This window comes from Streptomyces sp. NPDC093598 (assembly GCF_044764825.1).
In the GTDB taxonomy this organism is placed as follows: Bacteria; Actinomycetota; Actinomycetes; order Streptomycetales; family Streptomycetaceae; genus Streptomyces.
On the sequence record NZ_JBIWIV010000003.1, the window covers coordinates 200,773 to 258,443 of the forward strand.

49 protein-coding genes and 2 tRNA genes (1 of these 51 running past the window's edge) are annotated in these 57,671 nt (G+C 68.4%); 29 read left to right on the plus strand and 22 right to left on the minus strand.

Annotated features, from left to right (window positions below; all coding sequences use genetic code 11):
- Both ACIRDU_RS12720 and dnaB read right to left on the minus strand, forming a co-directional pair.
- A protein-coding gene (locus ACIRDU_RS12720; RefSeq protein ID WP_403577818.1) for a serine hydrolase domain-containing protein crosses the window boundary here: on the minus strand, window positions 1-970 show its 5' portion. Its footprint begins 416 nt before the window's first position; only the first 970 of its 1,386 coding nucleotides appear in the window; the start codon lies at window positions 968-970; its stop codon lies beyond the left edge, outside the window.
- Between the two features lie 72 nt (window positions 971-1,042).
- A complete protein-coding gene (dnaB, locus tag ACIRDU_RS12725) occupies window positions 1,043-2,524 on the minus strand; it encodes a replicative DNA helicase (protein ID WP_184847958.1) in 1,482 nt (493 codons plus the stop codon).
- A gap of 460 nt (window positions 2,525-2,984) precedes the next feature.
- Here dnaB and ACIRDU_RS12730 point away from each other — a divergent pair, with 460 nt between their 5' ends.
- Window positions 2,985-4,322, plus strand: coding sequence for an MATE family efflux transporter (locus ACIRDU_RS12730; RefSeq protein WP_403577820.1), 1,338 nt, complete (start codon window positions 2,985-2,987; stop codon window positions 4,320-4,322).
- 169 nt (window positions 4,323-4,491) lie between these two features.
- Here ACIRDU_RS12730 and rplI read toward each other — a convergent pair whose 3' ends face one another.
- The 4 genes from rplI to rpsF form a co-directional block, all read right to left on the minus strand.
- Window positions 4,492-4,938, minus strand: a complete 447-nt coding sequence (rplI, locus tag ACIRDU_RS12735) for a 50S ribosomal protein L9 (protein WP_033309881.1) — start codon at window positions 4,936-4,938, stop codon at window positions 4,492-4,494.
- An 18-nt stretch (window positions 4,939-4,956) separates the two neighbouring features.
- Entirely contained in the window at window positions 4,957-5,193 is a 237-nt protein-coding gene (rpsR, locus tag ACIRDU_RS12740) for a 30S ribosomal protein S18 (RefSeq protein WP_003949403.1), read from the minus strand.
- Between the two features lie 45 nt (window positions 5,194-5,238).
- A complete protein-coding gene (locus tag ACIRDU_RS12745; protein WP_403577823.1) occupies window positions 5,239-5,835 on the minus strand; it encodes a single-stranded DNA-binding protein in 597 nt (198 codons plus the stop codon).
- A gap of 71 nt (window positions 5,836-5,906) precedes the next feature.
- Window positions 5,907-6,197, minus strand: a complete 291-nt coding sequence (gene rpsF / locus ACIRDU_RS12750; RefSeq protein ID WP_104779105.1) for a 30S ribosomal protein S6 — start codon at window positions 6,195-6,197, stop codon at window positions 5,907-5,909.
- Between the two features lie 264 nt (window positions 6,198-6,461).
- Between rpsF and ACIRDU_RS12755 the strand changes: the two genes are divergently transcribed.
- From ACIRDU_RS12755 to ACIRDU_RS12765, 3 genes are all read left to right on the plus strand, one after another.
- The gene (locus ACIRDU_RS12755; protein ID WP_403577826.1) at window positions 6,462-6,767 is read left to right on the plus strand and encodes a hypothetical protein; all 306 of its coding nucleotides are present in this window, start codon (window positions 6,462-6,464) and stop codon (window positions 6,765-6,767) included.
- 165 nt (window positions 6,768-6,932) lie between these two features.
- The gene (gene femX, locus ACIRDU_RS12760; protein WP_403577828.1) at window positions 6,933-8,054 is read left to right on the plus strand and encodes a peptidoglycan bridge formation glycyltransferase FemX; all 1,122 of its coding nucleotides are present in this window, start codon (window positions 6,933-6,935) and stop codon (window positions 8,052-8,054) included.
- An 82-nt stretch (window positions 8,055-8,136) separates the two neighbouring features.
- Window positions 8,137-9,168, plus strand: coding sequence for an alanine racemase (locus tag ACIRDU_RS12765; RefSeq protein WP_298553217.1), 1,032 nt, complete (start codon window positions 8,137-8,139; stop codon window positions 9,166-9,168).
- Between the two features lie 123 nt (window positions 9,169-9,291).
- On the opposite strand, the gene ACIRDU_RS12770 is transcribed toward ACIRDU_RS12765, so the two are convergent.
- Window positions 9,292-10,803, minus strand: coding sequence for a glycosyltransferase family 87 protein (locus ACIRDU_RS12770; protein WP_403577832.1), 1,512 nt, complete (start codon window positions 10,801-10,803; stop codon window positions 9,292-9,294).
- A 127-nt stretch (window positions 10,804-10,930) separates the two neighbouring features.
- The gene (locus ACIRDU_RS12775; protein ID WP_403577835.1) at window positions 10,931-13,585 is read right to left on the minus strand and encodes a transglycosylase domain-containing protein; all 2,655 of its coding nucleotides are present in this window, start codon (window positions 13,583-13,585) and stop codon (window positions 10,931-10,933) included.
- A gap of 402 nt (window positions 13,586-13,987) precedes the next feature.
- Between ACIRDU_RS12775 and ACIRDU_RS12780 the strand changes: the two genes are divergently transcribed.
- From ACIRDU_RS12780 to ACIRDU_RS12790, 3 genes are all read left to right on the plus strand, one after another.
- Entirely contained in the window at window positions 13,988-14,671 is a 684-nt protein-coding gene (locus ACIRDU_RS12780) for a PadR family transcriptional regulator (protein ID WP_403577838.1), read from the plus strand.
- Window positions 14,672-14,715: 44 nt separating this feature from the next.
- Window positions 14,716-15,798: an inositol-3-phosphate synthase gene (locus ACIRDU_RS12785; protein WP_403577841.1), complete on the plus strand. Its 1,083-nt coding sequence runs from the start codon at window positions 14,716-14,718 to the stop codon at window positions 15,796-15,798.
- Between the two features lie 89 nt (window positions 15,799-15,887).
- Window positions 15,888-17,150, plus strand: coding sequence for an MFS transporter (locus ACIRDU_RS12790; protein ID WP_403577843.1), 1,263 nt, complete (start codon window positions 15,888-15,890; stop codon window positions 17,148-17,150).
- A gap of 222 nt (window positions 17,151-17,372) precedes the next feature.
- Here ACIRDU_RS12790 and ACIRDU_RS12795 read toward each other — a convergent pair whose 3' ends face one another.
- Window positions 17,373-18,818 carry a CCA tRNA nucleotidyltransferase gene (locus tag ACIRDU_RS12795; RefSeq protein ID WP_403577846.1) on the minus strand — a complete coding sequence of 482 codons (1,446 nt, stop codon included), beginning with the start codon at window positions 18,816-18,818 and terminating at the stop codon, window positions 17,373-17,375.
- Window positions 18,819-19,081: 263 nt separating this feature from the next.
- Here ACIRDU_RS12795 and ACIRDU_RS12800 point away from each other — a divergent pair, with 263 nt between their 5' ends.
- The 7 genes from ACIRDU_RS12800 to trxA all read left to right on the plus strand — a co-directional run bounded on the left by ACIRDU_RS12800 (window position 19,082) and on the right by trxA (window position 28,870).
- Window positions 19,082-21,487 carry a DUF6049 family protein gene (locus ACIRDU_RS12800; protein ID WP_403577849.1) on the plus strand — a complete coding sequence of 802 codons (2,406 nt, stop codon included), beginning with the start codon at window positions 19,082-19,084 and terminating at the stop codon, window positions 21,485-21,487.
- 43 nt (window positions 21,488-21,530) lie between these two features.
- Window positions 21,531-23,843, plus strand: a complete 2,313-nt coding sequence (murJ, locus tag ACIRDU_RS12805) for a murein biosynthesis integral membrane protein MurJ (RefSeq protein ID WP_403577852.1) — start codon at window positions 21,531-21,533, stop codon at window positions 23,841-23,843.
- 140 nt (window positions 23,844-23,983) lie between these two features.
- Complete coding sequence (locus ACIRDU_RS12810) at window positions 23,984-25,681, plus strand: protein kinase family protein (RefSeq protein ID WP_403577854.1); 1,698 nt, start codon at window positions 23,984-23,986, stop codon at window positions 25,679-25,681.
- A gap of 27 nt (window positions 25,682-25,708) precedes the next feature.
- Entirely contained in the window at window positions 25,709-26,434 is a 726-nt protein-coding gene (gene sigM / locus ACIRDU_RS12815; RefSeq protein WP_403577857.1) for an RNA polymerase sigma factor SigM, read from the plus strand.
- Complete coding sequence (locus tag ACIRDU_RS12820; RefSeq protein ID WP_403577860.1) at window positions 26,431-27,357, plus strand: anti-sigma factor family protein; 927 nt, start codon at window positions 26,431-26,433, stop codon at window positions 27,355-27,357. Before sigM ends, ACIRDU_RS12820 begins: the two co-directional genes overlap by 4 nt.
- Window positions 27,358-27,524: 167 nt before the next feature.
- Window positions 27,525-28,493, plus strand: a complete 969-nt coding sequence (gene trxB / locus ACIRDU_RS12825; RefSeq protein ID WP_403577863.1) for a thioredoxin-disulfide reductase — start codon at window positions 27,525-27,527, stop codon at window positions 28,491-28,493.
- 44 nt (window positions 28,494-28,537) lie between these two features.
- Window positions 28,538-28,870 carry a thioredoxin gene (gene trxA, locus ACIRDU_RS12830; protein ID WP_030847066.1) on the plus strand — a complete coding sequence of 111 codons (333 nt, stop codon included), beginning with the start codon at window positions 28,538-28,540 and terminating at the stop codon, window positions 28,868-28,870.
- A gap of 89 nt (window positions 28,871-28,959) precedes the next feature.
- Here the strand turns inward: trxA and ACIRDU_RS12835 are convergent, their stop codons facing one another.
- The 9 genes from ACIRDU_RS12835 to rpmH form a co-directional block, all read right to left on the minus strand.
- Window positions 28,960-29,577 carry a GNAT family N-acetyltransferase gene (locus tag ACIRDU_RS12835; RefSeq protein ID WP_403577866.1) on the minus strand — a complete coding sequence of 206 codons (618 nt, stop codon included), beginning with the start codon at window positions 29,575-29,577 and terminating at the stop codon, window positions 28,960-28,962.
- Between the two features lie 326 nt (window positions 29,578-29,903).
- Window positions 29,904-31,004, minus strand: a complete 1,101-nt coding sequence (locus ACIRDU_RS12840; RefSeq protein ID WP_403577869.1) for a ParB/RepB/Spo0J family partition protein — start codon at window positions 31,002-31,004, stop codon at window positions 29,904-29,906.
- Window positions 31,001-32,077 (minus strand): ParA family protein, encoded by a 1,077-nt coding sequence (locus tag ACIRDU_RS12845; protein WP_403578982.1) that lies wholly within the window; start codon window positions 32,075-32,077, stop codon window positions 31,001-31,003. Before ACIRDU_RS12845 ends, ACIRDU_RS12840 begins: the two co-directional genes overlap by 4 nt.
- Before the next feature lie 373 nt (window positions 32,078-32,450).
- Window positions 32,451-33,167, minus strand: a complete 717-nt coding sequence (gene rsmG, locus ACIRDU_RS12850; protein ID WP_403577872.1) for a 16S rRNA (guanine(527)-N(7))-methyltransferase RsmG — start codon at window positions 33,165-33,167, stop codon at window positions 32,451-32,453.
- A gap of 124 nt (window positions 33,168-33,291) precedes the next feature.
- Window positions 33,292-33,804: a R3H domain-containing nucleic acid-binding protein gene (locus ACIRDU_RS12855; protein ID WP_031137666.1), complete on the minus strand. Its 513-nt coding sequence runs from the start codon at window positions 33,802-33,804 to the stop codon at window positions 33,292-33,294.
- 15 nt (window positions 33,805-33,819) lie between these two features.
- Window positions 33,820-35,109, minus strand: coding sequence for a membrane protein insertase YidC (yidC, locus tag ACIRDU_RS12860; protein WP_403577875.1), 1,290 nt, complete (start codon window positions 35,107-35,109; stop codon window positions 33,820-33,822).
- A gap of 3 nt (window positions 35,110-35,112) precedes the next feature.
- On the minus strand, window positions 35,113-35,487 hold the full coding sequence (yidD, locus tag ACIRDU_RS12865; protein ID WP_403577878.1) for a membrane protein insertion efficiency factor YidD: 375 nt from the start codon (window positions 35,485-35,487) through the stop codon (window positions 35,113-35,115).
- Window positions 35,484-35,855: a ribonuclease P protein component gene (gene rnpA / locus ACIRDU_RS12870; protein ID WP_078615240.1), complete on the minus strand. Its 372-nt coding sequence runs from the start codon at window positions 35,853-35,855 to the stop codon at window positions 35,484-35,486. Before rnpA ends, yidD begins: the two co-directional genes overlap by 4 nt.
- A gap of 21 nt (window positions 35,856-35,876) precedes the next feature.
- Window positions 35,877-36,014 carry a 50S ribosomal protein L34 gene (gene rpmH, locus ACIRDU_RS12875; RefSeq protein WP_005482975.1) on the minus strand — a complete coding sequence of 46 codons (138 nt, stop codon included), beginning with the start codon at window positions 36,012-36,014 and terminating at the stop codon, window positions 35,877-35,879.
- Window positions 36,015-36,387: 373 nt separating this feature from the next.
- On the opposite strand from rpmH, the gene dnaA reads away from it, so the two are divergent.
- The 10 genes from dnaA to ACIRDU_RS12925 all read left to right on the plus strand — a co-directional run bounded on the left by dnaA (window position 36,388) and on the right by ACIRDU_RS12925 (window position 49,772).
- Window positions 36,388-38,409, plus strand: coding sequence for a chromosomal replication initiator protein DnaA (dnaA, locus tag ACIRDU_RS12880; protein WP_403577881.1), 2,022 nt, complete (start codon window positions 36,388-36,390; stop codon window positions 38,407-38,409).
- Between the two features lie 891 nt (window positions 38,410-39,300).
- The gene (gene dnaN, locus ACIRDU_RS12885) at window positions 39,301-40,431 is read left to right on the plus strand and encodes a DNA polymerase III subunit beta (protein WP_384152584.1); all 1,131 of its coding nucleotides are present in this window, start codon (window positions 39,301-39,303) and stop codon (window positions 40,429-40,431) included.
- A gap of 207 nt (window positions 40,432-40,638) precedes the next feature.
- Window positions 40,639-41,514: a phosphogluconate dehydrogenase (NAD(+)-dependent, decarboxylating) gene (gene gnd / locus ACIRDU_RS12890; RefSeq protein ID WP_363121439.1), complete on the plus strand. Its 876-nt coding sequence runs from the start codon at window positions 40,639-40,641 to the stop codon at window positions 41,512-41,514.
- Between the two features lie 31 nt (window positions 41,515-41,545).
- Window positions 41,546-42,667 (plus strand): DNA replication/repair protein RecF, encoded by a 1,122-nt coding sequence (gene recF, locus ACIRDU_RS12895; RefSeq protein ID WP_403577885.1) that lies wholly within the window; start codon window positions 41,546-41,548, stop codon window positions 42,665-42,667.
- Window positions 42,664-43,200, plus strand: coding sequence for a DUF721 domain-containing protein (locus tag ACIRDU_RS12900; RefSeq protein WP_403577888.1), 537 nt, complete (start codon window positions 42,664-42,666; stop codon window positions 43,198-43,200). Before recF ends, ACIRDU_RS12900 begins: the two co-directional genes overlap by 4 nt.
- Window positions 43,201-43,632: 432 nt before the next feature.
- Window positions 43,633-45,693 carry a DNA topoisomerase (ATP-hydrolyzing) subunit B gene (gene gyrB, locus ACIRDU_RS12905; protein ID WP_386631841.1) on the plus strand — a complete coding sequence of 687 codons (2,061 nt, stop codon included), beginning with the start codon at window positions 43,633-43,635 and terminating at the stop codon, window positions 45,691-45,693.
- Between the two features lie 42 nt (window positions 45,694-45,735).
- A complete protein-coding gene (gene gyrA / locus ACIRDU_RS12910) occupies window positions 45,736-48,330 on the plus strand; it encodes a DNA gyrase subunit A (RefSeq protein WP_403577891.1) in 2,595 nt (864 codons plus the stop codon).
- A gap of 19 nt (window positions 48,331-48,349) precedes the next feature.
- Window positions 48,350-49,159 (plus strand): DUF3566 domain-containing protein, encoded by an 810-nt coding sequence (locus tag ACIRDU_RS12915; protein ID WP_403577894.1) that lies wholly within the window; start codon window positions 48,350-48,352, stop codon window positions 49,157-49,159.
- Between the two features lie 99 nt (window positions 49,160-49,258).
- Window positions 49,259-49,335: transfer RNA gene (locus tag ACIRDU_RS12920), tRNA-Ile, on the plus strand.
- Window positions 49,336-49,418: 83 nt separating this feature from the next.
- Window positions 49,419-49,772, plus strand: a complete 354-nt coding sequence (locus ACIRDU_RS12925; RefSeq protein WP_403577897.1) for a VOC family protein — start codon at window positions 49,419-49,421, stop codon at window positions 49,770-49,772.
- Between the two features lie 104 nt (window positions 49,773-49,876).
- On the opposite strand, the gene ACIRDU_RS12930 is transcribed toward ACIRDU_RS12925, so the two are convergent.
- Entirely contained in the window at window positions 49,877-50,239 is a 363-nt protein-coding gene (locus ACIRDU_RS12930; RefSeq protein ID WP_403577900.1) for a DUF6344 domain-containing protein, read from the minus strand.
- Between the two features lie 337 nt (window positions 50,240-50,576).
- On the opposite strand from ACIRDU_RS12930, the gene ACIRDU_RS12935 reads away from it, so the two are divergent.
- Window positions 50,577-50,705 (plus strand): DLW-39 family protein, encoded by a 129-nt coding sequence (locus ACIRDU_RS12935; protein ID WP_003999697.1) that lies wholly within the window; start codon window positions 50,577-50,579, stop codon window positions 50,703-50,705.
- Between the two features lie 207 nt (window positions 50,706-50,912).
- Entirely contained in the window at window positions 50,913-52,196 is a 1,284-nt protein-coding gene (locus tag ACIRDU_RS12940) for a hypothetical protein (RefSeq protein WP_403577902.1), read from the plus strand.
- A 39-nt stretch (window positions 52,197-52,235) separates the two neighbouring features.
- Here ACIRDU_RS12940 and ACIRDU_RS12945 read toward each other — a convergent pair whose 3' ends face one another.
- Together ACIRDU_RS12945 and ACIRDU_RS12950 are read right to left on the minus strand one after the other, a co-directional pair.
- The gene (locus ACIRDU_RS12945; protein WP_403577905.1) at window positions 52,236-53,717 is read right to left on the minus strand and encodes a protein kinase; all 1,482 of its coding nucleotides are present in this window, start codon (window positions 53,715-53,717) and stop codon (window positions 52,236-52,238) included.
- 255 nt (window positions 53,718-53,972) lie between these two features.
- Window positions 53,973-54,521 (minus strand): DNA-binding protein, encoded by a 549-nt coding sequence (locus ACIRDU_RS12950; protein ID WP_175433579.1) that lies wholly within the window; start codon window positions 54,519-54,521, stop codon window positions 53,973-53,975.
- 181 nt (window positions 54,522-54,702) lie between these two features.
- Here ACIRDU_RS12950 and ACIRDU_RS12955 point away from each other — a divergent pair.
- A tRNA-Ala gene (locus ACIRDU_RS12955) sits at window positions 54,703-54,775 on the plus strand.
- 155 nt (window positions 54,776-54,930) lie between these two features.
- Here the strand turns inward: ACIRDU_RS12955 and ACIRDU_RS12960 are convergent.
- On the minus strand, window positions 54,931-55,632 hold the full coding sequence (locus tag ACIRDU_RS12960) for a DUF5324 family protein (RefSeq protein ID WP_403577908.1): 702 nt from the start codon (window positions 55,630-55,632) through the stop codon (window positions 54,931-54,933).
- Between the two features lie 337 nt (window positions 55,633-55,969).
- On the opposite strand from ACIRDU_RS12960, the gene ACIRDU_RS12965 reads away from it, so the two are divergent.
- On the plus strand, window positions 55,970-56,497 hold the full coding sequence (locus ACIRDU_RS12965; RefSeq protein ID WP_403577911.1) for a peptidylprolyl isomerase: 528 nt from the start codon (window positions 55,970-55,972) through the stop codon (window positions 56,495-56,497).
- Window positions 56,498-56,585: 88 nt separating this feature from the next.
- The gene (locus ACIRDU_RS12970; protein ID WP_403577914.1) at window positions 56,586-57,476 is read left to right on the plus strand and encodes a rhomboid family intramembrane serine protease; all 891 of its coding nucleotides are present in this window, start codon (window positions 56,586-56,588) and stop codon (window positions 57,474-57,476) included.
- Window positions 57,477-57,671: the final 195 nt, after the last annotated feature.

The window sequence follows — 57,671 nt, forward strand, 5'->3', positions numbered from 1 at the left end:
CGGAAGTGGCGTTGGCCAGGGCGATCGCCGACACGTCATCCTCGACGCTGATCATCAGGCAGGCGAGGAAGCCCGGCAGCGAACCGGTGTGGCCGACGAGGGACCGTCCGTTCCGTCGCCGGATCTCCATGCCCAGACAGTAGGCGTAGCCGCTTGCCACGTCCGCTGCCTCGTGGGGCGCGGCCGGTGTCCTCATCTCCCGCAGCGACTCGGCACTCAGCACCCGCTCGTCGCCGTTGACCAGGAAGACCGCGAACCGCGCCAAGTCAGCCGTGGTGGACCAGAGTTGCCCGGCCGGTGCCATGCGGCCCAGATCCTCGGTGGGCTCGGGAAGCATCACGTCGGCCCAGGGGTGCACGGCCCAGCCACCCGCATGAGGCGCCTGCGGCCGCACACTCGTGCGGTGCAGCCCCAGGGGTTCGAGCACTTCACGCCGAAGGGCCTCCTCCCAGGACGCCCCGCGGAGCTCCTCGATGAGTGCCCCCAGCAGCGCGTACCCGGGGTTGGAGTAGTGGAACCGGCGGCCGGGCGGGGTCAGCAGGGGCCGCTCACCCAGGACGTCGGCGAGTTCGGGCCGCAGGGCCCCGGGGCTCCGCTCCCACCACGGCCCTGGTGTCTCGGCTGCCAATCCCCCTGTGTGTGCGAGAAGTTCGGCGATGGTCGCCTCCCCCACACCGGTGCCCGGCAGATGCTTCTCCAGCGGATCACCGAGATCCAGTGCTCCCTCGTCACGCAGCCGCAGCACGAGAACCGCCGTGAACGTCTTGGTGATCGAGCCGATCCGGTACTGCACGTTCTCGTCCGGCGCATGCCCTTCCACCGAGGTCCGCGCGCCCGTCCACACCGTTGTCCCGCCTCGCACCACAGCCGCGACGAGCGACGGAGCCCGCCCTTCGGCCTGCGCGACAGCGATCCGGTGCAGCAGGGCGCGGCGCGTGCCGGGAAGCAGCTCTTCCTGAGATGTCGTCATGGACCCAGTCCACCTGGCCCGGCATCCCCTCGTCGAGCACATTCGGGGCAGAGCCTGTGAGGTCGATTCCGATCAGGTCTGCGCCATGTCCACGAACCGCGAGTAGTGGCCCTGGAAGGCGACCGTGATCGTCGCCGTAGGGCCGTTACGGTGCTTGCCCACGATGATGTCCGCCTCGCCCGCGCGCGGAGACTCCTTCTCGTACGCGTCCTCGCGGTGCAGAAGGATCACCATGTCGGCGTCCTGCTCGATGGAACCCGACTCACGCAGGTCGGACACCATCGGCTTCTTGTCCGTACGCTGCTCGGGACCACGGTTGAGCTGGGAGAGCGCGATCACCGGAACCTCCAGCTCCTTCGCCAGGAGCTTGAGGTTCCGGGACATGTCCGAGACCTCCTGCTGCCGACTCTCGGAGCGCTTGGAACCACCGGCCTGCATCAGCTGCAGATAGTCGATGATCACGAGCTTGATGTCGTTGCGCTGCTTCAGCCGACGGCACTTCGCGCGGATCTCCATCATCGACAGGTTCGGGGAGTCGTCGATGTAGAGCGGTGCGGACGAGACCTCGGGCATCCGGCGCGCCAGGCGCGTCCAGTCATCGTCCGTCATGGTGCCGGACCGCATGTGGTGCAGGGCGACGCGGGCCTCTGCGGACAGCAGACGCATCGCGATCTCGTTGCGGCCCATCTCCAGGGAGAAGATGACGCTCGGCAGGTTGTGCTTGATCGAAGCGGCCCGGGCGAAGTCCAGGGCAAGCGTCGACTTGCCCATGGCGGGACGGGCCGCGATGACGATCATCTGCCCCGGGTGCAGACCATTGGTGAGGGAGTCGAGGTCGGTGAACCCCGTGGGAACGCCCGTCATCTCGCCGCTGCGCGAGCCGATCGCCTCGATCTCGTCGAGCGCGCCCTCCATGATGTCGCCGAGCGGGAGGTAGTCCTCGCTGGTCCGCTGCTCGGTGACCGCGTAGACCTCTGCCTGGGCGCGGTTGACGATCTCGTCGACGTCGTCGTCGGCCGCGTATCCCATCTGCGTAATGCGGGTACCGGCCTCGACCAGGCGGCGCAGCACGGCCCGCTCGTGGACGATCTCCGCGTAGTACGCCGCGTTGGCCGCCGTGGGCACCGTCTGGACGAGGGTGTGCAGATACGACGCCCCGCCGACCTTGTTGATCTCGCCACGCTTGGTGAGCTCCGCCGCGATCGTGATGGGGTCGGCCGGCTCGCCCTTGGCGTAGACGTCGAGGACGGCCTGGTAGATCGTCTCGTGGGCCGGCTTGTAGAAGTCATGGCCCTTGAGGATCTCGACGACGTCCGCAATGGCGTCCTTGGACAGGAGCATGCCGCCGAGGACGGACTGCTCGGCGTCGATGTCCTGGGGTGGTACCCGCTCGAACGACGGGGCCGATCCGCCGTCCCACCCCCCGTTATCCCTGCCGCGCTCATGCTGTTCGTCGCGGCCCCGGGCTCCGTCACCACGTCGACGGGAGGCGGGCAGACGATCACTGGGACCGCTGTCGGCCCACGGATCGTCCAAGGGCTCGGAAATGCTCACCGAGCCACCTCCTCCCGTCCGCCGAAGCAGACCTAGCCGTGCCCCTCTGTTCTACGGCACGGCACTGACAAATAAGAGGCCCAACTCCGGTTGGCACGCGCCGGTTTTGTGGTGTTTGTGGAACCGGCGGACGGAGCGGGCGCCGGACCACCGTAGGCCTCTCGGCACCGTCAGCCAATCTGGTTATCCACAGCCCATGTGGACGAGGGCCCAGATGCTGTGGAGAACTCCGCGAAACCTGTGCACGAGCCGGTGGACAGGCCTGTGAACAAGCAGCGCCACCCTCCGTGGAAACCGCCCTGACCTGCGGCTTTGCCGTCCACCGGCTGTGCAGAAGAAAAACTTCCCCAACCGGCGCAAGATCACCTCGAACACTGCACAGCAGTGCGCACCCCTGGACGGAAAGTAAGGGGCGAGAAAGCTTTACATCTCTTACCTGTGGACGATTAGATTGGTGCACATGACACAGGCCCCTGCGCGCCGCCGAACCGGCCGGAGACAGCACGACCGAGAGATCGTCGCACTGGCCGTGCCGGCCTTCGGCGCCCTCGTCGCCGAGCCCCTCTTCCTCATGGTCGACACCGCCATCGTGGGCCATCTGGGCACGGCCCAACTCGCCGGCCTCGGCGTCGCCTCGGCCCTGCTGATGACGGCCGTGAGCGTCTTCGTCTTCCTCGCCTATGCCACCACAGCAGCGGTTGCCCGCCGTGTCGGAGCGGGCGACCTCCAGTCAGCCATCCGGCAGGGCATGGACGGTATCTGGCTGGCACTGCTCCTCGGCGCTGCCGTGGTCGCCGTCGCCCTGCCGACGGCACCCCACCTGGTGGACCTGTTCGGCGCCTCGGACGCGGCAGCTCCCTACGCGACCACGTATCTGCGCATCTCCGTGCTCGGCATACCGGCCATGCTCGTCGTCCTCGCCGCGACCGGTGTTCTGCGCGGTCTGCAGGACACCAGAACCCCGCTCTACGTCGCCATCGCAGGCTTCGTCGCCAACGGTGCCCTCAACGCCGGGCTCGTCTACGGCGCCGATCTGGGGATCGCCGGTTCCGCGTGGGGTACCGTCATCGCCCAGTGCGGCATGGCAGCGGTCTACCTCGTGGTGGTTCTGCGAGGAGCCCGCAAGCACGGTGCCTCGCTGCGCCCGGATGCCGCCGGGATCAGGGCCTGCGCGCAAGCCGGTGTGCCCCTGCTGGTCCGCACCCTTTCCCTGCGGGCCATCCTGATGATCGCCACGGCGGTCGCCGCCCGGCTCGGAGATGCCGACATCGCCGCCCACCAGATCATCCTCTCCCTGTGGAGCCTCCTGGCCTTCGCCCTCGACGCCATCGCCATCGCGGGGCAGGCCATCATCGGGCGCTACCTCGGAGCCGGTGACACCCAGGGCGCCCGGGACGCGTGCCGTCGCATGGTGGAGTGGGGCATCGCCGTCGGCGTCGTCCTCGGTGCCCTGGTGGTCATCACCCGACCGGGATTCCTGCCCCTGTTCACCAGTGACCCGGCGGTCAAGGATGTGGCACTGCCCGCCCTGATCATCGTCGCCCTCTCCCAGCCGATCTCCGGCATCGTCTTCGTCCTTGACGGAGTCCTGATGGGCGCCGGTGACGGCCCTTACCTCGCCTGGGCCATGCTGCTCACACTGGCGGTCTTTACGCCCGTCGCTCTCTTGGTCCCGGTGCTGGGCGGTGGACTCACCGCCCTCTGGGCCACGATGACACTGATGATGACCGTGCGGATGCTGACCCTGTGGCTCCGCGCCCGCTCGGGCCGCTGGATCGTGACGGGCGCGACCCGCTGACCGTTTCACGTGAAACGCTGCCTGTTTCACGTGAAACACGGTGCTCCACAGAACGCGGTGTTTCACGTGAAACAGGACGCCGCTCGGGAGGCATGCCCCCAGCAGACACGAATGGGGCCGCACCCCCAGGGTGCGGCCCCATCGCTTACTGCTTCAGCAAGCACGGCACTCAGGCCGCGACGACCTCGATGTTGACCTTGGCGGCAACCTCGGGGTGCAGACGCACGGACGTCTCGTGAGCGCCCAGCGTCTTGATCGGCGAGCCGAGCTCGATACGGCGCTTGTCGACCTCGGGTCCGCCGGAGGCCTTGATCGCGGAAGCGATGTCGGCCGGCGTGACGGAACCGAAGAGACGACCGGCGTCGCCGGAGCGAACGGCCAGACGGACCTTGACGCCCTCGAGCTGGGCCTTCACAGCGTTGGCCTGCTCGATGGTCTGGATCTCGTGGATCTTGCGAGCACGACGGATCTGCTCGACGTCCTTCTCGCCACCCTTGGTCCAGCGGATAGCGAACTTCCGCGGGATCAGGTAGTTGCGAGCGTAACCGTCCTTGACGTCGACGACGTCGCCCGCGGCACCGAGGCCGGAGACCTCGTGGGTGAGGATGATCTTCATGAGTCGGTCACCCTTCCCTTATCGCGCGGTGGAGGTGTAGGGCAGCAGCGCCATCTCACGGCTGTTCTTCACGGCCGTGGCGACGTCACGCTGGTGCTGCGTGCAGTTGCCGGTCACGCGGCGGGCACGGATCTTGCCGCGGTCGGAAATGAACTTCCGCAGCATGTTCGTGTCCTTGTAGTCCACGTACGTGACCTTGTCCTTGCAGAAAGCGCAGACCTTCTTCTTCGGCTTGCGCACAGGCGGCTTAGCCATGGTGTTTCTCCTGTGTGATCAAGAAGTGTGAGTGCGAACCCACCCCTAGAAGGGGGGCTCGTCCGAGTAGCCGCCGCCACCGCTGCCGCCGCCGGAGTTTCCACCCCAGCCGCCGCCACCGCCCTGGTTGCCACCGGCGGGAGCACCGGTCGCCCAGGGGTCGTCTGCGGGAGCGCCGCCGCCCTGCTGGCCGCCACCGGGGCCGCCGCCCCAGCCGCCGCCACCCTGGCCGCCACCGCCGCCGCCGAAGCCACCCTGGCCACCCTGGCCACTGCGGCCGCTGGTCTTGGTGACCTTGGCCGTGGCGTTGCGCAGGCTGGCGCCGACTTCCTCGACGTCCAGCTCGTAGACCGTGCGCTTGACGCCCTCACGGTCCTCGTAGGACCGCTGCTTCAGCCGGCCCTGCACGATGACGCGCATGCCTCGCTGAAGCGACTCCGCGACGTTCTCCGCCGCCTGACGCCAGACCGAGCAGGTCAGGAAGAGGCTCTCGCCGTCCTTCCACTCGTTCGTCTGGCGGTCGAAGGTGCGGGGGGTGGACGCGACACGGAACTTCGCGACCGCCGCACCGGAGGGGGTGAAGCGCAGCTCGGGGTCGTCGACAAGATTGCCGACGACCGTGATGACGGTCTCGCCTGCCATGGGGGAACCTCTCGGCGGGTTTGCTCTGGCTGCTTGCTACTCGAATCCCGGGATCAGCTGAGCGTGGAAGCTCAGTGCATCTCGGGACGGAGGACCTTGGTCCGGAGGACCGACTCGTTCAGGTTCATCTGGCGGTCGAGCTCCTTGACGACCGCAGGCTCGGCCTGCAGGTCGATGACCGAGTAGATGCCCTCGGGCTTCTTCTTGATCTCGTACGCGAGACGACGACGGCCCCAGGTGTCGACCTTCTCGACCTTTCCGCCGCCGTCACGGACGACAGAGAGGAAGTTCTCGATCAGCGGAGAGACAGCGCGCTCCTCGACCTCGGGGTCGAGGATGACCATCACCTCGTAGTGACGCATGTGGAACCCACCTCCTTTGGACTCAGCGGCCACGGTCGTTCCGTGGCAGGAGGGTTGTGATGCGTAGGCAACGGTATCGGCCACCACTGACAGTCGGGGTTTCTGACGAGAAGCCCCTGCCATGACATGGGCAGACACCGGTGCGGACGGTACAGAGTACCCGCACAGCGGCTTGCGGTTGAAATCCGGCCGCCAGGGCAGCCAATCTGTACACATCGGGTGTGTATGGCGCTACGATGCGCCGACTTTCGCAGGAGGTGCCCTATGGCACAGGCATTGCGACCCAACCCCGCCGGCGGCCTCTTCGCCACGGACGGCAAGCCCCATCCCCTCCAGGACGCCCTGCTCGCGGTGACCCTGGTGCTGGGCCTCATGTCGTTCCTCACGGCGATCATCGAGGAGGACCTGCATCTGCTCAGCTCCTGGGCCGGCCTCGTGGGCATCCTCACGGGCGCGTACGGCCAGTGGATCTCGGAGACGACCCGGGAGCGCTTCGGTCTGATCCTGGGCCTGGGCGCAGCGGGCGTCGGGTTCTTCTTGGGCATGGCGCACGGCGGCCTCATCGGCTGACGCCAGGACACCCCTTCTCTGAACACCGGTCACGCCCCGGCCGGCCTCGGGCCGGGGCGAAGGTCCCGTACGCCCAACCGGCGCGCTCCCAAGGCGCAGTAGGCTTCGCGCGAGAGCCGGAGCCCCTGAACCCATGGGGACACACCAGCCCGAGGAGCGCCCCGAATGAGCCTGACCCTGAGGACCATCAGTCGCGAGCAGCATCTGGCCTACATCCAGAGCCTGCCGTCGGCGAGCCACATGCAGGTCCCGGCCTGGGCTGACGTCAAGGCGGAGTGGCGCTCCGAGAACCTCGGCTGGTTCGACGACCGCACCGGCGAGATGGTCGGTGCCGGCCTGGTCCTCTACCGGCAGCTTCCCAAGATCAAGCGCTACCTCGCCTACCTGCCCGAGGGCCCGGTCATCAACTGGTTCGCGCCGAATCTGCAGGAATGGATCGAGCCGATGCTGGCGCACCTGAAGCAGCAGGGCGCCTTCTCCGTGAAGATGGGCCCGCCGGTGATCATCCGGCGCTGGGAGGCCCCCTCCATCAAGGCGGGCATCCAGAACCCGGACGTGAAGCGGCTGCGCGACATCGAGGCCGACCACATCGAGCCGCGCGCCTTCGAGGTGGCCGACAAGCTGCGCCGCATGGGCTGGCAGCAGGGCGAGGACGGCGGCGCCGGCTTCGGCGACGTCCAGCCCCGTTACGTGTACCAGGTGCCGCTGGCGAACCGTTCGCTGGAAGAGGTCCACAAGAACTTCAACCAGCTGTGGCGCCGCAACATCAAGAAGGCCGAGAAGGCCGGCGTCGAGGTCGTCCAGGGCGGCTACCAGGACCTCGAGGAATGGCAGCGGCTGTACGAGATCACGGCCGTACGCGATCACTTCCGGCCGCGCCCGCTGTCGTACTTCCAGCGCATGTGGACGGCCCTCAACACCGAGGACCCCAACCGCATGCGGCTGTACTTCGCCCGGCACAACGGCGTGAACCTGTCGGCCGCGACGATGCTGATCGTCGGCGGGCACGTCTGGTACTCGTACGGCGCCTCCGACAACATCGGCCGCGAGGTCCGGCCTTCGAACGCGATGCAGTGGCGGATGCTGCGCGACGCCTACGCGCTCGGCGCCACCGTCTACGACCTGCGCGGCATCTCCGACTCACTGGACGAGACCGACCACCTCTTCGGTCTGATCCAGTTCAAGGTGGGTACCGGCGGCCAGGCGGCCGAGTACCTGGGCGAGTGGGACTTCCCCCTGAACAAGCTGCTGCACAAGGCGCTCGACATCTACATGTCGCGCCGCTGATGTCCCGTTCAGTGCTTCTATACCTCTGATACACGGCAACCGCTGATACACGGCGACCACGAGAAAGGTTCCAGGTCCGGCCATGGCGCTCACGCTCTACGTCGACACCGCGCGCTGGCGTGCGCACCACAAGCATGTGCAGGAGCAGTTCCCGGGCCTCGTGCCGGTCTGCAAGGGCAACGGCTACGGCTTCGGGCACGAGCGGCTGGCGGAGGAGGCCACGCGGCTGGGCTCGGACGTCCTCGCCGTCGGCACGACGTACGAGGCCGCCCGGATCAAGGACTGGTTCGGCGGGGACCTGCTGGTGCTGACCCCGTACCGGCGTGGCGAGGAGCCGGTGCCGCTGCCGGACCGGGTCATCCGCTCCGTCTCGTCGATAGACGGTGTGTACGGCCTGGTCGGTGCCCGGGTGGTGATCGAGGTGATGTCCTCGATGAAGCGGCACGGCATCAGTGAGCAGGACCTGGCCCAACTGCACGCCGCCATCGAGAACGTCCGCCTGGAGGGCTTCGCCCTCCACCTGCCGCTGGACCGCACCGACGGCTCGGACGCCGTCGAGGAGGTCATCGGCTGGATGGACCGGCTGCGTGCCGCCCGGCTGCCCCTGCACACCATGTTCGTGAGCCATCTCAAGGCCGAGGAACTCGCCCGGCTCCAGCAGCAGTTCCCGCAGACCCGGTTCCGGGCCCGCATCGGCACGCGGCTGTGGCTGGGGGACCACGACGCCACGGAGTACCGCGGCGCGGTCCTGGACGTCACGCGCGTCGCCAAGGGCGACCGCTTCGGCTACCGGCAGCAGAAGGCGGCCTCCGACGGCTTCCTGGTGGTCGTGGCGGGCGGTACGTCGCACGGAGTGGGGCTGGAGGCTCCCAAGGCGCTGCACGGCGTCATGCCGCGTGCCAAGGGCGTCGCCCGCGCCGGCCTCGCGACGGTGAACCGGAACCTTTCCCCGTTCGTCTGGGGTGGCAAGCAGCGCTGGTTCGCGGAGCCGCCGCACATGCAGGTCTCGATCCTGTTCGTGCCGGCGGATGCGCCGGAGCCGAAGGTCGGCGATGAGCTGGTGGCCCATCTGCGGCACACCACCACGCAGTTCGACCGGATCATGGACCGCTGACGGGCGCCACGCACCGTCCCTCGCAGCGCAGCAAGAAGGCCGTGCACGGCTTCCCGTGTACGGCCTTCTTCTGCCTTCTTCGGCCTTCTTCGTTTCCCTGCTACGGCATCTCGCGCCGTTCGCTCAGAGCGAACCGCCCGTAGGACCCGGCCTGCCCCACTCGACCGGTGGGCCGTCGAACTGGGCGGTCATGTGCCGCCGGGGGCGGGCCGCGGGTCCGAGAACGAAGACGTCCTCGGCGCCGTCGAGCACTCCGCCCGAGGGGTCGTCGTCACCGGACCGCCGCACCGGATCCCGCTCCGGCATGAAGATGTCCCGCACGACCATCACGCACAGGTACGCAGTCCCCAGCAGATGCAGGCCGATGGCCCAGTGGTAGCCGTCGGTGGGCAGGCCCTTGTGTGCGTCTCCGCTGGTCGTGTACGCGAGGTACAGCCAGATCCCCAGGAAGTACGCCACCTCGCAGGCCTGCCAGATCAGGAAGTCCCGCCACTTCGGCCGGGCGAGAGCGGCCAGCGGCACCAGCCACAGGACGTACTGCGGCGAGTAGACCTTGTTGGTGAGGATGAACGCCGCCACGATCAGGAAGGCGAGCTGGGCGAACCGCGGGCGGCGGGGGGCGGTCAGTGCGAGCGCCGCGACGGCCGCACAGCACACCAGCATCAGCAGCGTGGCCATGGTGTTGACGGTGTCGGTGCTGAGCGGGTTGTCCGAGTTCTGGGCCATGATCAGCCAGAAGGAGCCGAAGTCGACGCCCCGCTCCTGGCTGAACGTGTAGAACTTCGACCAGCCCTCGAACGCGAAGAGCATCACCGGCCCGTTCACGACGACCCAGGCGACGATCGCGCCGCCCACAGCCGCCCCGAACTCACGCCACCTGCCCGCGCGCCAGCACAGCACCATCAGCGGCCCGAGGAGCAGGAAGGGGTAGAGCTTGGCGGCCGTGGCGAGCCCCAGCAGGACGCCGAAGGCGAGGGATCGGCCGCGCGACCACATCAGCATCGCCGCGGCCGTCAGAGCGACCGCGAGCAGGTCCCAGTTGATGGTCGCGGTCAGCGCGGCGGCGGGCGCCAGGGCGACCAGCAGGCCGTCCCAGGGACGCCGGGCGTGGGTGCGGGTCACGCAGACGGCGATGACCGACGCACACACCATGAGCATTCCGGCATTGACCATCCAGTACCACTGCTCCTGGTACTGGATGGTGCCGCTGCCGGGTGTGAGCCAGGAGGCGACCTCCATGAAGACACCGGTGAGCACCGGATACTCCAGGTACTGCATGTCACCGGGGAGCCTGTCGAAGTACGGCACGAGCCCGTCGGCGAAACCGCGCCCCTGGTAGAGGTGCGGGATGTCCGAGTAGCACGCGTGCGTGTACTGGGAACTCGCGCCGAAGAACCAGGCGCCGTTGTAGCAGGGCGCCTTCTGGACCAGGCCGAGGGCGAACATGCCGATCGCCACCAGCGCGATCACCCGCACGGGAGTCCACCAGGACGCCCCGAGCAGGGCACGCCGCCCGAGCGGGCCGCCGATCAGCTCGCTGCCGGCCGCGGCGACCTCGTCCTCCTTGGTCGGCCGCACCGGGTCCGGCTCGTGGACGCTCGCTTGCGTCGATTCTGCACTGGGCATGCCGCACATCCTGCCGTACGTGTCCAGTAATACGCCGAGGGCCGCCGTGCCCAAGTGGGACGGCGGCCCTTGTTTCACGTGAAACGCCCTCGCGTTTCACGTGAAACACCCAAGCCGGGCGATCTGTCGGCAGCGGCTATCCCTCGGGGCCGCCGAAGATGCCTCCGTTGCCGTTGCCCCTGCTGTTGCCGCCGTCCAGGTTCGTATCGGTTGGCGTGGGCTCGGTGGACGCCCCTCCGTCTGTGCCCCCGTTGCCAGTGCCGCCGTTCTGCGCGCCACCGTCGTTCTCACACCCGAAGAACCCGCAGGTGTCGCTCGGCGTGGGCGACGGAAGCGTCGGGCTCTCGCTGGGCGTGGCACTCGGCGACTCGGTCACCGTCTCGCTGGGCACGACGCTGGGCGTCGGGGTCGGTGTCGGGGCACCCGCCTGGTCCTGGATCTCGCCGATCTCCTCGGCCTCCGGGAAGCCGAGGTCGGGCTTGCCCTTCAGCGCGGCCTTCATGTACTCCGTCCACACCAGCGTGGGGACGTCACCGCCGTGGATGGACTCCTCACCCGCCGTGCCGTTCATGGAGAGCAGCTTGGCGCTCTTGGGGTCCTCACGGAACATCGCGACCGAGGTCGACAGCTGCTGCGTGTAGCCGACGAACCAGGCCGACTTGTTCTCGTCGGTGGTACCGGTCTTACCGGCCGCCGTACGGCCCAGGGACAGCGCGTTCTTACCCGTACCGTTCTGGATCACGTTCTCCAGAGTGTCCGTGACATTGTTGGCCACTTTCTCGGGCATCGCCTGGGTGATCCTCGGCTTGTCGAAGCCTTGGACTTCCTGACCGTTGTACTTGACGCTGGTCACCGAGTACGGGGCGGCCTGCTTACCCGCTGCGGCGAACGTCGCGTAAGCGTCGGCCATCCGGATCGCACTGGGAGTCGACGTACCGAGCGCGAACGACGGGTTGAGCTCGGCGAAGCTGGCGTCCAGGATGCCGGACTTCTCTGCCACGTCCCGTACGTTCCTCATTCCCACATCCATGCCGAGCTGCACGAACGGGGTGTTGACCGACTGCTCCATCGCCTTGCGCAGGGAGATGTAGCCCCAGGGGTGGTCGCTCTCGTTCTCCTGGAAGAACGGGGTGTTGTCCTTCTTCAGGACGTACGAGCCGTCGTTGTTCTTGACCTTGAGATGGTCGTTGCCGTTGTACTTGCTCATCGGCGAGAGAGGACCGTCGCTCCGGTAGGTGCCGTGCTCCATCGCAGCGGCGAGCACGAACGGCTTCCACGTCGAACCGACGGGGACACCCGAGGTGTCCGCGTTGTTGTTGAAGTGGCCGTTCTCGTACCCCGCACCGCCGTAGAGCGCGACGATCGCGCCGTCCTTGGGCTTCACCGACGCCGCACCGAACTGGACGTGCTTGTCCAGCTCACGGTTCTTCGGGTCGAGCTTCTCCTTCTCGACCTTCTTGACGGCCTTCGCCAGCGCCTCGACGTTGGCCTTCTTGAAGGTCGTCTTGATCTGGTAGCCGCCCAGGTCGAACTGCTTCTCGGAGATGTTGGAGTGGTTCAGGACGTACTTCTTGGCCGTGTCCACCAGGTACCCGATCTGGCCGCTCATGCCCTTGGACGCCTTGCGGTCCTGGGGCATGGGGTATTCCTTGATCGCGTCCTGGTACTGCTGGTCCGTGAGCTTGTTGTCGTTGTGCATCTGCTCGAGGATCCAGGCCCAACGCACCTTTGACCGCTTGAGGTTGTCGTCCTTGTTCGCCGCAGGGTCGATGCTCTCGTTGCCCGCCGGGTCGTAGTAGGTCGGGCCCTTCAGAAGAGCGGCGAGGAAGGCACACTCACTCGGCTTGAGGTCCTTCGCTTCCTTGCCGTAGTAGGCCTGAGCGGCGGCCTGGATGCCGTAGGCGCCACGGCCGTAGTAGGAGGTGTTCAGGTAGCCCTGGAGGATCACCGGCTTGGAGACCTTGGTGCCCACCTTGATGGAGATGAACATCTCCTTGAACTTACGGGTGACCGTCTGTTCCTGGCTCAGGTAGGTGTTCTTGACGAACTGCTGGGTGATCGTCGAACCGCCCTGCGTGTTCCCCCCCCGGGCCATGTTGGCCAGGGCCCGGGCGATACCCATGGGGTCGACGCCGGAGTCCTGGTAGAAGCTCTTGTTCTCGGCCGAGATCACCGCCCACTGCATGGCCTTGGGGATCCGGTCGATCGTCACGTTCTGCCGGTTCTGGCCGCTGCCCGCCGCGACCATCTGGGTGCCGTCGGCCCAGTAGTAGACGTTGTTCTGCGACAGGGCCGCAGCGTTCTCCTCATTGGGGACGCCCACCATGGCGTAGCCGATGCCCGCCACGGCCACCAGGCTGCCGAAGAAGCCGATGCACAGGCCGGAGACGAGCTTCCAGGACGGCATCCAACGTTGCCAGCCGTACTTGCCCGCCCGCGGATAGTCGATCAGCCGTTTCTTGTCGGGGACGGCGGCCGCGCGCCCCCTGCCCCGGCCGGGCCCGTTCGGGCCGCCGGGACCGGCACGCCGGCCGCCTCGGGCCGGTTCGGCCGCTCTGCGGCGGCTGCCACCCGTGCTTCTCTGCGCCGCACGGCGGGCCTCGGCACGGCTGCCGTACTGACGCTCCTCACCCCCTGAGTCGTAAGCGTCCGACCCATAGGAGTCGGACGGAGACCCGGTGGCGCCTCGCGGTGCCGCACGGCGGCCGGAGGACGAACCGGACTGGCCGCGTCGGGCCGCGGCACGTCCGCCTCCCTGCGGCTGCGGCGGTTTGCGACGGTGCTCGCTCATCGAACGACTACTCCTCGGGCAGGCGCACCCCTGCGCGCCTGGAAACGGCGGCTGGTTTCCGGTCCCCCCGAAGTACGGATGCGGTCGGCTCCGCATTCATCGGTCCCGCATGCACCCGTACTACACCGAAGACGGCGACGCTCTCAGGCGTCACTCGGTTCCCGGTGATGTGCATGGCGCACAGACTACGCACCGTCAAAACCTCCCGAGGCCCGAACTTCACCTCAAATCAGGCAACTCGCGTCCGATGAATCGGTGATGTGATCCCGTTCACCCGACCCCCTCTTGTCGCATCCGGAAGGCCGTTCTATCGTCGTGATGTATCGAGTCGATACATCAGCACGACACATCGGCCCGACACATCGGGCTGATACATGCGCACCGCGGCGAGAGGAGGCGACGATGAGCCGGCGTTCCGGCATCCTCGAGTTCGCCGTACTCGGCCTGCTCCGCGAATCTCCGATGCACGGGTATGAGCTGCGCAAACGGCTCAACACGTCACTGGGTGTGTTCCGTGCGTTCAGCTACGGGACGCTCTACCCCTGCCTCAAGACGCTGGTCGCCAACGGCTGGTTGATCGAGGAACCGGGGAACGCCCCCGAGGACGCCCTCGCCGCCCCCCTCGCGGGGCGCCGCGCCAAGATCGTCTACCGGTTGACGGCGGAGGGTAAGGAGCACTTCGAGCAGTTGCTCTCGCAGACCGGGCCCGACGCGTACGAGGACGAGACCTTCGCCGCCCGTTTCGCTTTCTTCGGGCAAACCTCACGCGACGTGCGCATGCGCGTGCTGGAAGGCCGCCGCAGCCGGCTGGAAGAGCGTCTGGAGAAGATGAGCGCCTCCCTGGCCCGGACCCGGGAGCGCCTCGACGACTACACGCTCGAGCTCCAGCGCCACGGAATGGAGTCCGTGGAGCGTGAGGTGCGCTGGCTGAACGAGCTCATCGAGAGCGAGCGGGCGGGGCGGGACCTCAAGGGTCCGGCCACCGGGGAGCCCGCCGCGCGTGACACCACATCTGGAGCGTCGGGCGGCCTGCCCCGGCCGGGGGACGACCCCCGGCCGGATACGCCCGACGACACCGCCACGTGAGAGCCCACTCAGGGCCTCACTCGTACACACAGGGAGCAACCGGAATGGGTTCGGTTCGCGTAGCCATCGTCGGTGTGGGCAACTGTGCCGCATCGCTGGTGCAGGGAGTCGAGTACTACAAGGACGCCGACCCGGCGTCCAGGGTGCCGGGCCTGATGCACGTCCAGTTCGGCGACTACCACGTCCGCGACGTCGAGTTCGTCGCCGCGTTCGACGTGGACGCCAAGAAGGTCGGTCTCGACCTGGCGGACGCCATCGGCGCCTCCGAGAACAACACCATCAAGATCTGCGACGTACCCAGCACCGGTGTGACGGTGCAGCGCGGCCACACCCTCGACGGCCTCGGCAAGTACTACCGCGAAACCATCGAGGAGTCCGCCGAGGAGCCGGTCGACGTCGTCCAGGTCCTCAAGGACCAGCAGGTCGACGTCCTCGTCTGCTATCTGCCCGTCGGCTCCGAGGACGCGGCGAAGTTCTACGCGCAGTGCGCCATCGACGCCAAGGTCGCCTTCGTCAACGCCCTTCCGGTCTTCATCGCCGGCACCAAGGAGTGGGCGGACAAGTTCACCGAGGCGGGCGTCCCGATCGTCGGCGACGACATCAAGTCGCAGGTCGGTGCCACCATCACGCACCGTGTGATGGCGAAGCTGTTCGAGGACCGGGGCGTCGTCCTGGACCGCACGATGCAGCTGAACGTCGGCGGCAACATGGACTTCAAGAACATGCTCGAGCGCGACCGCCTCGAGTCGAAGAAGATCTCCAAGACGCAGGCCGTCACCTCCCAGATCCGCGACCGCGAAATGGGCGAGGGCAACGTCCACATCGGCCCGTCCGACTACGTCGCCTGGCTCGACGACCGCAAGTGGGCCTACGTCCGCCTCGAAGGCCGTGCCTTCGGTGACGTCCCGCTGAACCTGGAGTACAAGCTGGAGGTCTGGGACTCGCCGAACTCCGCCGGCGTCATCATCGACGCCCTGCGCGCCGCGAAGATCGCCAAGGACCGCGGCATCGGCGGCCCCATCCTCTCCGCGTCCAGCTACTTCATGAAGTCCCCGCCCGTGCAGTACTTCGACGACGAGGCCCGCGAGAACGTCGAGAAGTTCATCAAGGGTGAGGTCGAGCGCTGAGGCGCCGCAACCAGTCGCTCCTGCCAGGGCTGTGAGGGTCCCCGGGTCGTACGGCCCGGGGACCTTCCCCGTATGTGAGGCTGGGCCCCATGGCCGTCGTCCGTGACCTGCGCGTCCTGTTGCGCTTCCAGGGTTTCCGGCGCCTGCTCGCCGTGCGTCTGCTGTCCCAGGGTGCCGACGGCGTCTACCAGGTCGCGCTCGCCGCGTACGTGGTCTTCTCGCCGGAGAAGCAGACCTCGGCGGCCGCGGTCGCCTCCGCGATGGCGGTGCTGTTGCTCCCGTACTCCCTCGTCGGCCCTTTCGCCGGTGTGCTGCTGGATCGCTGGCGGCGGCGTCAGGTGCTGCTGTTCGGGAGTCTGTTGCGCGCCCTGCTGGCCTGCGCGACGGCCGTGCTGATCCTCAGTCCGGCTCCCGACTGGCTCTTCTACGTCTCGGCTCTGTGCGTCACCGCCGTCAACCGCTTCGTCCTGTCCGGCCTGTCCGCCGCCCTGCCGCGCGTGGTCGACGCCGACCGCCTGGTCATCGCCAACTCCCTCTCACCGACCGCCGGAACGCTGGCCGCGACCGCGGGCGGCGGACTGGCCTTCGTCGTGCGCCTGGTGGTGGCGGACTCCGACGCCGCGGTGGTACTCGTGGGCGCCGGGCTGTATCTGTGTGCGGCCCTGGCGTCGCTGAGCATGGCGCGGGAACTCCTCGGCCCTGACAAGCCCTTGGCGCGCGAGCGGCTCGGGACGGCTCTCACGGCCACCGCTCGCGACCTGGCGGCAGGCGTGCGTCATCTGGCCGCGCCTCAGCGCCGTGAGGCGGCCTGGGCGCTCGCGGCGATGTCGTTGATGAGGTTCTGCTACGGCGCCCTGCTGGTCATGCTGCTGATGCTGTGCCGCTACGCCCTCACCTCGACCACGGACGACGGACTCGCCCTGCTGGGACTGGCCTTGGGCGTCTCCGGCGCCGGGTTCTTCGCGGCGGCCGTGGTGACACCCTGGACCGCGGGGCGGCTCGGGCCGGGTCGCTGGATCGTCGTGTGCGCCGGGTCCGCGGCGCTGCTGGAGCCCGCTCTCGGGCTGCCGTTCGCCACCGCCCCGCTGCTGGCCGCGGCTTTCGTGCTGGGGCTGACCACCCAGGGCGCGAAGATCTCCACGGACACCATCGTCCAGTCCTCCGTCGAGGACGGGTTCCGTGGCCGGATCTTCTCGGTTTACGACGTCCTCTTCAACGTTTCCTTCGTCGGCGCGGCCGCCGTCGCCGCTCTGATGCTGCCGCCGGACGGCCGATCGGTTCCGCTGGTGATCACGATCGCCGTTATCTACGCGGCAGTAGCTGTAGCTCTGGCCCGGTTTGACCGCCAGTAGTGTCACATCAATGACACAGAACCACTTCTGACCACTCCGTTGTCCGTGGGGAAGTACGTGTACACCCAGAGCGGTGACGGCAAGGACTTCCTGCTCTGCCTAAAGAACTACACGAAGTAAGGCAGACAGGAGAGAGGGGCGGTGTTTCACGTGAAACACCGCCCCTCTTTCCTGTCTCCACGGGGTCATGTTTCACGTGAAACATGACCCCGTTTCACAGCCTCATCCCCCCTGACCGGCCCACCACTCCTTGAGAGCGGCCACCGCCGCCTCGTGCTCCATCGGCCCGTGCTCCAGCCGCAGCTCCAGCATGTGCTTGTACGCGCGACCGATGGCCGGACCGGGGCTGATACCGAGAACTTCCATGATCTGGTTGCCGTCGAGGTCCGGGCGGATGGAGTCCAGCTCCTCCTGCTCCTGAAGTTTGGCGATCCGCTCCTCCAGGCCGTCGTAGGCGCGCGACAGGGCCGCCGCCTTGCGCTTGTTGCGCGTGGTGCAGTCCGAGCGGGTCAGCTTGTGCAGACGGTCGAGGAGCGGGCCGGCGTCACGGACGTAACGGCGGACCGCCGAGTCCGTCCACTCACCGGTGCCGTAGCCGTGGAAGCGCAGGTGGAGTTCGACCAGACGTGAGACGTCCTTCACCAGCTCGTTGGAGTACTTCAAGGCCGTCATGCGCTTCTTGGTCATCTTCGCCCCGACCACCTCGTGGTGGTGGAACGAGACCCGGCCGTCCTTCTCGAAGCGGCGCGTACGCGGCTTGCCGATGTCGTGCAGCAGGGCAGCCAGGCGGAGGGTGAGGTCAGGACCGTCCTCCTCCAACGCCATCGCCTGCTCGAGAACGATCAGCGTGTGGTCATAGACGTCCTTGTGGCGGTGGTGCTCATCACGCTCCAGGCGCAGGGCCGGCAGCTCGGGCACCACGCGTTCGGCGAGGCCCGTCTCCACCAGCAACGTCAGGCCCTTACGCGGCCGGCGGGAGAGGATCAGCTTGTTCAGCTCGTCCCGCACCCGCTCGGCCGAGACGATCTCGATACGCCCGGCCATCTCCGTCATCGCGGTGACGACCTCGGGGGCGACCTCGAAGTCGAGCTGGGCCGCGAAACGGGCGGACCTCATCATGCGCAGCGGGTCGTCCGAGAACGACTCCTCCGGAGTGCCGGGCGTGCGCAGCACACGTGCCGCCAGGTCCTCGAGCCCGCCGTGCGGGTCGACGAACTCCTTCTCCGGCAACGCCACCGCCATCGCGTTCACTGTGAAGTCACGGCGGACGAGGTCCTGCTCGATGGAGTCGCCGTACGACACCTCGGGCTTGCGCGAGGTGCGGTCGTAGGCCTCCGAGCGGTACGTGGTCACCTCGATCTGGTAGCCGCCCTTGTGGGCGCCGACCGTGCCGAAGGCGATCCCGACCTCCCAGACGGCGTCCGCCCAAGGACGCACGATCTTGAGGACGTCCTGGGGGCGGGCGTCGGTCGTGAAGTCGAGGTCGTTGCCGAGCCGGCCCAGCAGCGCGTCCCGGACCGAGCCGCCGACCAGGGCGAGTGAGAACCCGGCCTCCTGGAAGCGGCGGGCGAGGTCATCGGCGACAGGAGCGACCCGCAGCAGTTCACTCACCGCGCGATGCTGCACCTGGCTCAGGACACTGGACGTTTCTTCGTTGGCGTTCGGCACAACAGAAGAGGGTACGTGGCCCGGGCCACCGCGACCTCCTCCTATTACGCATGCAGAAGCATGGGACACGTCCGTTATACGCGTACAAGCCCAGCCCTTGAGCTGTAAGGCAGCGCTCCCTTCCATAGGCCACATACCGGACAGCGCGGCGTCGGCCGCGATCTTGTGGAGCGGACCGCGGCACTTCCCCTCAGCGCGCATCGTTACCATGCGTGGACGCACATTCCGACGACCACTGACGACGACGAGGGACGGACGAGCGCGTGGCCGAGGCGGCAGACTTCCAGGGGACCAGTGCCTCACCTGCCCGCCGGTGGCTGCGGCGCACCGGAGCACTGCTCGCCGGCGCGCCCCTGCTGGCCGGACTCCTCCAGTTGCCCGCCGCGACACCGGCGGATGCGGCCGGGCAGGAGTCCCCGCAGGCTGCCTCCAGCGCGGGCTCGGTGTCGGTCGCTGTCGACTCGCTCACCCCCAGCGCCCCCTCCGAGGGGGACACGGTCACCGTGTCGGGCACAGTGACCAACAACGGCAAGCAGACGGTCACCGGCGCCCATGTCGACCTGCACGTGGGGCCCCCGCTCGAGACCCGCTCGGCGATCGACACCCTCGCCAAGAAGAGCGACGACCTCCAGGGGCCCTCCGGAGAAAAGATCGACGGCAAGTACACCGAGAAGTTCTCCTCGCTCACCCCCGGCGTCGCCCAGCCCTTCAGCATCTCCGTGCCGGCCGACAAGCTGGATCTCGGCCGAGACGGCGTCTACCAGCTAGCCGTCGCGCTCTCCGGGGAGACCACGGCGCAGCCCTGGGACCAGGTTCTCGGCATCCAGCGCACGTTCCTGCCGTGGCAGCCGGAGGAAGCGGGCACCAGGACGAAGACCACGTTCCTGTGGCCGCTCATCTCCAACGCCCACATGGCGGCCGAGACGGGGTCGAACGAGCAGCAGACGCCGGTCTTCCGCGACGACGAGCTCGCCAAGGAGATCGCCCCGGGCGGCCGACTCGACCAGATGGTGTCGCTGGGCAAGGGCCTCGATGTCACGTGGGTGGTCGACCCGGACCTGCTGGCGTCCGTCGACGCGATGACGCGGAGCTACCAGGTCCGCGGTGCGGACGGGACCACCACCCCCGGCAGGAACCAGGAGGTCGCCAAGCACTGGCTGGCCGAGCTCCAGCAGGCGGTCGCGGGCGAGGAAGTGGTCGCCCTGCCGTTCGGCGACCCGGACCTGGCCTCCCTCGCCCACAACGGCACGAACGTCACCGGCTCACTGAACCACCTGAAGGAAGCCACCGACGTCATCGACAACACGGTCCCGCCGATCCTCCACATGAAACCGTCCACGGACTTCGTCTGGCCTGTGGACGGCGCCATCGACCCGTCGATCGTGAAGGTCGCCACATCCGCGGGCGCCGACAAGGTGATCGCCCGCAGCGACAGCCTCCAGGACAACCTGTCGTACACACCCTCCGCGGCCCGGCCCATCGGCGGCGGCACCACGGCAGTCGTCGCGGACTCCCGGATGTCCACGGCGTTCCAGGGCGATCTGACCAAGGCTTCCGCCTCCACGCTCGCCGTGCAGCGTTTCCTGGCCCAGAGCCTGACGCTCGGCCTGCAGACGAGTAAGCAGCGCAGCGTCGTCGTCGCCCCGCAGCGCATGCCGTCCGTGAGCCAGGCGCAGACCATGGCCGAGGCTCTGGCGGCCCTCCAGGGCGGAAACTGGTCGGAGTCGCAGGACCTCTCCGCCGCCGCCCAGGCCAAGCCGGACCCCGCGGCCAACACGAAGGTGCCGCCGGCCGACACGTACCCCCGTTCGTTGCGCGACCAGGAGCTGCCACAGGCCGCGTTCGGGCAGATCGCGAAGACGCAGGGCAAGCTCGACAAGTTCAAGGTGATCCTGACCCGCCAGTCCCGGGTCGTGACCCCCTTCGGACGCGCCATGAACCGCGAGATGTCCACGTCGTGGCGCGGCAAGGACGTCGCGGCGCTGGCGTACCGCAACGGCATCGAGTCGTACCTGGACGGGCTCATCGACAGCGTCAAGCTGATCGAGAAGTCGGAGACCAAGCTCTCCGGCCGCAGCGCCGTGATCCCGGTGACCGTGCAGAACAACCTGGTCCAGGGCGTCGAGCACCTCGAGTTGCGGCTCACGTCGCAGAACCCGACGCGCCTCAAGATCGGCGGTGACGCCTACGAGGAGCAGCGCGTCGCCGTCAACGGCGGCCACAGCCAGTCGGTGAAGTTCACCACGTCCGCCAACGCCAACGGCCAGGCGAAGGTCGTCGCGCAGTTGTACACGGAGGACGGCCGGCCGTACGGTGCCGCCGTCACCTTCGACGTGAAGGTCACCGAGGTCACGCCCACGGTCATGCTGGTCATCGGCGGTGGCGTCCTGCTCCTGGTCCTCGCCGGCTTCCGGATGTACACCCAGCGCAAGCGAGCCGCCGCCCGCGAGGCCGCCGATGACGACACCGCCGAGGCGGGCGACGAGGCCGACGGCCCGCAGAGCGAGGCAGACGCAGCGCAGAACCCGGAGGCCTCCGGCGCACGTCTCGAGGAGGAGACCGAGGCCGGCTCCCGGGCGGACGCCCCGGAGCAGCCGAGTGACCCGGCCCCGGACACCGCAGCGGAAGGCGCCGACCCGTCCGGCACGGGTGAGAGAGTGGACCGTTGAGAAGTCGTGGCCGGTGGGCCCGGGACGATGAGGTGGGGTAACCATGAACGCGCCGTACGACGGTGACCGCGGCCGGGCCGCGGGCAGCCCGGGCCACCCCGATGCGGGCGGGCCCGAGGGCTCACCGCCCGAGCACGGCCAGGTGCCGCCGCAACCGCCCGCGGACATCTACCTCCAGGACGCATACAGCCAGGACCCCTACCGGGCACAGGACCTGTCCGCCCAGGACCCGGTCGGCGAGGCACTGTACGACCGCGCCGCGCACCCGCCTCCCGCTCAGGGCGCGTACCAGCCGCAGCAGCAGCTGTACGGCCGGCCGCCGCAGTCGCCGTACGCGCCCGACCCGCAGGTGTGGGCGCAGACGCCCGCACCGGAGCCGGAGGGTCCGACACGGCATCTGCCGTACGGCGACGATCCCCGCACCACCCAGTTCGTGGGCGTGGACGACCTCGTCTCCCAAGCGGGCGAGCCACGCCAGGAGCCGGACGCGTTCGCGCATCTCTTCCGGGACCAGCAGCAGAACAGCGGTCACCCGTCGTACGAGACGCCGTCGGTCCCCGGCCCCTCCGCGGCCCCGGGGCAGATGGCACAGGGCCCGTATGCACCGCACGACCAGTACGCGGCGCAGGGCCAGTACGCGGCACCCGGCCAGACCGCGGCGACACCGCCCCTCGTGGACGAGACGCCGGCGTCCGAGTCCGCCGCCGCGGCCGCCCCGAAGAAGGGCGGCCGCGCCGCGGGTCTGATGAAGTCCAGCGCCGTGATGGCGGCGGGCACGATGGTCTCCCGCCTCACCGGCTTCATCCGCTCCGCGCTGATCGTCTCGGCGCTGGGCGTCGGCCTCCTCGGTGACACCTTCCAGGTCGCCTACCAGCTGCCGACGATGATCTACATCCTCACCGTCGGCGGTGGTCTCAACTCCGTCTTCGTGCCGCAGCTCGTACGCGCCATGAAGGAGGACGACGACGGCGGCGAGGCGTACGCCAACCGCCTGCTCACCCTGGTCATCGTGACGCTCGGCGCGCTCACCGCGCTCTCGGTCCTCGGCGCGCCGCTCCTCATCCGCGTACTGTCCGACCCGGTCGCCAGCGACCCGGCGGCGAACCAGGTCGCCGTCACCTTCGCCCAGTACTTCCTGCCCACGATCTTCTTCATGGGCATCCACGTGGTGATGGGCCAGATCCTCAACGCGCGCGGCAAGTTCGGCGCGATGATGTGGACCCCGGTCCTGAACAACATCGTCATCATCGTGACGCTGGGCATGTTCATCTACGTCTACGGCACCGCCGCCGACTCCGGGATGAAGGCCGCGACCATCCCGCCGGAGGGCCAGCGCCTGCTCGGCATCGGCGTCCTGCTCGGTCTCGTGGTCCAAGCGCTCGCGATGATCCCCTATCTGCGCGAGACCGGCTTCCGGCTGCGGCTGCGCTTCGACTGGAAGGGCCAGGGCCTCGGCAAGGCCGTCACGCTCGCCAAGTGGACGGTCCTGTTCGTCCTCGCCAACCAGGCGGGCGCGATGATCGTCATCCAGCTGTCCACCGCGGCGGGCAAGGCCTCGCCGGTCGACGGCACCGGCTTCTCCGCCTACGCCAACGCCCAGCTGATCTGGGGCCTGCCGCAGGCCATCATCACGGTCTCCCTCATGGCCGCCCTGCTGCCGCGCCTGTCGCGCTCGGCGGCCGAGGGCGACGGAGGCGCCGTCCGCGACGACATCTCCCAGGGCCTGCGCACCACGGCGGTCGCGATCGTGCCGATCGCGTTCGGGTTCCTCTCCCTCGGCATCCCGATGTGCACGCTGATGTTCGGCTCGTCGGGCACCAGCGAGGCCACCAACATGGGCTTCATGCTGATGGCGTTCGGGCTCGGTCTGATCCCGTACTCCGTGCAGTACGTGGTCCTGCGTGCCTTCTACGCCTACGAGGACACCCGAACTCCCTTCTACAACACCGTCATCGTGGCCGCGGTCAACGCGGGCGCCTCGGCGGTCTGCTACTTCGTCATCCCGTCCCGCTGGGCCGTGGTCGGCATGGCCGCCTCGTACGGCCTGGCGTACGCGATCGGTGTCGGTGTCGCCTGGCGCCGGCTGCGCAAGCGGCTCGGCGGGGACCTCGACGGCGCCCGTGTCCTGCGGACTTACGCCCGGCTGTGCATCGCGTCGATCCCGGCCGCCCTGCTCAGCGGCGCGGCCTGCTACGGCATCGGCCACTCGCTCGGCCAGGGGCCCGCGGGCTCGCTCGCCGCAGTCCTGGCCGGTGGCGCCGTACTGCTCGGGGTCTTCTTCGTCGCCGCCCGCCGCATGCGCATCGAGGAACTCAACTCGCTGGTCGGCATGGTCCGCGGACGCCTGGGACGCTGAGTCGGGGGGTAGGCGCACAACCATCGTCGGCCACCGCGTGTCGTGCATAGCGGCGGACTGTGGGCACAATTGGTTTCGGCGTCGGACGGCGCGCAACGGAAGTCGGCCGGTGCGCCATACATGGGGAGGCAGGAACGACGGTGGCGGAACGGAGTACGGCTGCCGTCGACGTGGCAGACAACGGCGACGAGACGTCGCTGACCGCGCAGGCGGACCAGTCCACGGCCGACGGGGTGGCCAAGAACCGGGAGCGGGACACGGACAGCGACGAGGTACAGGAGAGCCCCCGGACCGACGGTGCCGGAACGACCTCGCCGCCCGAACTGCACAGTGGTCACAAGCTCGCCAGACGCTACCGCCTCGAGGAGTGCGTCACCCGTCTGGACGGTTTCAGCAGTTGGCGTGCCGTGGACGAGAAGCTCCGCCGCGCCGTCGGCGTGCACATCCTGCCCGCCGACCACTCGCGGGCCCGCTCCGTCCTGGCGGCCGCCCGCTCCTCCGCCCTCCTGGGCGACCCGCGCTTCGTCCAGGTGCTGGACGCGGTGGAGGAGAATGACGTCGTCTACGTCGTCCACGAGTGGCTTCCCGACGCGACGGAACTGACCACGCTCCTCGCCTCCGGGCCCCTTGAGCCCTACGACGCCTACCAAATGGTCAGCCAGGTCTCCTCCGCCATGGCCGCCGCCCATCGTGAGGGCCTCGCCCATCTGCGGCTGAACCCCAACGCCGTGCTGCGCGCCTCGACCGGCCAGTGGCGCATCCGCGGCCTCGCCGTCAACGCCGCCCTGCGCGGCGTCGCGTCCGACACCCCGCAGCGCACCGACACCGAGGCCATCGGCGCCTTGCTGTACGCGGCGCTCACGCAGCGCTGGCCGTACGAGAGCGACGCCTACGGGCTGTCGGGCCTGCCGAAGGACATCGGTCTGATCGCGCCCGACCAGGTGCGGGCCGGTGTGCACCGCGGCCTGTCCGAGCTGTCCATGCGCGCGCTCGCCAACGACGGTGCCACCGCCTCCCGGCACGAGTCGCCGTGCACCACGCCGGAGGAGCTGGTGAAGGCGATCGGCGAGATGCCCCGCATCCGCCCCCCGGAGCCGGCGTTCACCGCCCCGCCCGAGTACCAGCGCACGACGTATCAGCAGGGCACCTACGGCCGTCAGGGCCCGCGCCCCGGCGTCACCCAGCCGATCACGACCCCGCCGCCCCCGCTCCAGAGCCGCACGGGCAAGGCCCTGAAGTGGGCCGTCTCCGCACTCCTGATCGCCGCGCTGGGCCTCGGCAGCTGGCAGCTGGCGGACGCCCTGATGGACCAGGGCGGCAAGAGCGAGGACCCGGGCCAGACGCAGACGAACGACGGCAACGACAAGAGCCCGAAGAAGCCTGCTTCCGGCAAGCCGATTGCCATCAGCGGTGCGCGTGACTTCGATCCCCTCGGGGATCAGTCAGAGAAGCCGTCAGACATAGGGAAGGTCTACGACAACAGCACGGCCACCTATTGGCAGACGGACTTCTACCTGAGCGCTGACTTCGGCCGCTTGAAGTCGGGCGTCGGCATCATCCTCGACCTCGGTAAGACCCAACAGGTCGGGAAGGTGACCGTCACGTTCGTGGGTGACACCTCGGTCGAGCTCCGCAGCGCGAGCTCGAACGCGGGCTCGGAGCCGACGTCCCTTGACGCCTACTCCAAGGTCGCCGAAGGATCGGGGACGACCGTCCAGCTCAAACCCGGCAAGTCACTCAAGAGCCGGTACCTCCTGGTGTGGCTGACGAAGCTGCCCTTGCAGCCGGACGACGGCAAGTGGCGCGGCAGAGTTGCGGACATCAAGGTGACCAGCTGACGGCATCTGCCTCGAGGAAGGAGGCCGATGGCAGACGGCACCGGACATGACGGAGTGAGCGATCAGGATCTGCTCGCCCGGCATGTCGAAGGCGACCCCGACGCCTTCGGTGAGATCGTGCGGCGGCATCGCGACCGGCTCTGGGCCGTCGCCCTGCGGACGCTGGGCGACCGCGAGGAGGCCGCTGACGCCGTGCAGGACGCCCTCGTGTCCGCCTACCGGGCCGCCCACACCTTCCGAGGCCAGTCGGCCGTCACAACGTGGCTGCACAGGATCACGGTGAACGCCTGCCTGGACCGCGCCCGCAAGGCCGCCTCCCGGAAGACCTCTCCCGTCGACGACACCGAACGCCTGGAGCAGCTGCTGGAGCCGCACGAGTCGGCCTCGGCCCCCGCCGAGCGCAACGATCTCCACCGGCAGCTCATCGAAGTTCTGGGAACACTGCCGGCCGACCAGCGTGCCGCGCTCGTCCTGGTGGACATGCAGGGCTACCCGGTCGCAGAGGCGGCCCGCATCCTCGACGTGCCGACCGGCACGGTGAAGAGCAGATGTGCGCGCGGAAGGGCCAGACTCCTGCCGCTGCTCACCCATCTCCGGCCGGACAGCAGCAGTGAGGGCAAGAACCCGGGCGGAGAACGGAACCGGACGCGGGGGACGGCCGTCCCACCCGCAGCGGGGCCGCACCGAGCGAAATCCCCGGACACGGGACCGAGCGACCCAGCGGCAGTGAAGGGCGGAGGTGGACGAGCGTGACATCGACGACAGACATGGCCGGGCATCCGGACGTAGCGGAGATCTCCGACCTCGCCGAGGGCCTCCTCCCACCGTCCCGGACCACCGACCTACGCCGGCACCTGGACGAGTGCGAGCTCTGCGGGGACGTATACGCCTCCCTGGAGGAAATCCGTGGGCTGCTCGGCACGCTGCCAGGTCCCCAGCGCATGCCCCTCGATGTCGCGGGCCGCATCGATGCCGCTCTCGCCGCCGAGGCTCTGCTGAATGCCACCGGTCCGGAGTCCACGGAAGGTCCGGAGCCGACGAGTGCTCCCCGTTCCCCGTCCGAGGACGACAGCGGTGCGCATGTTTCACGTGAAACACCGACGCCCACCGACCGGCCGGCCGGCCGCCCCCGCTCTTCCACCACCGGCCCGGGCCGCAAGGGCCGCACGCGCAGCGGACGCCGCAGGATCGCCGTCCTCGGGACCGTCTTCACGGTGGCCGCCCTGGGGCTGGGCTCCGTCCTGCTGTCGTCGCTCGGTGACAACAAGCCGCCCCACGACACGGCGGGCGAACGGCAGACCACCGCCGCGGACACCTTCTCCGAGGGGAAGCTGCGGAAGCAGGTCACCGATCTCCTGGCCGAGAACAAGACCGAAGGAGGCGGCGGCTCCCGCACCCCCCTGGGCGCGGCGACCGCCCCCGGCACCAACCAGCCCAAGGTCGCCAGGGAAGCCGTGGTGCCCACCTGCGTCCGCGACGGCATCGGGCGCGACGACGCGGCCCTGGCCACCGAGAACGGCACGTATCAGGGGAAGAAGGCCATGCTCGTGCTGCTTCCCGACGCGTCCGACGCCACCCGGGTCACCGCCTACATCGTCGACGCGACCTGTGTGGATCACTCGGCGTCCCATACCGCCGGCGAAGTGCTTCTGAAGCGCACCTACCCGTCAGCCTGAGCAAACGCTTCGTCTCGCCCTACGGAGTCACCACCCGGTGCCGCATCTCCGTGTGCCCGGACACAGCGGGAATGCGCGCCCCTTAGGATCCGTTGGGTGGGGTGAGAGTTCTCCTGAAGAAGCTCCCACCGGTCGAACGACGCAGTCCAGAGACGAGGAATCAAGCCGTGAGCGACGTCCGTAACGTGATCATCATCGGCTCCGGGCCCGCCGGCTACACGGCGGCGCTCTACACCGCGCGCGCGTCGCTGAAGCCGCTGGTGTTCGAGGGCGCCGTCACCGCGGGTGGTGCGCTCATGAACACCACCGACGTCGAGAACTTCCCGGGCTTCCAGGACGGCATCATGGGCCCCGAGCTCATGGACAACATGCGCGCCCAGTCGGAGCGCTTCGGAGCCGAGCTCGTCCCGGACGACATCGTGGCCGTCGACCTGAGCGGTGAGATCAAGACCGTCACGGACACGGCCGGCACCGTGCACCGGGCCAAGGCCGTCATCGTCGCCACCGGCTCGCAGCACCGCAAGCTCGGACTGCCGAACGAGGACGCTCTCTCCGGCCGTGGCGTGTCCTGGTGTGCCACCTGTGACGGCTTCTTCTTCAAGGACCAGGACATCGCCGTGATCGGTGGCGGCGACACCGCGATGGAGGAGGCCACCTTCCTCTCCCGGTTCGCCAAGTCCGTGACCATCGTCCACCGCCGTGACACGCTGCGTGCCTCCAAGGCCATGCAGGAGCGTGCCTTCGCCGACCCGAAGATCTCGTTCGTGTGGGACAGCGAGGTCGCCGAGATCCAGGGCGACCCGAAGCTCTCCGGCCTGAAGCTGCGCAACCTCAAGACCGGTGAGCTCTCGGACCTGCCCGTGACCGGACTGTTCATCGCCATCGGTCACGACCCGCGTACCGAGCTCTTCAAGGGTCAGCTCGACCTGGACGAAGAGGGGTACCTGAAGGTGGACGCGCCATCTACGCGCACGAACCTGACCGGTGTCTTCGGCGCCGGCGACGTGGTCGACCACACCTACCGTCAGGCGATCACCGCGGCCGGCACCGGCTGCTCCGCAGCTCTCGACGCCGAGCGCTACCTCGCTGCCCTGGCGGACGAGGAGCAGCCCGAGCCCGAGAAGACCTCTGTCTGACCCTCCCTACCCGCCCCACGCACCAAACAGTTAAGGAGCCCGCCGTGGCCGGCACCCTGAAGAATGTGACCGACGACTCCTTCGAGCAGGACGTTCTCAAGAGCGACAAGCCTGTTCTGGTGGACTTCTGGGCCGCCTGGTGCGGTCCGTGCCGCCAGATCGCGCCGTCCCTCGAGGCGATCGCCTCCGAGTACGGCGACAAGATCGAGATCGTCAAGCTGAACATCGACGAAAACCCGGGTACGGCCGCCAAGTACGGCGTCATGTCCATCCCGACCCTGAACGTCTACCAGGGTGGCGAGGTCGCCAAGACCATCGTGGGCGCGAAGCCGAAGGCCGCGATCGTTCGCGACCTCGAGGAGTTCATCGCCGAGTGAACCGGCGGGACCGTCGCATCGACGGTGCATGTTTCACGTGAAACACGAATGGGCCAACCCGGAAGGGTTGGCCCATTCGTTTGACCGCTCTACAGGGGTCGCAGCGCCGGCTCCTTCTGCACGGCTCCCAGGAGGCGGTCCAGCGCCATCTCGACGTCTTCCTTCCAGGAGAGCGTCGTCCTGAGTTCCAGCCTCAGCCGGGGATGGGTGGGGTGCTGTCGAACCGTCTTAAAGCCAACCGCCAGTAGGTGGTCGGCGGGCAGCACACAGGCAGGTTCCTTCCAGCGCGCGTCCCCGAAGGCCTCGATCGCCTTGAACCCGCGCCTCAGCAGATCCTTGGCCACCGTTTGAACCATCACCCGGCCGAGCCCCTGCCCCTGGTAGCCGGGCACGATGAACGCGGTCATCAACTGCACCGCGTCAGGCGAGACCGGGCTCGTGGGAAATGCCGTGGAGCGGGGGACATAGGCCGGGGGAGCGTAGAGCACGAAGCCCACCGGCACGTCGTCGACGTACACGACCCGCCCACAGGATCCCCAGTCCAGCAGGACCGCTGAGATCCAGGCTTCCTTCTCGGACGGGGACGTGCCCGCCTTCAGCGCGGCCTCACCGCTGACTGGGTCGAGTTCCCAGAAGACACACGAGCGACAACGCTTGGGAAGGTCCTGGAGGTTGTCCAGCGTGAGCGGTACGAGCCGGCGGCCCATGAAGGCTGATCCTCGCTTCCTTCGCCCGCCGCCGCGTCGCGGGCGGCTGTCAGAGCGCTCCGTTCCTTGAGGAGACTGCCGATGAACCCACCGACTGCCCCCAGCCCCAAACCGGCGCTCACCAGTCCGGTGCGGCTCATGGTTCGCATGGCCCCTGCCTCCCTCTCAGAGGTGTGCCGAGTGGTTGCGCCGTACCCGAACGCATCGTATCCACGATGCGATTCCATCGATACCGCCAAAAAGGAAAGAGCGAGCCACCTTCCGGCACACACCGGACACGGCCCGCTCTCTCACAGACACAGCAGCAGAGGCGCCGTGCCGGAGGCTCAGGAGTCGCTCTCCTCGGAGTCGCCCTCCAGAAGACTCTTCTGCAGGACCGGCCCCTCGCCAGGAGCGAGTGAACCGAGGATCCGCTCAAGATCCTCCATCGAGGCGAACTCGACGGTGATCTTTCCCTTCTTCTGCCCCAGGTCGACCTTCACTCGCGTCTCGAAACGGTCCGAGAGCCGCGTAGCGAGGTCGGACAGCGCGGGAGAGACCCGGGCACCTGCACGCGGTCCCTTGGGCTTCTGAGCCTTCTGAGGCCGCGACCCCATCAGGGTCACGATCTCCTCGACGGCCCGCACCGAGAGCCCCTCAGCGACGATGCGGTGGGCCAGCCGGTCCTGCTCTTCCGAGTCCTCGACGGAGAGCAGTGCCCGCGCGTGACCGGCGGAGAGCACCCCGGCGGCGACCCGGCGCTGCACGGCCGGCGAGAGCTTCAGCAGCCGCAGGGTGTTGGAGACCTGCGGGCGGGATCGGCCGATGCGGTCCGCCAGCTGGTCATGGGTGCAGTTGAAGTCCCTCAGCAACTGGTCGTAGGCCGCTGCCTCTTCCAGCGGGTTCAGCTGGGCACGGTGCAGGTTCTCCAGCAGGGCGTCCAGGAGGAGCTTCTCGTCCTCCGTGGCCCGCACGATCGCCGGGATCGCCTCCAGCCCCGCCTCGCGGCAGGCCCGCCAGCGACGCTCGCCCATGATGAGCTCGTAGCGGGCGGGACCCACCTGCCGTACGACGACCGGCTGGAGGAGCCCCACTTCCTTGATGGAGGTGATGAGCTCGGACAGCGCGTCCTCGTCGAAGACCTCACGGGGCTGCCGCGGGTTCGGCGTGATGGAGTCGAGGGGGATCTCGGCGAAATGCGCACCGATAGGCGCCGCAGGTGCGGCGGGAGCACTCGGCCGCGTCGGCTCCTCTGTTTCACGTGAAACAGTCGGCAGAGTGGCCACCTTCGCCGCGGCCACCCCACGATCGTTCGGCAGCGCAGGCACTGCCGCAGGGGATGTGGAAGCAGCACCCCCTGCCGCGGCCTGGGCCACCGACTTCTCTGTCGGCGCAGCAGGGATCAGTGCGCCGAGACCACGACCCAGCCCCCTCCGTCGCTCGCTCACTGAATGCCCTCCACCATGCTCGGATCGTTCTGCTGTGCGCCGATGTGGGCGTGCGTCGCGTCATAACTGATGCCGACGCCCTTCAGCGCGATCTCTCGTGCCGCCTCAAGATAGGAGAGGGCACCGCTCGATCCAGGATCGTAAGTCAGTACCGTCTGCCCGTAACTCGGCGCCTCGGAGATACGGACGGAGCGGGGAATGCTCGTCCGCAGGACCTCGTCGCCGAAGTGGGTGCGCACCTCGTCCGCGACCTGGGACGCGAGGCGCGTCCGGCCGTCGTACATGGTGAGCAGGATGGTCGACACATGCAGGTCGGGGTTGAGGTGCCCCCGTACCAGGTCGACGTTGCGCAGCAACTGCCCGAGGCCCTCCAGCGCGTAGTACTCGCACTGGATCGGGATCAGAACTTCCTGGCCCGCTACGAGCGCATTGACCGTCAGGAGGCCGAGGGAGGGCGGGCAGTCGATGAGGATGTAGTCCAACGGCTGCTCATACGCCTGGATCGCACGCTGAAGTCTGCTCTCCCGCGCCACCAGGGACACCAGCTCGATCTCCGCACCGGCAAGATCGATCGTGGCGGGAGCGCAGAAGAGTCCCTCGACATCAGGGACCGGCTGGACGACCTCGGAGAGCGGCTTGCTCTCCACCAACACGTCGTAGATGGACGGAACTTCGGCGTGATGGTCGATGCCCAGCGCGGTGGACGCATTGCCCTGTGGGTCGAGGTCGACCACCAGGACCCGGCCGCCGTGCAGCGCCAGCGATGCGGCAAGGTTGACGGTCGTCGTCGTCTTGCCCACACCGCCCTTCTGGTTGGCGACCACGATGATTCGGGTCTGCTCGGGCCGTGGCAGGCCCTCACCGGCACGACCCAGAGCCTCCACCGCCAGCTGGGCGGCACGACCGATGGGCGTGTCGTCCATCGGAGGCGGTGTTTCACGTGAAACATCCGCCCCCATCGACTCGGTACGGGGGCCGGGGACCGGATCGGTCATCGGTCCCGCGATGTTGGCGTCGGACCGCAAGGATTCACTCTCCTCGACTTCAGGCTCGCAATGAACAGAGCCTCCCATGTCTTCGGGGTCGTGAACCAGTGAGGCCTGGCGTTCTGTGGAGAAATCCACCTCTGTGGATACCTCAGGTCCCTCATCGAGTGAACCGAGAGGCTTCCGGTCGCGGGGTTCGGCCGCAGCGCGGCCACGACTGATGATGCCGTGCAGCAGTGAGCGACGTTTCACGTGAAACACGATGCACAGCAGCCGTGGCCGAACTGTCGCGACACTCCGGCATGCATAGGTTTGGCAGCTTGTGTGGAGTACGTCTCGTCCTCAGGACGGATCAGTGCCGACGGATCCGTTCCGACGAATCAGTGCCGACGGATCGATTCCGACGGATCGATGCCGACGGATCGATTCCGACGGATCAGTGCCGTCGGAACTAATCAGCTCAACGCCGTCGACGCGTCCGCCCCGTGCGAGCCGCCTTGGCACGCTTCGCGGCGAAGCGCACACCGCCCGGGCTCTCCCCGACCTCGACCCGTACGACGGTGGACATCGGGTCCACCACGCCCTCACCCACATGCAGGATGGAGGTCTCCACCGCACCCAGCTTGCTCAGCGCCGCCGAGGCGCTCTTGAGCTCCTCCTCGGCGGCGTCGCCCTTGAGCGCGAGCATCTCGCCGTACGGCCGCAGCAGCGGAATGCCCCAGGTGGCGAGCCGGTCGAGCGGCGCGACAGCCCGGGCCGTCACCACATGAACGGGCTGGATCTTCCCCATGACCTCCTCGGCCCGCCCACGCACCACGGTCACATGATCGAGGCCGAGCAGCTCGACGACCTCGGTGAGGAAGTTGGTGCGCCGCAGCAGCGGCTCCAGCAGCGTGATCTTCAGGTCGGTGCGGACCAGCGCCAGCGGAATGCCGGGAAGACCGGCGCCCGAGCCGACATCGCACACCGTCACGCCGTCGGGCACGACTTCCGAGAGCACCGCGCAGTTCAGCAGATGCCGCTCCCACAAGCGGGGCACTTCACGCGGGCCGATGAGACCGCGCTGCACGCCCGCCTCAGCGAGCAGCTCGGCATACCGCACCGCATCCGCGAAGCGGTCACCGAACACCTCGCGCGCCTGCTCGGGCGCGGGGGGAAGCTCCGCTGCCTCCGTCACGGGGGACCGTCCTTCCGTACCGCGTCAGCGCACCCGGCGCCGACACCAGAACCACCAGAACTATCAGGCTGACAAAGTTCGGCCCCGCCTGCGCTACAGACGGGGCCGGGAACGTAGGGGCCGATCAGGCGGGCAGCACGACGACGAAGCGCTGCGGCTCCTCGCCCTCGGACTCGCTGCGCAGCCCCGCGGCCTTGACCGCGTCGTGCACGACCTTGCGCTCGAAGGGCGTCATCGGCTGCAGCTTCACGGCCTCACCGCTGCTCTTGGCCTCCGCGGCGGCCTTGGCGCCCAGCTCGGACAGCTCGGAGCGCTTCTGTGCCCGGTATCCCGCGATGTCGAGCATCAGACGGCTGCGGTCACCGGTCTCCCGGTGCACGGCCAGACGGGTGAGCTCCTGGAGCGCCTCCAGCACCTCGCCGTCACGGCCGACCAGCTTCTGCAGATCACGGCCGCCCGTGTCGCTGATGATCGAGACGGAGGCGCGGTCCGCCTCGACGTCCATGTCGATATCGCCATCGAGGTCGGCGATGTCGAGCAGACCCTCCAGGTAGTCCGCCGCGATCTCGCCTTCCTGCTCCAGGCGAGTCAGGGTGTCTGCACCCTCGGCAGCGGCGGAGGTGGTGCCTTCCGTCACGGGATGGACTCCTTCTTACTTCTTGGACGGGGACTTGGGCCGCTGCGGACCCTTGCGCTGTCCGGACTGGGCCTTGCTGCGGGTGCCGCCGGCGGGCTTCGCGCCGCCCTTCTTGGCAGCGGTGGCGGGCTTGGCGTCCTCGGGCTCGTCGGACTTGGTCAGCGACGTCTTCGGCTCGTTCTCACCGGCAGCCTTCGCGCCGCCGACGCCACCGTGCTGACGCTGCGACTTGCTCTGCCGCTTGGGCTGCTGACGCTTCGGGGCACCGCTGGCGGTGGTCGGCGCACCGTCCTCGGCCTGGGCCACGGCCGCGGTGTCGCTCTTGATCACGGTGCCGTCGGCCTGCGCGGCGAGACCGGCCTTGCTCAGGCCGTTGATGAACTTGCGCTCGAACTCGTTGCGGTCGCGGCCCTTGGCGACGATCGCCTTGACGATGGCCCGGTCGCGACGCTTGCCGACCTTGTCGTGCTGAGTGACGTGCTTGGTCAGCCGCTCCAGGTACTCGGCCTGGGCCTTGGAACCCGGGGTCGGGTTGTTGCGGATGACGTACATCTGCTGGCCCATGGTCCACACGTTGGTGGTCAGCCAGTAGACGAGGACACCGACCGGGAAGTTGATGCCGAAGACGGCGAACATGACCGGGAAGACGTACATCAGCATCTTCTGCTGCTGCATGAACGGGGTCTTCACCGTGGTGTCGACGTTCTTCGTCATCAGCTGGCGCTGGGTGAAGAACTGCGACGCCGACATCAGGACGATCATGACGGCGGTGACCACGCGGACGTCGGTGAGGGAGGCGCCGAGCGCTTCCACCTTCGACGAGCTGTCGGTGAACTTCACCGCGAGCGGGGCACCGACGATGTGCGCCTTCTGCGCGCTCTCCAGAAGACTGGTGTTGATCACGCCGATGGTGTCGTTCGACGCGATGCTGTTGAGCACGTGGTACAGGGCGAAGAAGAACGGGGACTGCGCCAGGATGGGAAGGCACGAGGAGAGCGGGTTGGTGCCCGTCTCCTTGTACAGCTTCATCATCTCTTCGGACTGACGCTGCTTGTCGTTCTTGTAGCGCTCCTGGATCTTCTTCATCTCGGGCTGGAGCGTCTGCATCGCCCGGGTCGCCTTGATCTGCTTCACGAACAGCGGGATCAGGCAGATACGGATGAGGATCACCAGGGACACGATCGACAGGCCCCAGGCCCAGCCGGTGTCAGGGCCGAAGAGGGCGCCGTACACCGAGTGGAACTGGACGATGACCCAGGAGACGGGTGTGGTGATAAAGCTGAAGAGGCTGGCAATCGTGTCCACTAATCATGCTCCTTGGGCATGGGACGGTGTCTCTGCGGCCTGGCTCGAAGGACTCGACGGACTTGTGGGAGAAGTCTGTCCCTCGGTGGCCGGTCCGGCGGCGGAGGGCCCGCCCTTGCGTGCACGCCACGCGTGACGCAGCGTTTCGTGCCACCGCGGGCGCTTGCGCGGCGGGACATGGTCCACACCTCCCAGCGACCACGGATTGCACCGCAGGATGCGCCAGGCCGTGAGTGCCGTTCCCTTGATGGCACCATGCCGGTCGATGGCCGTGAAGCCGTAGTGGGAGCACGACGGGTAGTACTTGCAGACCGGCCCGAGCAGCGGACTGATCGTCCACTGGTAGAGCTTGATCAGAGCCAGCAGCGGGTACTTCATCGCGCGCCCCCTCCCAGCAACCGCTGGAGAGCGGCATCCAGGTCTCGGGCCAGCTGTGCATGGTCGGCGTCGCCCGATCCGGGCAGCGCTCGTACGACTACCAGGCTACCGGGGGGCAGCTGGGCGACTCGCTCGCGCATCAGGTGGCGAAGCCTGCGCTTCACTTTGTTGCGCACGACCGCGCCACCCACTGCTTTGCTCACGACGAAACCCGCACGCGTCGGGGGAGCGCTCTCCCCAGGCGCGTGCGGGTCCGTGGAACCGCTACGTAGGTGGACGACGAGGAGCGGGCGTCCGGCCCGGCGCCCTCGTCGTACCGCGGTCGCGAAGTCCTCGCGCCGCCTCAGCCGATGCTCGGTAGGCAGCACGACGTCATGACCTGATCAGGATCAGGCGGACAGGCTGGCGCGACCCTTGCTGCGGCGGTTCGCGAGAATCGCGCGACCGGCACGGGTACGCATCCGCAGGCGGAAGCCGTGGGTCTTCGCGCGGCGACGGTTGTTCGGCTGGAAGGTGCGCTTGCTCACTCGGGGGCTCCAGAAGAAATCGGTAGTTGCGGGGTGCCGTCCTGGCTGTCACCGTGCGCCCACGAGTAGCTCGCAGTTACGCCCGAGTGCACCGCTGACCGATCACCCAAATGATCTGTGCCCATCGGAGGCAGGCGGCAGCAGCCATCGACAACTCGACCTGGTTACGGTACGCGCGGCTACGCCATCCGGTCAAACCGGGAGTCGCCGGGAGACACTTGTCCACAGGCTGGGGACAACAACTTGAACCGTACCGGCCGCCCTGACTACCGTGACGGACTCCGATTCGTTCCCTTATCCCTGCCCCACCCGATTTACATCCCGAGCCGTCCCAGAACCACACGTTCGTGGGACCTGTGAGAGAGCGTGCCCTGTGGCTGACGTACCTGCCGATCTTGCCGCAGTGTGGCCACGCGTATTGGAGCAGCTCCTCGGGGAGGGCCGCGGCCAAGGGGTCGAGGGGAAGGACGAGCACTGGATCCGGCGCTGCCAGCCGCTCGCGCTGGTCGCGGACACCGCCCTGCTCGCCGTACCGAACGAATTCGCGAAAGGCGTACTCGAGGGCCGGCTGGCGCCCATCGTCAGCGAGACGCTGAGCCGCGAGTGCGGCCGCCCGATCCGGATCGCGATCACCGTCGACGACTCCGCCGGCGACCCCCCGGCGCCGTCGGCGCCCCAGGCCCGCCCCCAGTCGCGCTACGAGGAGCCCGAGCTTCCGGCCGCCCGCCAGGACCGCGAAGGATACGAGCGGCAGGACCGCGACAGTTACGACCGTCCGGACCGCGACGGGTACGAGCGCCAGGACCGCGACGGTTATGACCGTCCGGACCGCGACGGCTACGAGGGGTACGGCCGCCACCGGGCCGACCAGCTGCCCGGCCCGGCCGGCGACCAGCTTCCGCCTACGCGCGCAGATCACCTTCCCACGGCCCGTCCCGCCTACCCGTCCGAGTACCAGCGCCCCGAGCCCGGCGCCTGGCCGCGGCCGACGCAACAGGACGAGTACGGCTGGCAGCAGCAGCGCCTCGGCTTCCCCGAGCGTGACCCGTACGCGTCACCCAGGCAGGACGCGTACGACTCCCAGGACTCCTACGGCCCGCCCTCTCAGGACGCCTACGGCTCCTCCTCGCAGGACTACCGCCCGCAGCCCATGGAGCGCCCCTCCTACGAGCAGCCGCGCCCCGACTACGACACGTCACGCGGTGACTACGACCGTGACGCGATCCGCCGGGAGCTGCCCGATCCGCCGGCCGGCTCCGGGCACGTCCACCGGGGCGGCCCGGTCGGCCCGAACCTGCCCACGACGGGTGCGCCCGGCCCGCTGGCCGCGCAGCCCGCGCCGGCGACCGGCCCGGGTGAGCCCACCGCGCGTCTGAACCCGAAGTACCTCTTCGACACGTTCGTCATCGGCGCCTCCAACCGCTTCGCCCACGCGGCCGCGGTCGCTGTGGCCGAGGCGCCTGCGAAGGCGTACAACCCCCTGTTCATCTATGGGGAGTCCGGGCTCGGCAAGACGCACCTGCTGCACGCGATCGGGCACTACGCGCGCAGCCTCTACCCGGGCACGCGGGTGCGGTACGTGAGCTCGGAGGAGTTCACCAACGAGTTCATCAACTCCATCCGCGACGGCAAGGGCGACAGCTTCCGCAAGCGGTACCGCGAGATGGACATCCTGCTCGTCGACGACATCCAGTTCCTGGCAGACAAGGAGTCGACGCAGGAGGAGTTCTTCCACACCTTCAACACCCTCCACAACGCCAACAAGCAGATCGTGCTGTCCTCCGACCGGCCGCCGAAGCAGCTGGTGACGCTGGAGGACCGGCTGCGGAACCGTTTCGAGTGGGGTCTGATCACGGACGTCCAGCCGCCCGAGCTGGAGACGCGGATCGCGATCCTGCGCAAGAAGGCGGTGCAGGAGCAGCTGAACGCGCCGCCGGAGGTGCTGGAGTTCATCGCGTCCCGGATCTCGCGGAACATCCGCGAGCTGGAGGGCGCGCTGATCCGCGTCACGGCGTTCGCCTCGCTCAACCGGCAGCCGGTGGATCTGGGTCTGACGGAGATCGTCCTGAAGGACCTCATTCCCGGTGGCGACGACTCGGCGCCCGAGATCACCTCGACGGCCATCATGGGCGCGACGGCGGACTACTTCGGGCTGACCGTCGAGGACCTGTGCGGCACCTCGCGCGGCCGCGCCCTCGTCACCGCCCGGCAGATCGCCATGTACCTGTGCCGTGAGCTGACGGACCTGTCGCTGCCGAAGATCGGCGCGCTGTTCGGCGGCCGCGACCACACCACGGTCATGCACGCGGACCGCAAGATCCGCAATCTGATGGCCGAGCGCCGCTCCATCTACAACCAGGTCACCGAGTTGACCAACCGCATCAAGAACGGCTGACGGCGACGACAGAACACCGCTGAGGGCGCCCCGGAGCGATCCGGGGCGCCCTTCTCTTGTGCCCGAGACGGATCACCAGCCCCCACCTCCCTCACCGAGCCGCAACCCGCTGTTCGATTAATCGCCGGGTTACGGCCTCCCTCCACAGATTCGGTGACTTTCTGCCGTCCACACCCTGGGGACCGGGAAGTTGTCCAGACGGTGTCCACAGCCGACGCTGTTGAAAGACCATCAGACCAGCTCAGGTGGTTGTGGATCGGTGGACAAAGGATCTCCACAGACTGTGGACGACGAAATGATCCACAGGCTGTGCACCGAGTTGTCCACCGGCCGCCCACAGGCTGGGTGGAGTTGTCCCCAGCGATCGGTCGCTTCTCCACATGCCTGTCCACTGTTCGGCAACACGACGCGCCTCCTCACCGTGTCGAGTGAAAGGCGTCACACGAAGCTGCCGGGTTGGGCTGTGGGAAAGACGGGTAAACCTGGGGACGGCGCTGGGGAGAACTCGCCCCACCCTGTGCACGGAGTGTGCAGAACTTTCTGTTCTCCACAGATACGCCCGGTTGTCCACCGCCTCCACCCACAGGACCCGTGGACAAAATTCCCGCCCTGAGCTGGGCAAACGAGGTTATCCACGGTATCCACAGCCCCTACTACTACTCCCGACTAGAGAGAGCTGGGAATCCGTTTCGAAGGGGGCCCTGTGCACAACTCGCTCTTCGGCGCCCGACCGCCCCTCGTCACGACTTGACCCCGAGAGGCACCTACTGTCAGTGCGGTGCGTCAGACTGGTCCCCGGTGTCCTCCCCCTCACAGGGACCGTCGACACCGAGACAGACGACGAGGGCCAGGCAGAGCGAGAAGCGCCGGCAACAGCAGGAGGCGGCAACAGTGAAGATCCGGGTGGAACGCGACGTACTCGCGGAGGCAGTGGCCTGGGCGGCACGCAGCCTCCCGGCCCGTCCGCCGGCGCCTGTCCTCGCCGGCCTGCTGCTGAAGGCCGAGGAAGGCCAGCTGAGCCTGTCCAGCTTCGACTACGAGGTCTCGGCGCGGGTGTCCGTGGAGGCCGAGGTCGACGAGGAGGGCACGGTCCTGGTCTCCGGCCGCCTGCTCGCGGACATCTGCCGCGCGCTCCCCAACCGGCCGGTGGAGATTTCCACAGACGGTGTACGGGCGACCGTGGTCTGCGGCTCGTCCCGGTTCACACTCCACACCCTTCCTGTGGAGGAGTACCCGGCCCTGCCGCAGATGCCGAACGCGACGGGCACGGTCCCCGGCGAGGTCTTCGCCTCCGCCGCCTCCCAGGTCGCCATCGCGGCCGGCCGTGACGACACGCTGCCCGTTCTCACGGGTGTCCGCATCGAGATCGAGGGCGACACCGTCACGCTGGCGTCCACCGACCGGTACCGCTTCGCGGTCCGCGAGTTCCTGTGGAAGCCGGAGAACCCGGAGGCCTCCGCGGTCGCCCTGGTGCCCGCCAAGACGCTCCTGGACACCGCCAAGGCCTTGACCAGCGGCGACCAGGTGATCCTGGCGCTGTCCGGCTCGGGCTCGGGCGAGGGCCTGATCGGCTTCGAGGGCGCCGGCCGCCGTACGACGACCCGCCTGCTGGAGGGCGACCTCCCGAAGTACCGCACGCTGTTCCCGACGGAGTTCAACAGCGTCGCCGTCATCGAGACCGCCCCCTTCGTGGAGGCCGTGAAGCGCGTGGCCCTGGTCGCCGAGCGCAACACCCCGGTGCGGCTCAGCTTCGAGCAGGGCGTGCTCATCCTGGAGGCCGGTTCCAGTGACGACGCACAGGCTGTGGAAAGGGTGGACGCCCAGCTCGAGGGCGACGACATCTCGATCGCCTTCAACCCGACGTTCCTGCTGGACGGTCTGAGCGCCATCGACTCCCCGGTGGCGCAGCTGTCGTTCACGACGTCCACCAAGCCCGCGCTGCTCAGCGGCAAGCCGGCGCTGGACGCCGAGGCGGACGAGGCCTACAAGTACCTGATCATGCCGGTGCGCCTCAGCGGCTGAGCCCGCCCGAGGGCCGGTGAGCCGCCGAGGATCGTCAACGGTTGTCCACAGGCTGAGGACAAACCTGCAGGTGAGGGTGTACGAGTGAGCGCGTATGCCCACAGATGTGCGCGAGCGTCCGGGTTTAGGCTCGGACGCGGGTACGAAAGTGCCTCGCGGTACGCACGTGCCGCCACGCCACGTCGCAGAACCTAAGGAACACAACTGATGGAGCTCGGTCTCGTCGGCCTCGGCAAGATGGGCGGCAACATGCGCGAGCGGATTCGCCGCGCAGGTCACACCGTCCTCGGATACGACCGCAACCCGGACCTCGCCGATGTCCACAGCCTGGAAGAGCTGGTGGGCAAGCTCAGCGGTCCGCGCGTGATCTGGGTGATGGTCCCGGCCGGTGAGGCCACGCAGACCACGATCGACCGGCTCGCCGAGCTGCTGGAGCCCGGCGACGTCGTCGTGGACGGCGGCAACTCCCGCTGGACCGACGACGAGAAGCACGCGGAGGAGCTGGCGGCCAAGGGCATCGGTTTCGTCGACTGCGGTGTCTCCGGCGGTGTCTGGGGTCTGGAGAACGGCTACGCGCTGATGTACGGCGGCGACAAGGAGAACGTCGCCAAGGTGCAGCCGGTCTTCGACGCCCTCAAGCCGGAGGGCGACTTCGGCTCGGTGCACGCCGGCAAGGTCGGCGCGGGCCACTTCGCGAAGATGGTCCACAACGGCATCGAGTACGCGATGATGCAGGCTTACGCCGAGGGCTGGGAGCTGCTGGAGAAGGTCGACAGCGTGACGGACGTCCGGGAGGTCTTCCGCTCCTGGCAGGAGGGCACGGTCATCCGCTCCTGGCTGCTGGACCTCGCGGTCAACGCGCTCGACGAGGACGAGCACCTGGACGAGCTCCGGGGTTATGCACAGGACTCCGGCGAGGGACGCTGGACTGTGGAGGCCGCCATCGACAACGCGGTGCCGCTGCCGGCGATCACCGCGTCGCTGTTCGCGCGGTTCGCCTCCCGCCAGGAGGACTCGCCCCAGATGAAGATGATCGCGGCGCTGCGGAACCAGTTCGGCGGCCACGCGGTCGAGAAGAAGTAACCGAGTACCGAGGGAGGTCGGCGAAACGACCATGCATGTCACGCATCTGTCGCTGGCCGACTTCCGCTCGTACCCCCGGGTCGAGGTCCCGCTCGACCCCGGGGTGACGGCCTTTGTCGGGCCGAACGGGCAGGGCAAGACCAATCTCGTCGAGGCCGTCGGCTATCTCGCCACCCTCGGCAGCCACCGGGTCTCCTCCGACGCCCCCCTGGTCCGTATGGGCGCCGAGCGCGCGATCATCCGGGCTCAGGTCCGGCAGGGCGAGCGGCAGCAGCTGGTCGAGCTGGAGCTGAATCCGGGGCGTGCCAACCGGGCCCGTATCAACAGGTCCTCGCAGGTCAGGCCGCGTGACGTACTGGGGATCGTGCGGACCGTGCTGTTCGCGCCCGAGGATCTCGCACTGGTCAAGGGCGACCCCGGTGAGCGGCGCCGCTTCCTCGACGAGCTGATCACCGCGCGCTCCCCGCGTATGGCCGGGGTCCGGTCCGACTACGACCGGGTCCTCAAGCAGCGCAACACCCTGCTGAAGTCGGCCGCGCTGGCCCGACGGCACGGTGGCCGCACCATGGACATGTCCACCCTGGACGTGTGGGACCAGCATCTCGCGCGCTCGGGCGCAGAGTTGCTCGCCCAGCGCCTGGACCTGATCGCCACGATCCAGCCGCTGGCCGACAAGGCCTACGAGCAACTCGCGCCCGGCGGCGGCCCGATCGCGCTGGAGTACAAGCCGTCCGCGCCGGGCGAGGCGCACAGCCGCGAGGACCTCTTCGAGCAGCTGATGGCGGCGCTCGCCGAGGCCCGCAAGCAGGAGATCGAGCGCGGCGTCACGCTGATCGGCCCGCACCGGGACGACCTTCAGCTCAAGCTCGGCCAGCTGCCCGCCAAGGGCTACGCCTCCCACGGCGAGTCCTGGTCCTACGCGCTGGCGCTGCGCCTGGCGTCGTACGACCTGCTCAGGGCGGAGGGCAACGAGCCGGTGCTGGTGCTCGACGACGTCTTCGCCGAGCTGGACACCCGCCGCCGTGAGCGCCTCGCCGAGCTGGTCGCGCCCGGCGAGCAGGTCCTGGTGACGGCCGCGGTCGACGACGACGTACCGCATGTGCTGTCCGGGACGCGGTTCGCCGTGTCCGAGGGGACGGTGGAGCGCGTATGACGGAGAACACACCCGGGGGCGCCCCGAAGTCCGCCGAACCCTCCGGTGTCGACCTCGCGCGCGTGGCGCTGCGCGCCGCCAAGGACGCCGCACGCGCGCGTGGGGACGCGGCACAGCAGAAGAAGCAGGCGCGCCGCGGCGGTCTGCGCTCCGGCGCGCGTGCCGACGGGCGTGACCCCATGGCGCTCGGTTCCGCGATCAACCGGCTGATCACCGAGCGGGGCTGGGAGGCTCCGGCCGCGGTGGGCGGTGTGATGGGCCGCTGGCCGCAGATCGTCGGCGAGGACGTGGCCAAGCACTGCGTGCCGGAGCGGTACGAGGAGGACGAGCACGTCCTGACGGTGCGCTGCGACTCGACGGCCTGGGCGACGAACCTCCGGCTCCTCGCTCCGACCCTGGTCGCGCGCCTCAACGAGGACCTGGGCCACGGCACGGTGAAGCTGATCAAGGTGCAGGGCCCGAGCGGCCCCGCGCGCCGGTACGGCCCGCTGCGGGCCCCCGGCAGCACCGGTCCGGGCGACACCTACGGTTGATCGAACACCGGTTTCCCACCCGTCGACGGCACGTGACCGACTTCACATCGATGGCTTCCGTCTGCTGTTTCGGAGTGCCGGCGGCCCTCGCGTCGTGGGCCCGCACACGGTTGCGAATCGCGACCTGACTCCTAAGTAGCCAAGGGTTGACGGCCGGAAGCGCTGAGTGCCTCCGTGAGCCTCTTGGAGCCCCCATCCGTATATCGGGAGTCGGACAAGACCCGTCGAGGGCGGCACATGCGGACTCAGGTACCGGCAAACCCCCATCAGTGTCAGTGCTACCGGTAGACTGGAAGCAATCCCGCCCCAATCGTGGGGACCGTCCGGGAAAAGCTGAGCAACGCTGATCAAGGCTTACCAACGCAACATGCCGCAGCCGCTCCGGCAACCCGCCGACGAGCCTGGCTCGTGCTGTGCCAGAAAGGGCGCTTCGTGGCCGATTCCGGCAACCCCAACGAGAACATCCCGTCCACCGACGCAGGCGTGACCAGCGAGGCGATCACCTCCAACGGCGAGGTCACCGCCTCGTACGACGCCAGTGCCATCACCGTCCTCGAGGGTCTGGACGCGGTCCGCAAGCGACCCGGCATGTACATCGGCTCGACCGGTGAGCGCGGGCTGCACCACCTCGTGTACGAGGTCGTCGACAACTCGGTCGACGAGGCGCTGGCCGGTCACGCGGACACCATCGACGTGACGATCCTCGCCGACGGCGGCGTGCGGGTCGTCGACAACGGCCGTGGCATCCCGGTGGGCATCGTCGCCTCCGAGGGCAAGCCGGCCCTCGAGGTCGTGCTGACCGTGCTGCACGCGGGCGGCAAGTTCGGCGGCGGGGGCTACGCGGTCTCCGGCGGTCTGCACGGCGTGGGTGTCTCCGTCGTGAACGCGCTGTCCTCGAAGGTCGCCGTCGAGGTCAGGACCGACGGCCACCGCTGGACGCAGGACTACAAGATGGGCGTCCCGACGGCGCCGCTCGCCCAGCACGAGGCCACCGAGGAGACCGGCACCTCGGTCACCTTCTGGGCCGACCCGGACATCTTCGAGACCACCGAGTACTCCTTCGAGACGCTCTCGCGGCGCTTCCAGGAGATGGCGTTCCTCAACAAGGGCCTCACGCTCAGGCTCACCGACGAGCGCGAGTCGGCGAAGGCCACCTCCGGTGCGGACGAGGCGGGCGCGGACGAGACCGCCGAGGTCAAGACGGTCACGTACCACTACGAGGGCGGCATCGTCGACTTCGTGAAGTACCTCAACTCCCGCAAGGGCGATGCGGTGCACCCCACCGTCATCGACCTGGAGGCCGAGGACAAGGACAGGCAGCTGTCCCTCGAGGTCGCCATGCAGTGGAACGGCGGCTACACGGAGGGCGTGTACTCCTTCGCCAACATCATCCACACCCACGAGGGCGGTACGCACGAAGAGGGCTTCCGTGCCGCGCTGACCTCGCTGATCAACAAGTACGCGCGCGACAAGCGGCTGCTGCGCGAGAAGGACGACAACCTCACGGGTGACGACATCCGCGAGGGTCTGACGGCGATCATCTCGGTCAAGCTGAGCGAGCCCCAGTTCGAGGGCCAGACCAAGACCAAGCTGGGCAACACCGAGGCCAAGACCTTCGTGCAGAAGGTCGTCTACGAGCACCTCGCGGACTGGCTGGACCGGAACCCGAACGAGGCCGCGGACATCATCCGCAAGGGCATCCAGGCGGCCACCGCGCGCGTGGCGGCCCGCAAGGCCCGTGACCTCACCCGCCGCAAGGGTCTGCTGGAGACGGCGTCCCTACCGGGCAAGCTCTCCGACTGCCAGTCGAACGACCCCACCAAGTGCGAGATCTTCATCGTCGAGGGTGACTCCGCCGGCGGCTCGGCCAAGTCCGGCCGCAACCCGCAGTACCAGGCGATCCTCCCGATCCGCGGCAAGATCCTGAACGTCGAGAAGGCGCGGATCGACAAGATCCTGCAGAACCAGGAGATCCAGGCGCTGATCTCGGCCTTCGGCACCGGAGTCCACGAGGACTTCGACATCGAGAAGCTGCGCTATCACAAGATCATCCTGATGGCGGACGCCGACGTCGACGGCCAGCACATCAACACCCTGTTGTTGACCTTCCTGTTCCGCTTCATGCGGCCCCTGGTCGAGGCCGGTCACGTGTACCTCTCCCGCCCGCCGCTCTACAAGATCAAGTGGGGCAAGGACGACTTCGAGTACGCGTACTCCGACCGTGAGCGCGACGCCCTGATCGAGATGGGCCGCAACGCGGGCAAGCGCATCAAGGACGACTCCGTGCAGCGCTTCAAGGGTCTCGGCGAGATGAACGCCGAGGAACTGCGCATCACGACCATGGACCAGGAGCACCGCGTCCTCGGCCAGGTCACCCTCGACGACGCCGCCCAGGCCGACGACCTGTTCTCGGTCCTCATGGGCGAGGACGTCGAGGCCCGCCGCGCGTTCATCCAGCGCAACGCCAAGGACGTCCGCTTCCTCGACATCTGAGTCGGTCTCAGCTGACCGCATCAGGAAGGATCTTCACCAGCAATGACCGACGAGAACACTCCCGTGACGACGCCCGAGGGTGACGCCCTGGCCATGCGCGTCGAGCCCGTCGGGCTCGAGACGGAGATGCAGCGTTCGTACCTCGACTACGCGATGTCCGTCATCGTCTCGCGTGCGCTGCCGGACGTCCGCGACGGCCTCAAGCCCGTCCACCGTCGTGTGCTGTACGCCATGTACGACGGTGGCTACCGCCCCGAGCGCGGTTTCTACAAGTGCGCTCGCGTCGTCGGCGACGTCATGGGCAACTACCACCCGCACGGCGACTCCTCGATCTACGACGCGCTGGTCCGCCTCGCGCAGCCGTGGTCGATGCGCATGCCGCTCGTGGACTCCAACGGCAACTTCGGCTCCCCGGGCAACGACCCGGCCGCGGCCATGCGGTACACCGAGTGCAAGATGGCGCCGCTGTCGATGGAGATGGTCCGTGACATCGACGAGGAGACCGTTGACTTCACGGACAACTACGACGGCCGCTCCCAGGAGCCGACCGTCCTGCCGGCCCGCTTCCCGAATCTGCTGATCAACGGCTCGGCCGGTATCGCGGTCGGCATGGCGACCAACATCCCGCCGCACAACCTGCGCGAGGTCGCCGCCGGCGCCCAGTGGTACCTGGAGCACCCCGAGGCCTCGCACGAGGAGCTGCTCGACGCGCTCATCGAGCGCATCAAGGGCCCCGACTTCCCGACCGGCGCGCTCGTCGTGGGCCGCCGGGGCATCGAGGAGGCGTACCGCACCGGCCGCGGCTCCATCACCATGCGCGCGGTCGTCGAGGTCGAGGAGATCCAGAACCGCCAGTGCCTGGTGGTCACGGAACTGCCGTACCAGACCAACCCGGACAACCTCGCGCAGAAGATCGCCGACCTGGTCAAGGACGGCAAGATCGGCGGCATCGCGGACGTCCGTGACGAGACGTCCTCCCGCACCGGCCAGCGCCTGGTCATCGTGCTGAAGCGGGACGCGGTCGCCAAGGTCGTGCTGAACAACCTCTACAAGCACACCGACCTCCAGACGAACTTCGGCGCCAACATGCTGGCGCTGGTGGACGGCGTGCCGCGCACGCTCTCGCTCGACGCGTTCATCCGCCACTGGGTGACCCACCAGATCGAGGTCATCGTCCGCCGTACGCGCTTCCGGCTGCGCAAGGCCGAGGAGCGCGCGCACATCCTGCGCGGTCTGCTGAAGGCCCTGGACGCCATCGACGAGGTCATCGCGCTGATCCGGCGCAGCGACACCGTCGACATCGCCCGCGGCGGCCTGATGAGCCTGCTGGAGATCGACGAGATCCAGGCCAACGCCATCCTCGAGATGCAGCTGCGCCGACTGGCCGCCCTGGAGCGTCAGAAGATCGTCCAGGAGCACGACGAGCTCCAGGCGAAGATCAACGAGTACAACGAGATCCTCGCCTCCCCGGTCCGTCAGCGCGGCATCGTCAGCGCCGAACTGGCCGCGATCGTGGAGAAGTTCGGCGACGACCGCAAGACGACGCTGGTCCCCTACGAGGGCGACATGTCCATCGAGGACCTGATCGCCGAGGAGGACATCGTCGTCACGGTCACCCGGGGCGGCTACATCAAGCGCACCAAGACCGACGACTACCGCGCCCAGAAGCGCGGCGGCAAGGGCGTGCGCGGCGCGAAGCTCAAGGAAGACGACATCGTCGACCACTTCTTCGTGTCCACGACGCACCACTGGCTGCTGTTCTTCACCAACAAGGGGCGCGTCTACCGGGTCAAGGGCTATGAGCTGCCGGACGCCGGCCGGGACGCGCGCGGTCAGCACGTCGCGAACCTGCTCGCCTTCCAGCCGGACGAGGCGATCGCCGAGATCCTGGCGATCCGCGACTACGAGGCGGTTCCCTACCTCGTGCTCGCCACCAAGGCCGGACTTGTGAAGAAGACGCCTCTGAAGGATTACGATTCGCCCCGTTCCGGCGGTGTGATCGCGATCAACCTCCGGTCGATGGAGGACGGTTCGGACGACGAACTGATCGGAGCCGAACTGGTCTCGGCGGACGACGATCTGCTTCTGATCAGCAAGAAGGCGCAGTCGATCAGGTTCACCGCCTCGGACGACACCCTGCGGCCCATGGGCCGTGCCACCTCGGGTGTCAAGGGCATGAGCTTCCGCGAGGGCGACGAGCTGCTCTCGATGAATGTTGTTCGACCCGGTACGTTCGTGTTCACTGCCACAGACGGCGGGTACGCGAAGCGGACCAACGTCGACGAGTACCGCGTCCAGGGTCGCGGCGGCCTCGGCATCAAGGCTGCCAAGATCGTCGAGGACCGTGGGTCCCTCGTCGGCGCGCTGGTGGTCGAGGAAACCGACGAGATCCTCGCCATCACGCTGTCGGGCGGTGTGATTCGTACGCGAGTCAACGAGATCAGGGAAACCGGCCGTGACACCATGGGCGTCCAACTGATCAATCTGGGCAAGCGCGATGCCGTCGTGGGCATCGCTCGCAACGCCGAGGCGGGACGCGAGGCGGAGGAGGTCGACGGCGATGTGGCCGTCGACGAGACCGCCGAGGGTGCCACGACCAGCGGCACGGACGAGGGTGAGGCGCCCTCGGCCGAGTAGGCACGAGGAGTGAGTCAGCGTGAGCGGAGCCACGGGCGCCGGACCGGCCGGTACCTCGAGGGGTACGGAAGCGGACGACGGCGGCCGTGGCTCCGCCGCGCGTGCGGCGGACCCGCACACGACCAACCTGAAGGCGATCAAGTCCCCGGCCAAGGACACGCCCTCGCCTGACTCGCATGAAGCACAGGGGGGAACTGTGACGGACACCCGAGGTCCGCAGACCCGGCAGCGTAAGGATGAAGTGGGCCCGTCCGCCTCCGGTGCGCAGCCGCGGCCGGCCGCGCAGGAACCGGGCACGTCCTCGCCGCTGCCCGGTGAACGGCAGACGCAGCAGCAGGCCGGGCCGTACCACCCGCCGCAGGCCTACCCGGCGCAGCAGCAGGCTGCGGCCGCCCCGGCCGCGGGCGCCGCTGCCGACGCCGCTCGCCGGCCCCGCACGGGGGCGCGCACCACTCCGCGCGTTCGCAAGGCGCGGCTGCGGGTGGCGAAGGCCGACCCGTGGTCGGTGATGAAGGTCAGCTTCCTGCTCTCCATCGCCCTGGGCATCTGCACGATCGTGGCGTCCGCGGTGCTGTGGATGGTCATGGACGCGATGGGCGTCTTCTCGACGGTCGGCGGCACGATCTCCGAGGCCACCGGCTCGAACGAGTCCAACGGCTTCGACCTGCAGGCCTTCCTGTCGCTGCCCAACGTCCTGATGTTCACGTCGGTCATCGCGGTCATCGACGTCGTCCTGGCCACGGCCCTCGCGACGCTCGGTGCGTTCATCTACAACCTGTCCGCGGGCTTCGTGGGCGGTGTCGAGCTGACGCTCGCCGAGGACGAGTGACGTCCTTCGAGGTGGTCCCGACAACCGATTTTGGGACTGCGCGTGTCGTGCGCTAATCTTCAGGAGTCAGCGCGCGGGACACACACCGCAGAGCGCGGCGGGGCTATAGCTCAGTTGGTTAGAGCGCATCCCTGATAAGGATGAGGCCACAGGTTCAAATCCTGTTAGCCCCACCAGCGAGAAGACCCCCAGTCGATACCGGCTGGGGGTTTTTGACATCCAGGGCCGGCCTCAGTGGGCGTCTGCCTAGACTCGCGGAATGACCTTGGAATGGGAACAGGTAATCGTTCACTCGGTGGATCCGGTGGCCTTGGGGCAGTGGTGGGCCGAGGCTCTTGGCTGGGTAGTGGTCTACTCCTCTGATGACGAGTTCGAGATCCGCCCGGAGCCGGATCGCATGCCAGGGTTGGACTTCGTCCGGATCGAGGAGAGCAAGCAGTTCAAGAGCCGGCTGCATCTCGACTTCAGGCCTGACGACCAGGCCGCGGAGGTGGCTCGCCTCGAGGCTCATGGCGCGAAGCGGGTCGACATAGGCCAGGGCGACCAGTCGTGGATCGTCATGGCCGACCCCGAAGGCAACGAGTTCTGTGTCCTTGGCCGACGCAAGCAGTGAGCCGGGACGTGCGGAAGCAGTGAGTCGGGACATGCGTAAGCCCGGCGGCTCTGCCGAGCTGCCGGGCTCTGTACGCGGGATCGCCTGGATGTGGTGCCGGGGGTTCAGCGCTGGAGAGGCGTGAGAGGGACCGCCTTGGCGTCGGGGTCCTCGTCGGTGCAGTCGGTACCGGGGGAGGCCGCCAGGTCCACGGGCGAGCGGTGCCGGCAACGGGGGGTCTTGCCGTGGGCCTCGGCGCGGATGCGCTGCTTCATCGTGGGGGGCAGGGCCCCGGGGGAGGGCCGGGGGGACGTCGCCTGTGCCGCCGTCCGCTGCTGCGGGATGCTCGCGCCGTTGCTGTTGCTCTTCTGCTCGGTCTGCGCTACCGCCGCGGCGGCGGTCGTGGTGATGAGTCCGAGCGCCGTGCACAGCGCGAGGAAGGCGGTGACGATGGCGGTCCACAGCGTCATGACCTTGTTCCGGGCCATGGCCCCTCACTTTCGGGTTGGGCGATTTGCGTACTTTCCTCATGATGTGTATGGGGGGCGAGAAGTGGTGGATCTACGCCCGTGGCGCGTCGATGTTCGGATGAACACCACCCGGATGGGCGCAAGAGGGAAGAAAACGTAGGAAGAGCGGAGGAGGGAGGTCAAAGTAACCGTCCGTCAGGGTGTGATCACCCTCCGATCGGAGCGGTGTACTCCGCTTCTATCCCGGTTCCCGGGAGGGTAGTTGAGGGCCGACTCAGGTCACCGATCGGTATCGGTCGGTGTGTATAGTCGGGCGCCAGAGGTCCCCTACGTCAAGGAAAGACGAGGTCGCGCGGTGAAGAAGCTTCTCCTGGTCGCACTGGCCGCCATCGGCGGGCTCCTCGTGTACCGCCAGATCCAGGCGGATCGCGCCGAGCAGGACCTGTGGACGGAGGCGACTGACTCCGTGCCCACGGGTTCGTGAGTCACGACAACCCAGACCGAGCACACCCCGGCCGCCTCGCGGTCGGGGTTTTGTGTGCCGAGGGCCGGTCGTGAACCGGGCCGGCGCGGCAGGATGGGCCACGGTTTCACGGCTCTGTGGTCCGGCGACGGTGAGGGGTGGCGCGTGAGGGGACCGTGTCGTACGGCGTGGGGACGGCGCGCGGGGGCAAGGCGCGGCCGTCCGGCGGTGGCCGTGCGCCTGGGGGCCGCGGCGGTGGTGCTCGGGGCGACAGCGGTCGTGGTGCCAGGACACGCCGCCGTTGCCGGAGAGGCCTCCGGCGCGCCGAGCCCGTACGCCTTCGCCGACGGCGCGCAGAACGTCGAGGGGGCGAGGAGCACCGGGGACGCCACCCTCCTGAAGCCCGGCCGGACCTACAAGAGCTCCCTGCCCAGCAGCGGCGAGGTCAACTACGGCCTCGAACTCGACGCCACGTCGAACGCCTACGTCTCCGTCACCGCCGTCCCCTCCCCCGACAGCACCGTCTCCGTCATCGACGGCGTCAAGGTGACCGTGCAGGACGCCGAGGGGAACACCTGCTCCGCCGACCAGGCGAGCTTCGGGACCGCCCGCAGCCCCCACCCCATCGCGGCATGGGGCATGCGCGAAATCTCGCCCAACAAGGCGCTGTGCCGGAAGGCCGGCGCATACTACGTGTCCGTCGAGCGCGTCGACCCGCAGGGCGAGGGCTCCTCACCGGACGCCTGGGACCTGGAACTCGTCGCCATGACGGAACCCCGGACGGCGAAGACCGGGGCGACCAGCGCGCCCGAGGTGTGGAACTCCACCACGCCCCAGCCCGTCCAGGGGCAGGCCGAGCGGCGGAAGGGCGGCGCGGGATTCACCGGGGCGACCCCCCTCGACCAGGGGGCCTGGCGGGACGACATCCGGCCCGGCCAGACGCTCTTCTACCAGGTGCCCGTCGACTGGGGACAGCAGCTCTCCGTCACCGCCGACCTCGGCAGCTCCGGCTCCGGCAGCACCGTCTACACCTCTGACGCGCTGGACCTGGCCCTCTACAACCCCGCCCGCGGTGACGTCGCCAAGGTGGGTGTCGGCTACGACGGCGACCAGAACTCCGGGAGCCTGCCTCCCCTCCCACCGGTCGACCACGCCAACCGCTACGCCGCCACCACACAGGTGAGCGCGATGCGCTTCGCCGGCTCCTACTACCTCGTCGCCCATCTCTCGGAGAGCGTCGCCGACACCTTCGGAGACGGACCGTTGGTGATGACGCTGCGCGTCCGGGTGAGCGGACAGGCGCGGGGCGGACCCGAGTACGCGGGGGACTCCGAGCCGAAGGGCGCCTTCGAGGTCTCGGACCAGGACCGGGAGGCGGCCGCGAAAGGCGTGGCCGAAGGCGATGACACCGCTATGAGGGCGCTCGCCGTGGGCGGGATCGGCACCGGCAGCGCGCTGCTGGTGGGACTCGGGGTGTGGACCGTGATGGCACGGCGGAGAAACGCCGCGTAGGGAGAACGCAGAGCGCTCCCTGGCCTGCTGTCCGGTCGCTCAGATGCGGGTCAGCGCCCAGAAGCCCACGGCGTAGCAAGCAAGAGCGAGGAGCAGCAGCGGCACCGCCACCTTGGCCGGAGGCCCCGGGCGGGACGTCCGTCGTGCCCGGTGCCGTGACGGCGTCTGGCCGAGCAGTGGGGCCTGTGGGGTGCGGGCGGTGTACGAGGCTGTGGAGGGATCCGCGCGGTACTGCTCCGCAGGGGGCGGCGGCGTGCCGGGATACACCGGCGGGAGTGGCCTGGCGGGGGACAGCGGGTGCGTGGGGTCGTAGGGGGAGACCGGCGCCTGCTGGTGCGGGGCCTGGGGCGGTGCGGGGTGGGACGGTCCGGGCGTGGGGGACGAGGTGACGGTGGCCTGCGGAGGCGGCAGATGGAAGCTGCCGGTGTCCGACATGGAGACCGGCCCGGCGGGGGTGGCCGACGGGTCGGTGGTCCGTCGCGGGTCGGTCGGTACCGCCTGTGCGCTCGCCTGCAACCATGCGTGGCCAAAGGCGTCGGCGTGCTGCCCGCCGGACACCGACAGCTCCGCCACGTCCTCTCCCCGCCGGGGCCGATCGTCGTCCGTCCCCGAGCCGGGCGGGCCCAGCCCCTTCGCTCTCTCCAGCGGCCCCTCGGGAGCGAACCCCCGCGGAAGCGGCCCGAGTTGGTCGAAGATCTCGATCAGCTCGTCGTCCGGGCCCGGCTCCGGGAGGAGCTCCGCGGCAGCCGCGAGCGCCTTGCGCGCCCCAATGGCCGTACGGAACCGCGCCTCCGGATCCGGCTGCAGCAACATGGCCACCACCTGCCACAACGGCTCCGGGATGCCCTTGGGCGCACCCGGCGTCCCGTGCTCGGCGAAGTACTGGATGAGCGCCTTGCTGTCCGGCTTGGCGCCCTCCAGCAGATACAGCGCGACCAGCCCCACGGCGAACAGGTCGGCGGGGAAGTCCGGTTCGGCGCCCATCATCTGCTCGGGCGCGAGATAACCGGGCGTCCCGACCACGAGGTTGGTCTCGGTCAGTCGGGGCTCGCCCAGCCGCATCGCGATGCCGAAGTCGGACAGCCGCAGCCGCGGCCGGCCCGTGCCGGTGGCCTCAAGCAGCACGTTGGCGGGTTTGACGTCACGGTGCACCACGTCCTCCGCATGCACCGCGGCCAGGCCCGCCAGCAACTGGTCGAGCAGGGTGCAGACGAAGGCGGGCGGGAGGGGGCCGTAGTCCCCGACGAGGTGCACGAGTGATCCGCCGGCGACCAGGTCCATGGTGAACAGGACCTTGTCGTCGTCGGCGGCCCAGCTGGTGGGGGCGAGCACATGAGGGTGGTCGATCCGCAGCGCCTGTTCCCGGACGAAGCGCAGCAGCGAGTGCGCGTCGCTCTGGAGCAGGACCTTGGCGGCCACATAGCGACGGCGGCGGTGGTCCCAGGCGCGCCAGACCGCACCGACCCCTCCGCGTCCGATCGGGTCGACCAGTTCGTACCGGCCGGCGAAGACCTCACCCATGGCTGTACGTCGCTCCTCCCCCTGCGGCTTCCCCCCTTGCTTCCCCCTCGGTGAGCACTACGACTCCCCGACGGGCGAAACGGCTCCCCCGAACCCTCGAACCCCCCGACTCCCCCGATGAGCGATACGTCCCCCTCGCGTCGACCGGTCCCCCGTGCGGAACACGCCCCCTCGTGCCCGCCCGTACCGTGACGCTCCCCCCGTCACCTCACCCGCGGCCCGCTGCCGAACCCCCTTCGGCGGCCGGGCGGCGGATCAGCTCTGGTGGGACTGGTAGTGCGCCACCGCGTCCGACGTGCGGCCGGCCCCGTAGACCCGGAGGAACTCTGCCAGCTCCGGATGGGTCGGGGCGAGGGTGTCGGCGGCGTCGATGATGTCGCCCGCCGCCGCGACCGACCGCAGCAGCGACTGGATCTCGCGCACGACGCGCTTGACCGTGGGCGCCCCCGAACTGCTCGTCGTCTGTGTGGTGTTGCTGAGCACCGAGCCCCCCTGTGACTTCTTGATCTCCTCCATGCGCTCGGTGGCCTCGGCAGCGCTCACGCTGCCGTCCGCGACCTGCCCCGCCAGGTCCTGCAGCAGCTGCACCCGCTGCACCACAGCGGGATTGCCGATCTTCGCCCGCTGACCGCTCATCAGCTGCGACAGCATCGGCGCGGACAGTCCCAGAACCCCCGCGAGACGAGCCTGGTTGAGACCAAGATCGTCGATGAGCCTACGGAAGAGCGCCCCCAACGGCTCCCCGTACCAGTTCCGCTGCAGTTCCCGCGCTCTTGCGGTCGCTTCCTGCTGTGCGGCGTCCATTGCGTCTCCCCATCGCTTCCCCATGTACGGCGGTTCGCGGTAGCGAACCACGCCGAGCATCTTACGGAGAGTGGTCGGCGACGGGGACCCCCAATCTTTTTGCGGAACCACGGGGGTGACCCGGTACTCTGGTCTCCGACGCCCGCCGGGACGCGGTTTCTCCGGCCGGACGTCCCCTTCCGGGGCCTTAGCTCAGTTGGTAGAGCGCTGTCTTTGCATGGCAGATGTCAGGGGTTCGACTCCCCTAGGCTCCACCCCGGAAATGCCCTCCGAGCTGCGGAAACGCGGTCTCGGAGGGCATTTTGCGTACCCGGGGCGGATGCCGTGACGCGTGTTTCACGTGAAACAGCACGGTGGGGCGGGAGACCCTCAAGTCTCCCGCCCCACCGTGCTGTTGAATCAGGCGCCCTCAGGAACGGTCGTCGCGCCGCGCGGCCTCGTCCTCCGCCTGCTTGGCCTCGACCTCAGGGTCCAGGACCGACTGGCCCGAGCCGTCCACGGAGGACAGGTGCCCCGACTCGGGGACCTCCGTCGCAGCCGGCGGCTCCACCAGCCAGTCCGGATTGGCCTGCTTGTCCCACCACTTCCAGGCGGCGAAGGCACCGCCCGCGACGGCACCCAGAAGCACCAGCGTCTTCACGGCCTTGCCGGCCTTGGCCCGCCGTTCGTGCTTGCGGACCAGCTTCTGGATCTCCTTGGACGAGACCTGACCGCGCAACGCGGCCATGGCGGCCGCACTCCGGGCCGCCGCCTCGGTCGTGACAGGCACGGCCGCGGCCATCGCCTGCTCGATCCTCGGCCTGGAGTACTCCGCCGCCTGACGGGCGGCCTTGCGGGTGCGTTCAGCGGCTTCCTGGGCGGCCTGGTCGACCTTCGGCGGCACATGCGTGCGGGCCTGCTCCAGATACGGCTGCACATGAGCGCCGTACTGGACACGCGCCTGCCCTGCGGCCTGCGTCACCTTGGGCGCTAGCCGTACGCGTGCCTCGTGTGCGTAGTGCGCGGCCCTGTCCTTGGCCGTGTCGGCGTAGGGCGCCACCACTTCCGCGGCGTGCAGCACGCTGTCCTTCGCCGAACCAGTCGCGGCGCGCACGCTGTCAATGCGGGTCACGGGTTCCTCCTCCTCGGTGGCGTACGGTATTTCGACTTTCCACCCTTTTACGGATCATGCCTCCCGGTGCACGACCAGGCATGTGCGGGCGGGCATCCGGGTCACGCGAACCGGCATCCAGCGTCGATCACGTGCCATAGCGGTGAATAGGGGGCAACAGGAGCTTGACGTCGACAATGCCACGGATCGCCGCCGAGCGCCCCCGCCCCGGGCCTACTCGACTCGTTTCCTGCGAACACCCGCCGAGGGTTTCCCCCCGCTGCACCGAGGTCGGGCGACGCCGGGGCCCGTCCGTGCGAGGATCAGGGAGTCACGGAAAGACAACGGAAGGCAGATCGTGGCTGAGCAGCTCTACGCCACCCTGAAGACCAATCACGGCGACATCGAAGTCCGGCTTCTGCCGAACCACGCGCCCAAGACGGTCAAGAACTTCGTCGAGCTCGCCCAGGGCGAGCGCGAGTGGACCCACCCGGAGACGGGACAGAAGTCCACGGACAAGCTCTACGACGGCACGGTCTTCCACCGGGTGATCAGCGGCTTCATGATCCAGGGCGGTGACCCGCTGGGCAACGGCACCGGCGGTCCCGGCTACCAGTTCGAGGACGAGTTCCACCCGGACCTGCGCTTCGACAAGCCCTACCTGCTGGCGATGGCCAACGCCGGCCCGGGCACCAACGGCTCGCAGTTCTTCATCACCGTCTCCCCGACGGCGTGGCTGAACCGCAAGCACACCATCTTCGGCGAGGTCACCGACGCGGCCAGCCAGAAGGTCGTGGACACCATCGCCACGACCCAGACGAACCCGCGCACCGACCGTCCGCTGAACGACGTGATCATCGAGTCGGTCGTCATCGAGACCCGCTGAGCGCGAAGGCTCCCACAGGGAACCAATCGCCCCGCTCATCCGTAAGGATGGGCGGGGCGGGCTTTTCTCACACGACCTAGGGGAGACCATGGACGACCAGGCTGCGGGCAGCCCGCAGGACGCCCACAGCGTCCCCATGTGCTACCGCCACCCGGACCGCGAGACGGGCATCCGCTGCACCCGCTGCGAGCGCCCGATCTGCCCCGAGTGCATGGTCAACGCCTCCGTCGGCTTCCAGTGCCCCGAGTGCGTCCGCACCGGCTCCGGCACGGGCCACGCACCCACGGCCGCCATGCCCAGGACGATCGCGGGCGGCTCCATCGCAGCCGACCCCCGGCTCCTGACCAAGATCCTCATCGGGATCAATCTGGCCGTCTTCCTCGCCGTCCAGGTCCGCCAGTCGCTGCTGAGCGACCTCGTCCTGCTCGGCGCCTGGCCACCGGCGCCCTTCACACCCACCCAAGGTGTGGCGGGAGGCGAGTGGTACCGCATGGTGACGTCGATGTTCACGCACCAGGAGATCTGGCACATCGCGTTCAACATGCTCAGCCTGTGGTGGCTGGGCGGCCCGCTCGAAGCGGCACTCGGCCGCGTCCGCTATCTCGCCCTCTACTTCATCTCCGGACTCGCGGGCAGCGCCGTGGCCTATCTGCTCGCCTCCCCGAACACGGCCACGCTGGGCGCCTCCGGCGCGATCTTCGGCCTCTTCGGCGCCACGGCCGTGCTGATGCGCCGGCTCAACTACGACATGCGGCCGATCATCGCCCTGCTGGTGATCAACCTGATCTTCACCTTCAGCCCGGGCTTCAACATCTCCTGGCAGGCCCACATCGGCGGCCTGGTCGCCGGTGTCGTCGTGGGATACGCCATGGTCCACGCCCCGCGCGAGCGCCGCGCACTGGTCCAGTACGGCACCTGTGCCCTGGTGCTGGGCGCGGTCGTTCTGGTGACCCTCCTGAGGACGGCGCAGCTCGTCTGAGCAGGCGTTGTCCACAACGGGTGCCGGATCTTGTGCACGCTGTGCAGGAACACATGTGCCCCCTGTCACCGACCCGCGTTTCCGCAGGCCAGGCAGGGGGCGAACAGGTTTTCGAGTGCCGGTACTTCCGTCATACCGGCGTCAACGTCCAACGGGTTATCCACAGATCGTCTTCATTATCCCCATGTGGAAAAC

Excerpts from the sequence above, each read along its gene's own strand:
- ACIRDU_RS12730 (WP_403577820.1), top strand. The coding sequence starts at position 2,985 with ATGACACAGGCCCCTGCGCGCCGCCGAACCGGCCGGAGACAGCACGAC.
- rplI (WP_033309881.1), bottom strand. The coding sequence starts at position 4,938 with ATGAAGATCATCCTCACCCACGAGGTCTCCGGCCTCGGTGCCGCGGGC.
- rpsR (WP_003949403.1), bottom strand. The coding sequence starts at position 5,193 with ATGGCTAAGCCGCCTGTGCGCAAGCCGAAGAAGAAGGTCTGCGCTTTC.
- ACIRDU_RS12745 (WP_403577823.1), bottom strand. The coding sequence starts at position 5,835 with ATGGCAGGCGAGACCGTCATCACGGTCGTCGGCAATCTTGTCGACGAC.
- rpsF (WP_104779105.1), bottom strand. The coding sequence starts at position 6,197 with ATGCGTCACTACGAGGTGATGGTCATCCTCGACCCCGAGGTCGAGGAG.
- ACIRDU_RS12755 (WP_403577826.1), top strand. The coding sequence starts at position 6,462 with ATGGCACAGGCATTGCGACCCAACCCCGCCGGCGGCCTCTTCGCCACG.
- femX (WP_403577828.1), top strand. The coding sequence starts at position 6,933 with ATGAGCCTGACCCTGAGGACCATCAGTCGCGAGCAGCATCTGGCCTAC.
- ACIRDU_RS12765 (WP_298553217.1), top strand. The coding sequence starts at position 8,137 with ATGGCGCTCACGCTCTACGTCGACACCGCGCGCTGGCGTGCGCACCAC.
- ACIRDU_RS12770 (WP_403577832.1), bottom strand. The coding sequence starts at position 10,803 with ATGTGCGGCATGCCCAGTGCAGAATCGACGCAAGCGAGCGTCCACGAG.
- ACIRDU_RS12775 (WP_403577835.1), bottom strand. The coding sequence starts at position 13,585 with ATGAGCGAGCACCGTCGCAAACCGCCGCAGCCGCAGGGAGGCGGACGT.
- ACIRDU_RS12780 (WP_403577838.1), top strand. The coding sequence starts at position 13,988 with ATGAGCCGGCGTTCCGGCATCCTCGAGTTCGCCGTACTCGGCCTGCTC.
- ACIRDU_RS12785 (WP_403577841.1), top strand. The coding sequence starts at position 14,716 with ATGGGTTCGGTTCGCGTAGCCATCGTCGGTGTGGGCAACTGTGCCGCA.
- ACIRDU_RS12790 (WP_403577843.1), top strand. The coding sequence starts at position 15,888 with ATGGCCGTCGTCCGTGACCTGCGCGTCCTGTTGCGCTTCCAGGGTTTC.
- murJ (WP_403577852.1), top strand. The coding sequence starts at position 21,531 with ATGAACGCGCCGTACGACGGTGACCGCGGCCGGGCCGCGGGCAGCCCG.
- sigM (WP_403577857.1), top strand. The coding sequence starts at position 25,709 with ATGGCAGACGGCACCGGACATGACGGAGTGAGCGATCAGGATCTGCTC.
- ACIRDU_RS12835 (WP_403577866.1), bottom strand. The coding sequence starts at position 29,577 with ATGGGCCGCCGGCTCGTACCGCTCACGCTGGACAACCTCCAGGACCTT.
- ACIRDU_RS12845 (WP_403578982.1), bottom strand. The coding sequence starts at position 32,077 with ATGGGAGGCTCTGTTCATTGCGAGCCTGAAGTCGAGGAGAGTGAATCC.
- yidD (WP_403577878.1), bottom strand. The coding sequence starts at position 35,487 with ATGAAGTACCCGCTGCTGGCTCTGATCAAGCTCTACCAGTGGACGATC.
- gnd (WP_363121439.1), top strand. The coding sequence starts at position 40,639 with ATGGAGCTCGGTCTCGTCGGCCTCGGCAAGATGGGCGGCAACATGCGC.
- recF (WP_403577885.1), top strand. The coding sequence starts at position 41,546 with ATGCATGTCACGCATCTGTCGCTGGCCGACTTCCGCTCGTACCCCCGG.
- ACIRDU_RS12900 (WP_403577888.1), top strand. The coding sequence starts at position 42,664 with ATGACGGAGAACACACCCGGGGGCGCCCCGAAGTCCGCCGAACCCTCC.
- gyrA (WP_403577891.1), top strand. The coding sequence starts at position 45,736 with ATGACCGACGAGAACACTCCCGTGACGACGCCCGAGGGTGACGCCCTG.
- ACIRDU_RS12925 (WP_403577897.1), top strand. The coding sequence starts at position 49,419 with ATGACCTTGGAATGGGAACAGGTAATCGTTCACTCGGTGGATCCGGTG.
- ACIRDU_RS12930 (WP_403577900.1), bottom strand. The coding sequence starts at position 50,239 with ATGGCCCGGAACAAGGTCATGACGCTGTGGACCGCCATCGTCACCGCC.
- ACIRDU_RS12945 (WP_403577905.1), bottom strand. The coding sequence starts at position 53,717 with ATGGGTGAGGTCTTCGCCGGCCGGTACGAACTGGTCGACCCGATCGGA.
- ACIRDU_RS12950 (WP_175433579.1), bottom strand. The coding sequence starts at position 54,521 with ATGGACGCCGCACAGCAGGAAGCGACCGCAAGAGCGCGGGAACTGCAG.
- ACIRDU_RS12970 (WP_403577914.1), top strand. The coding sequence starts at position 56,586 with ATGGACGACCAGGCTGCGGGCAGCCCGCAGGACGCCCACAGCGTCCCC.